Origin of the sequence: Streptomyces sp. NPDC001604 (genome assembly GCF_042893475.1) — a bacterium.
Lineage (GTDB): Bacteria > Actinomycetota > Actinomycetes > Streptomycetales > Streptomycetaceae > Streptomyces.
Map to the genome: position 1 here is coordinate 767,167 of NZ_JBIAUY010000002.1, position 53,205 is coordinate 820,371.

Annotated in this window: 62 protein-coding genes, 2 tRNA genes and 1 pseudogene (1 of these 65 only partly in view); 24 read left to right on the forward strand and 41 right to left on the reverse strand. The window is 70.4% G+C overall.

What is annotated here, in order from left to right:
* Positions 1 to 201, forward strand: the 3' end of a protein-coding gene (locus tag ACFY1E_RS08800) for a hypothetical protein (RefSeq protein ID WP_389073051.1). 738 nt of this gene lie to the left of the window's left edge; the window shows 201 of its 939 coding nt (coding positions 739-939); its start codon lies off the left edge, out of view; the stop codon is at positions 199 to 201.
* 80 nt (positions 202 to 281) lie between these two features.
* Here ACFY1E_RS08800 and ACFY1E_RS08805 read toward each other — a convergent pair whose 3' ends face one another.
* The 13 genes from ACFY1E_RS08805 to ACFY1E_RS08865 all read right to left on the reverse strand — a co-directional run bounded on the left by ACFY1E_RS08805 (position 282) and on the right by ACFY1E_RS08865 (position 7,366).
* Positions 282 to 659 (reverse strand): hypothetical protein, encoded by a 378-nt coding sequence (locus ACFY1E_RS08805; RefSeq protein ID WP_389073054.1) that lies wholly within the window; start codon positions 657 to 659, stop codon positions 282 to 284.
* A gap of 439 nt (positions 660 to 1,098) precedes the next feature.
* Positions 1,099 to 3,219 carry a cell division protein FtsK gene (locus tag ACFY1E_RS08810; RefSeq protein WP_389073056.1) on the reverse strand — a complete coding sequence of 707 codons (2,121 nt, stop codon included), beginning with the start codon at positions 3,217 to 3,219 and terminating at the stop codon, positions 1,099 to 1,101.
* An 85-nt stretch (positions 3,220 to 3,304) separates the two neighbouring features.
* Positions 3,305 to 3,481: a DUF6257 family protein gene (locus ACFY1E_RS08815; protein WP_389073058.1), complete on the reverse strand. Its 177-nt coding sequence runs from the start codon at positions 3,479 to 3,481 to the stop codon at positions 3,305 to 3,307.
* A gap of 3 nt (positions 3,482 to 3,484) precedes the next feature.
* Complete coding sequence (locus tag ACFY1E_RS08820) at positions 3,485 to 3,700, reverse strand: hypothetical protein (protein WP_389073060.1); 216 nt, start codon at positions 3,698 to 3,700, stop codon at positions 3,485 to 3,487.
* A 14-nt stretch (positions 3,701 to 3,714) separates the two neighbouring features.
* The gene (locus tag ACFY1E_RS08825) at positions 3,715 to 3,906 is read right to left on the reverse strand and encodes a hypothetical protein (RefSeq protein ID WP_389073063.1); all 192 of its coding nucleotides are present in this window, start codon (positions 3,904 to 3,906) and stop codon (positions 3,715 to 3,717) included.
* 15 nt (positions 3,907 to 3,921) lie between these two features.
* Positions 3,922 to 4,113, reverse strand: coding sequence for a hypothetical protein (locus tag ACFY1E_RS08830; protein ID WP_389073065.1), 192 nt, complete (start codon positions 4,111 to 4,113; stop codon positions 3,922 to 3,924).
* Between the two features lies 1 nt (position 4,114).
* On the reverse strand, positions 4,115 to 4,441 hold the full coding sequence (locus ACFY1E_RS08835; RefSeq protein WP_389073067.1) for a hypothetical protein: 327 nt from the start codon (positions 4,439 to 4,441) through the stop codon (positions 4,115 to 4,117).
* Positions 4,438 to 4,611 carry a hypothetical protein gene (locus ACFY1E_RS08840; RefSeq protein WP_389073070.1) on the reverse strand — a complete coding sequence of 58 codons (174 nt, stop codon included), beginning with the start codon at positions 4,609 to 4,611 and terminating at the stop codon, positions 4,438 to 4,440. Before ACFY1E_RS08840 ends, ACFY1E_RS08835 begins: the two co-directional genes overlap by 4 nt.
* Positions 4,611 to 5,744 carry a hypothetical protein gene (locus ACFY1E_RS08845; RefSeq protein ID WP_389073072.1) on the reverse strand — a complete coding sequence of 378 codons (1,134 nt, stop codon included), beginning with the start codon at positions 5,742 to 5,744 and terminating at the stop codon, positions 4,611 to 4,613. The genes ACFY1E_RS08840 and ACFY1E_RS08845 overlap by 1 nt, the downstream gene beginning before the upstream one ends.
* Positions 5,741 to 5,995: a hypothetical protein gene (locus ACFY1E_RS08850; RefSeq protein ID WP_389073075.1), complete on the reverse strand. Its 255-nt coding sequence runs from the start codon at positions 5,993 to 5,995 to the stop codon at positions 5,741 to 5,743. Before ACFY1E_RS08850 ends, ACFY1E_RS08845 begins: the two co-directional genes overlap by 4 nt.
* Positions 5,992 to 6,360: a DUF6907 domain-containing protein gene (locus ACFY1E_RS08855; protein ID WP_389073077.1), complete on the reverse strand. Its 369-nt coding sequence runs from the start codon at positions 6,358 to 6,360 to the stop codon at positions 5,992 to 5,994. The genes ACFY1E_RS08850 and ACFY1E_RS08855 overlap by 4 nt, the downstream gene beginning before the upstream one ends.
* Positions 6,357 to 6,860, reverse strand: a complete 504-nt coding sequence (locus ACFY1E_RS08860) for a hypothetical protein (protein ID WP_389073080.1) — start codon at positions 6,858 to 6,860, stop codon at positions 6,357 to 6,359. The genes ACFY1E_RS08855 and ACFY1E_RS08860 overlap by 4 nt, the downstream gene beginning before the upstream one ends.
* 113 nt (positions 6,861 to 6,973) lie before the next feature.
* Complete coding sequence (locus ACFY1E_RS08865; RefSeq protein ID WP_389073082.1) at positions 6,974 to 7,366, reverse strand: hypothetical protein; 393 nt, start codon at positions 7,364 to 7,366, stop codon at positions 6,974 to 6,976.
* A gap of 215 nt (positions 7,367 to 7,581) precedes the next feature.
* Between ACFY1E_RS08865 and ACFY1E_RS08870 the strand changes: the two genes are divergently transcribed.
* Both ACFY1E_RS08870 and ACFY1E_RS08875 read left to right on the forward strand, forming a co-directional pair.
* The gene (locus ACFY1E_RS08870; RefSeq protein WP_389073085.1) at positions 7,582 to 7,809 is read left to right on the forward strand and encodes a hypothetical protein; all 228 of its coding nucleotides are present in this window, start codon (positions 7,582 to 7,584) and stop codon (positions 7,807 to 7,809) included.
* Positions 7,810 to 8,514: 705 nt separating this feature from the next.
* A tRNA-Arg gene (locus ACFY1E_RS08875) sits at positions 8,515 to 8,587 on the forward strand.
* A 459-nt stretch (positions 8,588 to 9,046) separates the two neighbouring features.
* Here the strand turns inward: ACFY1E_RS08875 and ACFY1E_RS08880 are convergent.
* Complete coding sequence (locus ACFY1E_RS08880) at positions 9,047 to 9,295, reverse strand: hypothetical protein (protein WP_389073087.1); 249 nt, start codon at positions 9,293 to 9,295, stop codon at positions 9,047 to 9,049.
* 344 nt (positions 9,296 to 9,639) lie between these two features.
* Complete coding sequence (locus ACFY1E_RS08885) at positions 9,640 to 10,116, reverse strand: MarR family transcriptional regulator (protein WP_351477588.1); 477 nt, start codon at positions 10,114 to 10,116, stop codon at positions 9,640 to 9,642.
* Positions 10,117 to 10,243: 127 nt separating this feature from the next.
* Here ACFY1E_RS08885 and ACFY1E_RS08890 point away from each other — a divergent pair, with 127 nt between their 5' ends.
* Positions 10,244 to 10,636, forward strand: a complete 393-nt coding sequence (locus tag ACFY1E_RS08890) for an HGxxPAAW family protein (RefSeq protein ID WP_389073089.1) — start codon at positions 10,244 to 10,246, stop codon at positions 10,634 to 10,636.
* An 81-nt stretch (positions 10,637 to 10,717) separates the two neighbouring features.
* On the forward strand, positions 10,718 to 11,602 hold the full coding sequence (locus tag ACFY1E_RS08895) for a DUF2797 domain-containing protein (RefSeq protein ID WP_389073092.1): 885 nt from the start codon (positions 10,718 to 10,720) through the stop codon (positions 11,600 to 11,602).
* Between the two features lie 258 nt (positions 11,603 to 11,860).
* Here the strand turns inward: ACFY1E_RS08895 and ACFY1E_RS08900 are convergent, their stop codons facing one another.
* Positions 11,861 to 12,049, reverse strand: a complete 189-nt coding sequence (locus ACFY1E_RS08900; RefSeq protein ID WP_389073094.1) for a hypothetical protein — start codon at positions 12,047 to 12,049, stop codon at positions 11,861 to 11,863.
* A 477-nt stretch (positions 12,050 to 12,526) separates the two neighbouring features.
* Here ACFY1E_RS08900 and ACFY1E_RS08905 point away from each other — a divergent pair, with 477 nt between their 5' ends.
* From ACFY1E_RS08905 to ACFY1E_RS08930, 6 genes are all read left to right on the forward strand, one after another.
* Positions 12,527 to 13,267, forward strand: coding sequence for a response regulator transcription factor (locus ACFY1E_RS08905; protein ID WP_311736776.1), 741 nt, complete (start codon positions 12,527 to 12,529; stop codon positions 13,265 to 13,267).
* Complete coding sequence (locus tag ACFY1E_RS08910; RefSeq protein ID WP_389073096.1) at positions 13,264 to 14,874, forward strand: ATP-binding protein; 1,611 nt, start codon at positions 13,264 to 13,266, stop codon at positions 14,872 to 14,874. The genes ACFY1E_RS08905 and ACFY1E_RS08910 overlap by 4 nt, the downstream gene beginning before the upstream one ends.
* A gap of 14 nt (positions 14,875 to 14,888) precedes the next feature.
* Entirely contained in the window at positions 14,889 to 16,379 is a 1,491-nt protein-coding gene (locus ACFY1E_RS08915) for a glycosyltransferase (protein ID WP_389073098.1), read from the forward strand.
* Between the two features lie 2 nt (positions 16,380 to 16,381).
* Complete coding sequence (locus ACFY1E_RS08920; protein ID WP_389073100.1) at positions 16,382 to 18,544, forward strand: glycosyltransferase family 39 protein; 2,163 nt, start codon at positions 16,382 to 16,384, stop codon at positions 18,542 to 18,544.
* Between the two features lie 71 nt (positions 18,545 to 18,615).
* Entirely contained in the window at positions 18,616 to 20,031 is a 1,416-nt protein-coding gene (locus tag ACFY1E_RS08925; RefSeq protein WP_389073101.1) for an MFS transporter, read from the forward strand.
* Positions 20,032 to 20,158: 127 nt separating this feature from the next.
* Positions 20,159 to 20,914, forward strand: a complete 756-nt coding sequence (locus ACFY1E_RS08930) for a TetR/AcrR family transcriptional regulator (protein ID WP_389073104.1) — start codon at positions 20,159 to 20,161, stop codon at positions 20,912 to 20,914.
* A 147-nt stretch (positions 20,915 to 21,061) separates the two neighbouring features.
* Here ACFY1E_RS08930 and ACFY1E_RS08935 read toward each other — a convergent pair whose 3' ends face one another.
* From ACFY1E_RS08935 to ACFY1E_RS08950, 4 genes are all read right to left on the reverse strand, one after another.
* On the reverse strand, positions 21,062 to 21,532 hold the full coding sequence (locus ACFY1E_RS08935) for a PPOX class F420-dependent oxidoreductase (RefSeq protein WP_389073106.1): 471 nt from the start codon (positions 21,530 to 21,532) through the stop codon (positions 21,062 to 21,064).
* Between the two features lie 60 nt (positions 21,533 to 21,592).
* Complete coding sequence (locus ACFY1E_RS08940; protein ID WP_389073108.1) at positions 21,593 to 22,414, reverse strand: YceI family protein; 822 nt, start codon at positions 22,412 to 22,414, stop codon at positions 21,593 to 21,595.
* Between the two features lie 128 nt (positions 22,415 to 22,542).
* Positions 22,543 to 25,077 (reverse strand): MFS transporter, encoded by a 2,535-nt coding sequence (locus ACFY1E_RS08945; protein WP_389073110.1) that lies wholly within the window; start codon positions 25,075 to 25,077, stop codon positions 22,543 to 22,545.
* Between the two features lie 13 nt (positions 25,078 to 25,090).
* Entirely contained in the window at positions 25,091 to 25,591 is a 501-nt protein-coding gene (locus ACFY1E_RS08950) for a MarR family winged helix-turn-helix transcriptional regulator (protein ID WP_389073112.1), read from the reverse strand.
* A gap of 195 nt (positions 25,592 to 25,786) precedes the next feature.
* Here ACFY1E_RS08950 and ACFY1E_RS08955 point away from each other — a divergent pair, with 195 nt between their 5' ends.
* Positions 25,787 to 25,987 (forward strand): hypothetical protein, encoded by a 201-nt coding sequence (locus ACFY1E_RS08955; RefSeq protein ID WP_030938614.1) that lies wholly within the window; start codon positions 25,787 to 25,789, stop codon positions 25,985 to 25,987.
* 9 nt (positions 25,988 to 25,996) lie between these two features.
* On the opposite strand, the gene ACFY1E_RS08960 is transcribed toward ACFY1E_RS08955, so the two are convergent.
* The 9 genes from ACFY1E_RS08960 to ACFY1E_RS09000 form a co-directional block, all read right to left on the reverse strand.
* Complete coding sequence (locus ACFY1E_RS08960; protein WP_389073114.1) at positions 25,997 to 26,701, reverse strand: hypothetical protein; 705 nt, start codon at positions 26,699 to 26,701, stop codon at positions 25,997 to 25,999.
* A 39-nt stretch (positions 26,702 to 26,740) separates the two neighbouring features.
* A complete protein-coding gene (locus ACFY1E_RS08965) occupies positions 26,741 to 27,664 on the reverse strand; it encodes an RNA polymerase sigma factor SigF (RefSeq protein ID WP_389073117.1) in 924 nt (307 codons plus the stop codon).
* Between the two features lie 246 nt (positions 27,665 to 27,910).
* Positions 27,911 to 28,750: an RNA polymerase sigma factor SigF gene (locus tag ACFY1E_RS08970; RefSeq protein ID WP_389073119.1), complete on the reverse strand. Its 840-nt coding sequence runs from the start codon at positions 28,748 to 28,750 to the stop codon at positions 27,911 to 27,913.
* Between the two features lie 170 nt (positions 28,751 to 28,920).
* Positions 28,921 to 29,214 (reverse strand): Dabb family protein, encoded by a 294-nt coding sequence (locus tag ACFY1E_RS08975; RefSeq protein ID WP_389073121.1) that lies wholly within the window; start codon positions 29,212 to 29,214, stop codon positions 28,921 to 28,923.
* Positions 29,215 to 29,233: 19 nt separating this feature from the next.
* A complete protein-coding gene (locus ACFY1E_RS08980) occupies positions 29,234 to 29,410 on the reverse strand; it encodes a hypothetical protein (RefSeq protein ID WP_232655055.1) in 177 nt (58 codons plus the stop codon).
* Positions 29,411 to 29,493: 83 nt separating this feature from the next.
* A tRNA-Ser gene (locus ACFY1E_RS08985) sits at positions 29,494 to 29,578 on the reverse strand.
* Positions 29,579 to 29,651: 73 nt separating this feature from the next.
* Positions 29,652 to 30,077, reverse strand: coding sequence for a tRNA adenosine(34) deaminase TadA (tadA, locus tag ACFY1E_RS08990; RefSeq protein WP_389073124.1), 426 nt, complete (start codon positions 30,075 to 30,077; stop codon positions 29,652 to 29,654).
* Positions 30,078 to 30,136: 59 nt separating this feature from the next.
* The gene (locus tag ACFY1E_RS08995) at positions 30,137 to 30,664 is read right to left on the reverse strand and encodes a hypothetical protein (RefSeq protein WP_389073125.1); all 528 of its coding nucleotides are present in this window, start codon (positions 30,662 to 30,664) and stop codon (positions 30,137 to 30,139) included.
* A gap of 242 nt (positions 30,665 to 30,906) precedes the next feature.
* Positions 30,907 to 31,101 (reverse strand): hypothetical protein, encoded by a 195-nt coding sequence (locus tag ACFY1E_RS09000; RefSeq protein WP_266957400.1) that lies wholly within the window; start codon positions 31,099 to 31,101, stop codon positions 30,907 to 30,909.
* Between the two features lie 151 nt (positions 31,102 to 31,252).
* On the opposite strand from ACFY1E_RS09000, the gene upp reads away from it, so the two are divergent.
* Positions 31,253 to 31,888 carry a uracil phosphoribosyltransferase gene (upp, locus tag ACFY1E_RS09005; RefSeq protein ID WP_351477528.1) on the forward strand — a complete coding sequence of 212 codons (636 nt, stop codon included), beginning with the start codon at positions 31,253 to 31,255 and terminating at the stop codon, positions 31,886 to 31,888.
* A 95-nt stretch (positions 31,889 to 31,983) separates the two neighbouring features.
* Here upp and ACFY1E_RS09010 read toward each other — a convergent pair whose 3' ends face one another.
* From ACFY1E_RS09010 to ACFY1E_RS09035, 6 genes are all read right to left on the reverse strand, one after another.
* Entirely contained in the window at positions 31,984 to 32,622 is a 639-nt protein-coding gene (locus tag ACFY1E_RS09010; protein WP_389073128.1) for a LytR C-terminal domain-containing protein, read from the reverse strand.
* Between the two features lie 110 nt (positions 32,623 to 32,732).
* A complete protein-coding gene (locus ACFY1E_RS09015; RefSeq protein ID WP_003999914.1) occupies positions 32,733 to 33,029 on the reverse strand; it encodes a type II toxin-antitoxin system VapB family antitoxin in 297 nt (98 codons plus the stop codon).
* A gap of 181 nt (positions 33,030 to 33,210) precedes the next feature.
* On the reverse strand, positions 33,211 to 33,333 hold the full coding sequence (locus tag ACFY1E_RS09020) for a hypothetical protein (RefSeq protein WP_389073130.1): 123 nt from the start codon (positions 33,331 to 33,333) through the stop codon (positions 33,211 to 33,213).
* A gap of 56 nt (positions 33,334 to 33,389) precedes the next feature.
* Positions 33,390 to 33,704 (reverse strand): hypothetical protein, encoded by a 315-nt coding sequence (locus ACFY1E_RS09025; protein ID WP_389073133.1) that lies wholly within the window; start codon positions 33,702 to 33,704, stop codon positions 33,390 to 33,392.
* 80 nt (positions 33,705 to 33,784) lie between these two features.
* A complete protein-coding gene (locus ACFY1E_RS09030) occupies positions 33,785 to 34,450 on the reverse strand; it encodes an HdeD family acid-resistance protein (RefSeq protein ID WP_389073135.1) in 666 nt (221 codons plus the stop codon).
* A 60-nt stretch (positions 34,451 to 34,510) separates the two neighbouring features.
* Entirely contained in the window at positions 34,511 to 35,104 is a 594-nt protein-coding gene (locus tag ACFY1E_RS09035) for an HhH-GPD-type base excision DNA repair protein (protein WP_389073137.1), read from the reverse strand.
* 143 nt (positions 35,105 to 35,247) lie between these two features.
* On the opposite strand from ACFY1E_RS09035, the gene ACFY1E_RS09040 reads away from it, so the two are divergent.
* The 10 genes from ACFY1E_RS09040 (at position 35,248) to ACFY1E_RS09085 (ending at position 48,302) form a co-directional block, all read left to right on the forward strand.
* Positions 35,248 to 35,721, forward strand: a complete 474-nt coding sequence (locus tag ACFY1E_RS09040) for a cupin domain-containing protein (RefSeq protein ID WP_389073139.1) — start codon at positions 35,248 to 35,250, stop codon at positions 35,719 to 35,721.
* Complete coding sequence (locus ACFY1E_RS09045; protein ID WP_389073142.1) at positions 35,718 to 36,479, forward strand: SDR family NAD(P)-dependent oxidoreductase; 762 nt, start codon at positions 35,718 to 35,720, stop codon at positions 36,477 to 36,479. Before ACFY1E_RS09040 ends, ACFY1E_RS09045 begins: the two co-directional genes overlap by 4 nt.
* Positions 36,480 to 37,149: 670 nt before the next feature.
* Positions 37,150 to 38,886: a copper resistance CopC/CopD family protein gene (locus ACFY1E_RS09050; RefSeq protein WP_389073378.1), complete on the forward strand. Its 1,737-nt coding sequence runs from the start codon at positions 37,150 to 37,152 to the stop codon at positions 38,884 to 38,886.
* Between the two features lie 251 nt (positions 38,887 to 39,137).
* Entirely contained in the window at positions 39,138 to 40,448 is a 1,311-nt protein-coding gene (locus ACFY1E_RS09055) for an ABC transporter substrate-binding protein (protein WP_389073144.1), read from the forward strand.
* On the forward strand, positions 40,448 to 41,428 hold the full coding sequence (locus ACFY1E_RS09060) for a carbohydrate ABC transporter permease (RefSeq protein ID WP_389073146.1): 981 nt from the start codon (positions 40,448 to 40,450) through the stop codon (positions 41,426 to 41,428). Before ACFY1E_RS09055 ends, ACFY1E_RS09060 begins: the two co-directional genes overlap by 1 nt.
* The gene (locus ACFY1E_RS09065) at positions 41,425 to 42,315 is read left to right on the forward strand and encodes a carbohydrate ABC transporter permease (RefSeq protein ID WP_389073148.1); all 891 of its coding nucleotides are present in this window, start codon (positions 41,425 to 41,427) and stop codon (positions 42,313 to 42,315) included. The genes ACFY1E_RS09060 and ACFY1E_RS09065 overlap by 4 nt, the downstream gene beginning before the upstream one ends.
* Before the next feature lie 26 nt (positions 42,316 to 42,341).
* On the forward strand, positions 42,342 to 43,655 hold the full coding sequence (locus ACFY1E_RS09070) for a glycoside hydrolase family 36 protein (RefSeq protein WP_389073150.1): 1,314 nt from the start codon (positions 42,342 to 42,344) through the stop codon (positions 43,653 to 43,655).
* Positions 43,652 to 45,664, forward strand: coding sequence for a beta-galactosidase (locus ACFY1E_RS09075; protein WP_389073152.1), 2,013 nt, complete (start codon positions 43,652 to 43,654; stop codon positions 45,662 to 45,664). Before ACFY1E_RS09070 ends, ACFY1E_RS09075 begins: the two co-directional genes overlap by 4 nt.
* Before the next feature lie 38 nt (positions 45,665 to 45,702).
* The gene (locus ACFY1E_RS09080) at positions 45,703 to 46,479 is read left to right on the forward strand and encodes an Fpg/Nei family DNA glycosylase (protein WP_389073154.1); all 777 of its coding nucleotides are present in this window, start codon (positions 45,703 to 45,705) and stop codon (positions 46,477 to 46,479) included.
* A gap of 293 nt (positions 46,480 to 46,772) precedes the next feature.
* Positions 46,773 to 48,302, forward strand: coding sequence for a cytochrome bc complex cytochrome b subunit (locus ACFY1E_RS09085; RefSeq protein ID WP_389073156.1), 1,530 nt, complete (start codon positions 46,773 to 46,775; stop codon positions 48,300 to 48,302).
* On the opposite strand, the gene ACFY1E_RS09090 is transcribed toward ACFY1E_RS09085, so the two are convergent.
* Positions 48,220 to 48,624 carry a cytochrome c oxidase subunit 4 gene (locus tag ACFY1E_RS09090; RefSeq protein ID WP_389073158.1) on the reverse strand — a complete coding sequence of 135 codons (405 nt, stop codon included), beginning with the start codon at positions 48,622 to 48,624 and terminating at the stop codon, positions 48,220 to 48,222. The two genes, ACFY1E_RS09085 and ACFY1E_RS09090, sit on opposite strands and share 83 nt — an antisense overlap.
* The gene (gene ctaD, locus ACFY1E_RS09095) at positions 48,621 to 50,300 is read right to left on the reverse strand and encodes a cytochrome c oxidase subunit I (protein ID WP_389073161.1); all 1,680 of its coding nucleotides are present in this window, start codon (positions 50,298 to 50,300) and stop codon (positions 48,621 to 48,623) included. Before ctaD ends, ACFY1E_RS09090 begins: the two co-directional genes overlap by 4 nt.
* A gap of 200 nt (positions 50,301 to 50,500) precedes the next feature.
* Between ctaD and ACFY1E_RS09100 the strand changes: the two genes are divergently transcribed.
* Positions 50,501 to 50,692 carry a hypothetical protein gene (locus ACFY1E_RS09100; RefSeq protein ID WP_389073162.1) on the forward strand — a complete coding sequence of 64 codons (192 nt, stop codon included), beginning with the start codon at positions 50,501 to 50,503 and terminating at the stop codon, positions 50,690 to 50,692.
* Positions 50,693 to 50,749: 57 nt separating this feature from the next.
* Here ACFY1E_RS09100 and ACFY1E_RS09105 read toward each other — a convergent pair.
* The 4 genes and pseudogenes from ACFY1E_RS09105 to ACFY1E_RS09120 form a co-directional block, all read right to left on the reverse strand.
* A pseudogene (locus ACFY1E_RS09105) lies at positions 50,750 to 51,205 on the reverse strand (Ppx/GppA family phosphatase); the annotation flags it as partial.
* A complete protein-coding gene (locus ACFY1E_RS09110) occupies positions 51,159 to 52,214 on the reverse strand; it encodes an iron-containing redox enzyme family protein (protein WP_389073165.1) in 1,056 nt (351 codons plus the stop codon). The pseudogene ACFY1E_RS09105 and the gene ACFY1E_RS09110, both read right to left, overlap by 47 nt.
* Positions 52,211 to 52,432, reverse strand: a complete 222-nt coding sequence (locus ACFY1E_RS09115) for a CDGSH iron-sulfur domain-containing protein (protein ID WP_344403346.1) — start codon at positions 52,430 to 52,432, stop codon at positions 52,211 to 52,213. Before ACFY1E_RS09115 ends, ACFY1E_RS09110 begins: the two co-directional genes overlap by 4 nt.
* Positions 52,416 to 53,105, reverse strand: a complete 690-nt coding sequence (locus ACFY1E_RS09120; protein ID WP_389073168.1) for a HemK2/MTQ2 family protein methyltransferase — start codon at positions 53,103 to 53,105, stop codon at positions 52,416 to 52,418. Before ACFY1E_RS09120 ends, ACFY1E_RS09115 begins: the two co-directional genes overlap by 17 nt.
* Positions 53,106 to 53,205: the final 100 nt, after the last annotated feature.

A 53,205-nucleotide genomic window follows, 5' to 3' on the forward strand; every position in this document is an offset into this window, starting at 1 on the left:
GACCTGGCCGGCGGCGACGGTTTGGCTGGGGAGGCGGCCACGGTGATGGCGGCTGTGATGACGGTCCTCGGCTCCATCGAGGTCGTCATCGGCGCCTTCGGGGAGTACTTCGGCGTGGACGTGAGCGAGGAGTTGGAGCAGATGGAGGAGGAGCGGGTCGCGTTTTTGTACAGGGCGATCGCCATCGCGCACGGGTCGTAACCCGTACACGACGGAGCCCCGCTGCCCGCATGTTCAGTGCGGGAGCAGCGGGGCGTTGACGTGCGGTGAGGGAGGCGGAGTCAAAACCCGCGCGGCACCTCGCGGTTCAGGTGCGCGGCGATCGGCGCCCATCCGCCTTCCGGCGTCATGCCGAGCTCGGCGAGCTCCGCGCCGAACGCGTCGATTACCGCGCCGTGCGTGATCCGGCCGACGCCTCCGGGCACCGGCTTGCCGCGCAGGATGGCGCAGACCGTGCCGATCAGGTTTGTGACCTCGTCTCGGTGCCCGTTCTCCCACAGCCAGACGATCGCCTCGCACACCTTCGTGCTGGGGCGCAGACCGTCGGCCCGGTGTTCGATCGTGGCGGCCTCGTACTGGCCGAGTCCGTACAGGGCGGTGGCCAGGATGTCGGCGGGCACAGCTAAGTGTCCGTACGGGACAGGCGGCTTGCTGCTCATGCGCATGCTCCTTCGTGTCAGGTGATCTGTTGGACGCTGCCCTTCGGGAGCACGGTCGATGCGTCAGCGCGCGCCAGCCGCGTGGGTACGCCGCCACGCGTTGTGAAGTCGCCGGCCGACGCGCAGCCGAAGCTTGTGGTCGTGGCAGCGCGGGCACATCCGCTGCTTCCCGAACCGCTCGATCTGGCCGAGGCCGCGGCACTTGCGGCACGGAGCGAACGGCTTAACGGCGCACAACACTGCGTAACCGCCAAGCCAGATGATCAGTGCAGCCATCGCAAGCCACATGGGTCTCTCTCCCCCTCGAATCCTGGGTGTTTCCCGTTTCCTGGGGCCCCTGCTGCTAGGCGCTAGGTAACAGGTCAGGGACATGTTTCGGTGCTAGCGGAGGTGCTAGGCCTAGCGTCTGGGGGTGCTAGGCCTAGCACTCGCGCGTGGACTACGCCGCGGCCCGATCTGCGTCACGGCGAGTGATGGCGGCGAGGACGTCGGCGCGCTTGATGCCGCGCTTCGTGGTGCCCTTGCCGTCCTCGCTGGTGGCCCACACGTCTGCCGTGGCGACACCCCACGGCTTCAGTGCGGGGGCGACGCTGGCGGTCGTCCACGCGCCGTACACGTCCGGCCAGCCCTCGGCGAGGCGGGCCGCGATGCGCTCGCACCACAGTTGCTCCTCGTCGTCGTGAAACACCTTGGCGACGTCGCCGAGGACGTCCATGCCGCGGCTCTCGCTCGGGCCCTGGCCGATCGCGTGCCCGGTCACATTGCCGTACGCCTCGCGCAGCTGGCGTGCGCGCACGACGACCAGCTCGGCACCGGGGGCGTCGACGAACGCGGACGCGACGATAAGCGGGTCGTCGCCCTCGCCGGACATCCAGCAGATACCGCGGTCGGAGCGGCTGAACATGGTGGCGCGGATGCCGGCCTTGTAGGCGCCGGTGCCGAGGACCATGTCGTTGGCGGTGTGGCCCATCACCTTCAAGCAGAACCGCAGGACCGCGTTCGCGCTGATGCCGGACGGGAGGCTCTTGGCGTCCGGGCGCTGCGTGGCGAACATGCCGATGATGCCGAGGGCCGGGCCGCGCTTGGCGAGGTCTGTCGCGATGGACTCCAGCTCGGCGCCGTACTTCTCGTGCTCGAAGGGGACTTGGCACTCGTCGAACCCGACGACGATCGGGTGCAGGCCGAGGCTCTTGTCGTTGGCCAGGGCCGGAGTCACCTTCGACTCGGGGCAGCGGGACTTGGGCAGGCTGCGAATCACCTTCGCGCGGCGGCGCAGCTCCTCCTTCAGCTCCCGCATCGCATGCAGCACGTACAGGAGATCCTCGTCGTCCTCGCCGGACCGGTAGCGGTGCATGACCGGTTCGAGGGGGCCGAGGTCGCCGGTGCCCTTGAAGTCGAAGCCGTACAGCTCGGCGCGCGGGTCGAGGGCGGCGATGAGCAGCAGCAGCCTGAGCAGGAACGTCTTCCCCATCCTGGGGATGGAGCCGATCACCACGGAGGCGAACATGAGGGTGACGACGATGTCCCGCATGCGCTGGTCGTTGCCGAACACGACCGGCTTGAAGAGGTCGACCTCGCCGTCCTTCAGCAGCGGCCACGGCGGCTTCGTTGTCTCGTTCATGGGCTTGTCGCCCACCCACAGGATCAGGCGTCCCTCGTGCTCGTCGGGGTCGCCGGACGGCCACACGCAGCCGAGCTTGCGGCGCAGGCCGGAGGCGAGGGCCTGGCGCTCTTCCATGACGTCCTCGGGGACGACGCCGTACGGCAGGTCGAGGTCCGCCCGGTAGCCGGGGCCGTCGCGGGTGATCTCGGAGGTGAAGCGCATGCCGTTCATGTCGCCGCCCTTCTTCACGGCGGCGGAGATCTTCGCGTTGCCGATGGAGTCGAGGGCCCGCAGCACGATCGTGCCGGTGAGCTTCTGCAGCTCGGTGCGCATCACGGCCGGCCCGATGACGGGGGCGTCGGGCTGCTGGCCGAAGTAGCCGAGGGTGAGCACACCCCCCGCGGCGAACGCGTACAGGAACTCGGGGGCCATGACGTACAGCCACAGGGCGAAGCCGAGGCCGAACACGCAGGCCACGACGGTGACGAGGCCGCGGAGGCGTACCCGGTTGCCGCGGAGGCGGGCGAGGGACATGTATTCGGTGACGTCCTCGGTGCGTACGGCGTAGTCGCGGAGCGGTGCGGCCTCGCGGTCCCATAGCCACCGGTTCGTCGAGGTGACCAGGCGGGCCGCGCCTCGTGGCGCCATCATCGTGAGCTGCGCGGCGTACCAGGGGGAGCGCAGCCCGTGGTAGGCGGTGGCGTACCAGGCGTGGCCTGCGGCGCGCTCGACGGTTGCCACGAGGTCGCGGCGGGAGCGCAGCCACGGGGCGATGATCGGGCGCCGCTTCTCCGTCGTCACGCCGGGGGCGGGAAGCTGGGGATTGTCGACGGGAATGGGTGCGGCCTGTTCGGGCTGCTCACTGGGGTTTTCCCGGGATCCCGGAAGAACCTGTTCGGTGGTCGGCTCGGGCGGTTTGGTGATGTCGACGGTGGTGCGAGCGATGGTGTCCGTCATGCTGTTCTTCCTTGCTCCTTGCGAGGGGTACAGGGGCCCGGGGGCGGCCGTTGACTTGGCGGTTGGGGCCGTCCCCGGGGCGTGGCTACTTGCCGTTCTTGCGCTTCTCGGCCTGCTTCTCGATGCGCCTGACCTTGTTCTGCAGGTCGCTCAGGTCGACCGTGGGGCCAGCAATGCCGCGCTTGGCCATGCGGGCGTGCAGGGCGACCAGGCGAAGCTGCTCGCCGCGGGTGAAGTCGGAAAAGCTGAGGTCATCGGCCATGGGTCAGGCCTCCGGCTTCGTGTCGCTGGTCTCGGGCATGGCGGCGGCGATTGCGGCGTGGGTGCGGGCGATGTCCGCCCACAGTGCGCCGGCCGCGGCGAGCGGGGCGACCTTGTGCGGGTAGTCGGGGTGGGTGGCGTACCGCTCGGCGTCTCCGGCGAGCCGTTCGGCCCGGGTGACGGCGGTGTCGGCCAGCTTCAGGTGCTGTTCGCGGTTCACGGGGTTCCTCCTGGTCAGTCGATCGGGCGGAGTTCGCTGGTCTCGCACAGGACGTCGGCGATCCAGAAGGCGTCGACCTTGACGGTCAAGCGGCCCTGGGTGAGCTCGCCGGGCGGCGCCTCGTCGACGATCCAGCCGGTCCTGCCGGCCGCTCGCTTGTCGTCGGCGCACGAGATGATCTGGACCTTGTGGCGTTTCTTCGCCATGGCTCTCCTTCTTCGTCAGCTGCGGCCTGGGTAGCTGTGTCCGGTGGGCGGGTACGGGTCGGTGACGACGTCGCTGACGAGGCCGTCCATCACGACCTCGGCGAAGTCGGAGTCCTCGGTCTCGAAGGCGGCGTCTCCGGCGTCGAGGAGTCGGCGGGTGCGGTTGTTGTCGTCGGCCGGGGTCTCGGTCCTGCGGAAGAAGCCCATGTCAGCGGCCCTTCTGGACGTCGCGCCAGATCGAGCGGAGAACGAGGGCGAGGATCGCGACCGCGATTCCACCGATGGCGATGGCGATCGACGCGAACGCGATCCCGACGCCGCCGACGCAGACCGCGCAGCTGATGGCCAGCCACTCACCCGCGCGGCGGCCGGACTTGTGCGCGTGGTCGCAGGCGTGCGGGTGGGTGGTCTGCTGCTGAGCGCTGATGGTCTTGGCGAGTTCGACGGCGGCGAGGGCGACCTGTACGGCGGCGGTGTCCGTCGAGGCCTCTCTCACCGCGGCCTCGGCCTTGTCCAGCGGGCTGGGCTCGGTCATCGCGTCCACCTGGCGATCCGGGGCATGTACGGGCGGGCGGCGAGGCCGAGCCCGAAGGCGACGAGCAGAGGCTTGGACAGGATCGCCACGGCGGCCGCCAGGACGATCGCGAGGAGCGACGGGTACAGAAGCAGCAGCCCGAGCAGGGCACCGAGGATCAGCCAGCGCATCACGCGTATCCGCCTTCCATGGGCTTGGCCGGAGACTCCGGCTCGGTCTTCTTCGCGGCCCTCGACAGGGCCGTACGGACGTAGGGCTCGGTCACGACCAGGCGGCGGTGACGCTCGACGTGCTCGACGATGTCCCGCGGTTTCGCGTCCGGTCCGAGGGCTGATGCGGCCTCGATCACCGCGGCCTCCAACGTGACCGGCTCCAACTCGCCGATGGGTGGGGTGACCTGTTGATGCGCGGGCGCATCAGGTCGCTCGACGGTGTACTCGGGCGGCTCCTGGCCGAGGACCAGGGCCACGGCCACGGCGTCCACGGGAACCCCGTAGGTGCCGAGCAGATGCGCGAGCTCGGCCGGAGGCGCATCAGGTCGTGCGTCGTGCGCGAGCCGGATGGCGTCGGCCGGGTCCATGTCGGCGAAGCGAGCGCGCAGCACCTCCGTGGCAGAGGTCGGCCGGGACGGTGTGGACGGTGCCGCCGGAGCGTCCGCGGGCGCTGCGCCGTACATGCCGGCGAGGGCCGCATCAGCCCCCTCGCGGACGCGGAGGCGCTGCACGTCGACCAGACCGGCGCCGAGCTCGGCGTCGCCCACACCCACGTAGCGGGCGATCCGCCAGTACCGGCGCACCGCGAGCTTGCGCCGCCACTCGCCGGGGTGCCCGTCGGCGACGGCCCGGTTGAACGCCAACTGCCGGGCGACGTCCGCGTTGCGGCGCATCACCTCTGCGTCCACCCCCGTGCGGTAGACGACGATCGACCGGGCGATGAACCCGAGGCCCTCGGCCGCGCCGGACATGGCCAGCGGGGTGACCGCGTACACGGCCGCCTCACGGGTGCCGTTGGCGATGGACAGCCCGATACCGCTGGCGGACAGTGGGGCGAGCCACATGCCGCCGCGTACGACGGCCGGGGCTGCCATGCCGAGCATCGTGCGGCCGAGCATGACGAGGGCGAGGATCAGGGTGAGGCCCTCGCCCGCGGCGACGACGCCGCCGGCGGTCGCCGCGCGGTGGAAGGCGGACACGGCGTTGGTGTAGGTGCCGGCGGCGCCGAAGCCTCCGACGACGAGCATCGCGACGGCGGCCGTGCCGAGCACGATGCCCTGTCCCCACGTGAGTTCTCTGGTGCTGGTCACTGCTGGCCGTCCTCATGGAACGTGGCGTATTCGCCTGGCGGATAGACGTAGTTGGACAGGGCGCCCTCGGCGGCCACGGCAGCAGCGCCGAGGCCGGCGATCGCCGCGGCGGCCGCGGTGTGCCCGTGCTGGGATGCCGTCTGCGCGAGGACCGAGGCGGCCTGGGTGGCGCGGCGCGCGCCTGCCGGGTCGCCGTCGCTGGTGGTGGCCGCGCTGTAGACGGCGTCTCGGATGCGGTCTCGGAGGCTCACCGGCCGGTCTCCCTGTCGATGACGAGCGCCAGGTCGCGGCTGAGGGCGCGCAGTCGGGCGGCGGCCTCGACTAGGCCGTCGGCCAGCTGCTCGACCTCGGCCGGGGTGTGCGTGCCGTCGAGGTCGGCGAACTCGACGTACAGGCCGACGCTCGCGTCGGTGGCGGTGAACGGGGTCTGCGTGAGGAACGCGCGGAGGACCTCACGACCGCCGGGCGCGACGACTTGCTCCGGCCCGTTGTGGGCCAGGTCGACCTTGTATTGGGCGTGAGCGTCGTGGGTGCCGGCGCACCAATCGGGCTCGTCGATCTCAAGCGCCTGATGGACGAGGACGAGGACGGTCGCGGTGCGGGGGTCGGTGCTCACGGGCGCTCACCCCTGGCGCGGGCCTCGGCACGGCTGAGCTGGTCGTCACGCGTGCGCGGGCTGTCGACCCACGGGAACGGGCGGATACCGTCCGCGGCCTTGAAGACACGGATCGCCGCGCCTCCGGGGGCGTCGAGCAGCGAGTACACGCGGCCGCCGTCGAGGGAGGCGAGGAGGCGGGCGCCGTGGTGCTCACAGCCGTCCGCGCCCGCGTTCGTGGCGTCCAGCACGGTGACGACGGCCGGGCCACGGCAGGGCGTCGGGTCGTCAGGGTGAGCGGCCGGGCAGCGGGCGGGCTCAGCAGCGAGAGCGCGCAGCAGGATGCGCAGGGCCTCGCTGAGGCCGCCGTGCGCTTGGGCGTAGTCGAAGATGTCGCCGCTGTCCACGGTGCCGTAGAGGCGGAGCATCTCCTGACCGACGCGGATGGCGACGGACAGATCGTTGGGCTCGGTCGAGGGTGTTGCCGCGGAGGTTCCGCCGTTGAGCTTGGTGCGGTTCATGCTCTGGCTCCTGTCTCGCCCCGCGCCCGCTCCTGGTGCGAGCTGGCGGGGCGATGGGGGGGAGCCGCCCGGGGTGGTCTCCCCACCGGCCCCGGGCGGCTGTCTTGGGGCGGCTACGCGGCGGCCGTGAAGGCGGCGATGCGGGCGGCGGCGACGACGTACTCGGCCTTGCGGGGCCGGTAGGCGGCGACGAGGCTGGCGACCTGGCCGAGGGTGTAGCGGCCGACCGTGTGAGTGCGGTGGGCGCGGCCTCCGGCGACGGTGCGGCGGGTGCGGGCGGTCGAGGCCGGGGTGACACCGAGGCGCTTGGCGACCGTGCGCAGACCGTTGGCGCAGCCGGTCGCGGCGGTCTTCTCGACGCCGGCCGCAATGGCGACGGTCGCGAGGGAACGAGGGCGGCGGTGGCACGAGGCGGCGAGCCGGGTCGCGGCGGAGCGTCGGCGGAGCTCGGAGCGCAGGACTCGGCGTGTGGCACGGCGCTCGCAGCGGATGGCAGACTTCTGCATCAGCGGTCTCCTGGTCTAGTCAGGTAGGTCCGTCAGGCCCTCGGATCGGTGCTCCAACACCGGCCGGGGGCCGCTTGCGTTGTCGGCTGGTCTCCCTTGCCGACAACCCCACTCTAGGGAACATCGTGTTCCCTCGTCAAGCGTTGTACGCATGGACATTGAGCCGATTTTGAGTAACCTCATGTTCCATGACGACTGATGGAACACTATGTGTCATGGATAAGCGATCACTGACGCAGATGGCTCAGCGGTTCAGGGACGCCGAGCAGCGAGCCGAGATCCTGCGGCAGGAACTCGCGGCGGCGATCAGGCAGGCCGACGCGGACGGCGTGGCACAGAAGGACATCTGTGAGGCCACGGGGTACACGCGCCAGCAGGTGCGGCGCATCGTGCTGGCCGGCGTGGGCGAGCCGGGCGGCGAAGGGCAGACCGAGAGTGACTGACGGGTACACCTTGTCAACGTCGAGCGGCCAAAGTTCCCGGCGCTGCAGCACGCCCGGAACGCCGGCGGCGGAGGCGGCCGCGGCGGACCCGAACGCCGACTACTGGACCATTGCGGACGTCGCCAAGTACTGGGGTGTGAGCGAGCAGACCATCCGGTCGTACCGCTCGCGCGGCCGCGGCGAACTCCCCGAGCCCGACAAAGTGTTCAGTCGCTCGCCCGTATGGAAGCCAGCCACGATCATTGGCTTTCCGCGGCTCGGACAGGGCTTCCGGACGGACCTATGTTGACGTCCGCGGACGCCCGCCGGACGTGCCTCCGTGATGGCACTCCGATGGCACCAAGAGGGCGATACGCCATCCGACGAGGGTCAACCCCCTCGGATGGCGGATCGGCTGCGACCTGCGGCGGAGCGTCTTCGCAGGTCGGGGCCCGTCGCCATCAGACGAACCCCAACACACTGCTAATGCGGTTTGGGCCTTAAAGCCCATCGAGGGTTCAAATCCCTCCGCCTCCGCGCATGATCACCGAAGCCCCGGTCCGAGCGACCGGGGCTTCGTCGTTCCCAGAACTGCCAGAAGAGGCGTTTCCGCAGGTCACAAGGGGTGCGGCAAACGGATTTCACATGGCGGCGGCAGTCATGTAATGTTCTTCCTGTCGCCGCGAGCGGGCCGAAAGGACCAGGACCGGCGGGAAAACAGAACAAGCACTCGTAGCTTAACGGATAGAGCATCTGACTACGGATCAGAAGGTTGCAGGTTCGAATCCTGCCGAGTGCACACAGGTGAGAGGCCCCGGAGAGATCCGGGGCCTCTTGCGTTTCGGGGGCGTACAGCAGCGGGGTACAGCAACGAGCTCCGGCGGGACGGAGTCCGAGCGCGGCGCGTGTCTCTTCCGCGGTGCAGGATCTGTCGTCCCGGCCGCTGGATGTGGTGATCCACGCGGCGGCCGGCACGCTCCTTGCCGGCGTGGCGGGGGCGCTGTTCCTGAGGGCCAGGTCCCGCCGTGGGAACCCCGCCTGACTGGGCGCGCACGATCGGGAGATGACTGCCGGTCTGCGGACTTCTGCCAAGGGCGGTACGGGACTTGACGCACAGATGAGAGGCCCCGGAAAGATCCGGGGCCTCTTGAGTTTCAGGGGGTGGTGGCCCGTGGGCCAGACAGCGCCCGGCGCCCGGAGCTGTGCTCCGGGCGCCGAGACCCAAGTCGGTCAGCTACGTGACGCGATCAGTAACCACCTAGTCGCAGGTACTGGATCCGACGTGGTTGTTCTGGCCGCCCGCGTTGCCCTCGCCATTGAGCGCATTGCCCAGGAGGCCGTTGAGCAGTCCGACCTGACCGAGGATGTCGATGTTCAGGTCGTGGGACCTGCACCCGCCGCCTTCATGCATGAGGTTCGCGGGCTGGGCGGTGGCGGTGCCGGTGGCTATGAGAGTGAAGCTGCCGAGGATGGCGGCCGCGACAGCGGCCTTCTGAAGCTTGCGCATGACTCCTCCTTGGGTCGAATGAGCGCAACATCAAAGATCCACTAAGCGCTCATTTGGGAGGCTAATCCGATATGTTCCGCCGCGCTCTTCGGGGCTGGCATACGGGGTCAATCACGCGCAATCGGGGGAACCGAGCGGCGTCGCCTCGGCCGTCGACGGGCCCGAATCCTGTTGGTTTCACACGTATTTGAGGCCCCGAAGGATTTCGGGCCCCCGTGGTCGTCGCGATCTGACACCGACACAGATGGACGAGTTCGAGCGGCGGCAGCCAGGCCGCGGAAGGCTTCGGTGGCGCGCGGGCGCGCTCGGCGTGCAGCGGGAGGCCGGGCCGCTACGGGCCCGGCTCAGTCCGTTCGGCAGTGCTCTTCCAGGTATCCGGCCGCCAGGGCGCTCGCGCGGGTGAACCAGTCGGTCAGGACGGCGATTTCGTCGGGGGAGTAGTCGGCGAAGAGCTCGTTCAGGCGGGCGTAGTACGGCTCGTAGACCTCGCGGACGCGGGCCTCCGCGTCCGGCAGGGCGGCCACGCGCACCCGGCGGCGGTCCGTCGGGTCGGGGCGGCGGGTGACGTAGCCGGCGCGTTCCAGACGGTTGAGGATCCCGGTGACCGCGCCCGTGGTGACGTGGGCGCGGGCTGCCAGGTCGCCTGCCGTGAGCAGGTTCTCGCCGGCCTCGATGACGTAGGCGAAGCAGGTCAGGTCGGTGACGTTCAGGCCGATCTGCTGGGCCATCTCCTGCTGGCCGATCAGGCTGGTCGCGATGAGGTGGTCCATTGCCGACAGCGCCTGGGCCGGGGTGGCGGTCGGGCGCGGCTTGGCTTGCATGTCGGATTCCCTGATTCCCTTAGATCGTGAGAGGTTTATGAGATAAATTTCTTAGGAGGTGAGGGATCTGGCGGACGTGCCGTCTGGTCGCTGTACGGATCCCGTTCGTCCTCGGGGAGGCGGGTACATGAGCGCACACCAGTATGACGAGGGGCACACGGTCGCGGGCTGGACCGGGTTCGCGGTCGCGAGCGCGGGGGCCGTGGTGCTGGGGCTCGGGGTGTGTACGGCCTCGGCGATCGCCCTGGCCGGAGGGCTCGGCATCGTGGTCGTGAGCATCCTGGTGACCTGGGTGCTGCACCTTGCGGGGTGGGGCAAGCCGGCGGGGCGGCGGCCCAGGGAGCAGTGGGGATGGCGGGTACGGGATCTGGCGGCGCGGGAGGGGCATCCCGGGTGCGTCGGCTGCCGGCTGGCCGGGCGCGGGCGGGGAGCAGGTCGTACGGCGGAGTCGTACGGCGCGGTGGTCGCGGCCGGCGGCGGGGAGCCGGAGCCTGCTGCCGTCGCCGAGTCAGGGCGTTGAACCGGCTGCACCAGGGCGCCGACCTGCTCGAATTCCCTCGTTGCGGCCCCTTGTCAGTGCCGCCCTCTACTCTCGAAGGCAATGGCACAGGCATGGAGATGCTCGGGGCTGCGATGGGCGGCAGGCGGTCCCGTGCTGGCATGGGACGGCGGGCGGCGCTCGGCGCTGACCTGGGGGAAAAGGGTGGCCTTCGGGGTCGCGGACGGGGGTGTGCGGACATGTGTGGGCGCGCGTGGACATGCGTGTCCGGTACGGGCGGTCGTGCCGGGGCGGAGTACGGGGGCGCGGTGCGAGGAGTGCGCGCGGCTGGACCGGGCGCACTCGGTGGCCGCCGACACGATCGCGGACGACCCGCGGCCGTACCACGTGTATCTGGCGTGGTTCGGGCCCGGCATGGTCAAGGTCGGGATCACGGCGGAGGAGCGGGGCTCCGCACGGCTGCTCGAGCAGGGTGCGGTGTGCTTCAGCTGGCTGGGGGTGGGGCCGCTGATGGCGGCGCGGCGCACCGAGGAGTTGCTGCGGGTCGCGCTCCAGGTGCCGGACCGGATTCCGTACGCCGAGAAGCGGGCAGCGCGGTCCCGGTTGCCGGTGGCGGAGGCGGAGCGGGCGGCAGAGGTCGAGGAGTTGCACGAGCGGGCGCTCGCACTCGACGGCTGGCCGGAGTCACTCGCCCGTGAGCCCTGCCAACCGGTCGATCACGCCGAGGTGTTCGGGCTCGCCGACCTGCCGGCCGCCGTCGGCGAGGTGACCGAGCTTGTCGCCGGCGGGGCGGTGAGCGGGCGGTTGGTTGCGGCGGCCGGGCCGGATCTGCATCTGGTGACCGGGCGGGGAGTCGTCGTGCTGGATACGCGGTTGATGCGCGGGTGGGAGTTGCTTCCTGCCGAGGGGCCTGTGGGAGAGGGCGAACTCACCCTCCCGATGAAGGAGTTCAAGCGTGGTCTCAGCGCGCAGGGCGGCTTGTTCTGAGTTGCCGGTCGAACCTCGACGGGCCGGTGTGCGGCGCTTACATCCAGGGCCTGCACCGGCTGCTGCGGAACCCTGCTGGAGCGCCCGGCGACAACCAACGTTTCAACAACCAAAACAAGCAGTGAATTAGCAAACCCAACAAATCTCTGGCACGGCATATTCGTGGAGTGAGTGTTGCGCATCAGGAAGGCAGAGGAGGAAATGACGGGCATAAAGCCCTCCTCCTCTGCCTGCCCCTATCTCACGCGGGGATAGGTGTCATGCACACTGGTTGCCGACGCCGTCGCAGTCGCCATCGTCCCCGCCGTGCCGATAGGCGATCGGGCTGGACTGGACCGTTGTGGCCTTCGTGGCGGTGTGAGTGACCGACGGCGCGGCCATCGCAGATCCGGCCGTGGCGGCGAGAGCGAAGCCAAGGGCGGCACCGATCGCGAGTATTCGTGACATGGATATCTCCAAGGCGTGTTTGGGGTGTTGCCTTCTTGTTCATCACTCTGCATACTCCTGCGGCAGGTTTCATCTCGGGCGCGGCCAATCGTGTGACCCCCGTGGAATCGTCCCGCCAGGGTCTCTTGGCTCTCTGGCAGGGCGCGCTGCCGTAGAGGCGAAGATGGAACTGAATTACGCGATGGCGTCGCACGGTTCGCGGGCCACGGCCAAGAATGCGGAGTGCGACCTCGACCACAGAGGGGGGCGGGGGCGTACGACCCGGCGAGTGAACTCCTCGATTCCGCTTGGGGGTTGCCGGCCCGGCATCCCCGGCTGCGGCTGAGGTCGGGCGACGAGTGGCTGCGGGTCGTCTGCCATGAGGTGCGGACAGGGCAGGAACTCCCAGGGACTGCCTGAGAGGTCCCTGTGCGTTTCTCAGGGAAATCACAGGTTGCCGAAAGGGTGCTCTCAGAGGATCCCGACAGTGTGGCCACCATGACCACGACCTCGCCCCAGGGGCGCACCGAACTGCTGAGGCCGGACGGGAGCCCCGTCCGAGTGCTTGTGGTGGACGACGAGATGTCGATCACCGAGCTGCTGTCCATGGCCCTTCGCTATGAGGGATGGCAGATCCGGAGCGCGGGGGATGGCACGGGTGCCATCCAGACCGCGCGGGAGTTCCGGCCCGACGCCGTCGTTCTCGACATGATGCTGCCGGACATGGACGGGCTGACGGTGCTCGGGCGGCTGCGCCGTGAGCTGCCCGACGTGCCGGTGCTGTTCCTGACCGCGAAGGACGCGGTCGAGGACCGGATCGCCGGTCTCACCGCCGGCGGCGACGACTACGTCACCAAGCCGTTCAGCCTGGAAGAGGTCGTGGCGCGGCTGCGGGGGCTGATCCGGCGTTCCGGTGCGGCCGACCGGCGGTCGGACTCCGTGCTCGTCGTGGGTGACCTGACCCTGGACGAGGACAGTCACGAGGTCAGCCGGGCCGGGGAGGGCATCCACCTCACCGCCACCGAGTTCGAGCTGCTGCGCTTCCTGATGCGCAACCCGCGGCGCGTGCTCAGCAAGGCGCAGATACTCGACCGGGTCTGGTCGTACGACTTCGGTGGGCAGGCCAATGTGGTCGAGCTCTACATCTCGTATCTGCGGCGCAAGATCGACGCCGGTCGTGAGCCGATGATCCACACCCGGCGGGGAGCCGGTTACCTGATCAAGCCTGCCGCGTCATGAGCGGACGGCGACGACCGCGCACGCAGAAGCGACGAGCGGGCCAGCCGCGCACCCTGCGGGCGCGGCTCGTCGTCGCTTCCGTGGTGCTGATCGCCGTGGTGTGTGCGGTGATCGGTACGGTGACGACGTTGGCGCTCAGGTCGCATCTGTACGGCCAGTTGGACGGGCAGCTGCGTGAGGCGACGGCGCGTGCGTCAGGTGTCTTCGCGCCTCCCGGTCTTGGCAAGGACGGGCCCGGCCAGGGCAATCAGCGGGGCCCGAATCGCAAGACGACCGATCTCAGCGACTTCGTCAAGCACGGCCCCGGCCAGCCCACCGGCACGATCGCGGCCACGGTCGTCAACGGCTCCGTCACCGACGGCAAGGTCGGCAAGAAGTCCTCGTCCACCTTCGACATGAGCGCCAAGGACCTCGACGACGTCCAGAAGACCGCCCTCAACCAGGTCTCCCAGGACGGCAACCCGCACACCGTGGACATTCCGGGGCTGGGCACGTACCGGGTCGAGTACAGGAGCGGCTACTACGTCGGCTTTCCCACAGCGGAAACCGACAGCACCATCAACACGCTGATCCTCGTCGAGATAAGCGTCACCGCCGCCGGCCTGGGCGCAGCCGTAATCGCCGGTTACGTCCTCGTAGGCGTCGCCACCCGCCCCCTCCGCCGCGTCGCCGCGACCGCCACCCGGGTCTCCGAACTCCCCCTGCACACCGGCGAGGTGAACCTCTCCGAGCGCGTCCCCGAGTCCGAGACCGATCCGCACACCGAGGTCGGGCAGGTCGGGGCCGCGCTCAACCGGATGCTGGACCATGTCCATGGCGCGCTGCACTCGCGGCAGCAGAGTGAGATGCGGGTGCGGCAGTTCGTCGCGGACGCCAGCCACGAGCTGCGCACTCCCCTGGCCTCCATCCGCGGGTACGCCGAGCTGACCAGACGCGGCAGGGAGCAGGTCGGCCCCGACACCCGGCACGCCCTCGGCCGCATCGAGTCCGAGGCGGGCCGGATGACGCTGCTCGTGGAAGATCTGCTGCTGCTCGCCCGGCTGGACGCCGGGCGGCCGCTGCAGTTCGAGCAGACCGACCTCATCCCGCTGGTCGTCGACACCGTCAGCGACTCCCGTGCGGCCGGCATGGACCACAACTGGCGGCTCGACCTGCCGGACGAGCCCGCCCTCGTGTCTGCGGACGCCGCACGGATCCAGCAGGTCCTCGTCAACCTGCTCGGCAACGCCCGCAAGCACACCCCGCCCGGTACGACGGTCACCGCCCGCGTGCAGCGGCGCGGCCCGTGGATGTGCGTGGACGTCGAGGACAACGGTCAGGGGATCCCGGCGGAGCTGCTGCCGCACGTCTTCGAGCGGTTCGCCCGCGGCGACTCCTCGCGCTCCCGTGCCTCCGGTTCGACGGGCCTCGGTCTGGCGATCGTGCAGGCCGTCGCGACCGCGCACGGCGGTGCCGTGACCGTGGACAGTGTTCCCGGACGCACGGTGTTCACCGTGCATCTGCCGGCGCTCGCCCCGGTGGTGCCCCGCCCTGCCCCCGAAACGAACTGGCAATCGCACTCACAGGCAGACCACAGTGCCACCACATGGGTGCGACAGGGCACTTGACCAGAGTCGTTTCCATGCGAACCGACTCTTCTCCCGGCACCCTGCCGGCGCGGGAGCACCTCCCGGCCGGCGACGCCGGTACGCCTGTCCTGGACGTAGTGATCCCCGTCTACAACGAGGAGAAGGACCTCCAGCCGTGTGTGCTGAGACTGCACGACCACCTCAAGCGCACGTTCCCGTACGCGTTCCGGATCACGATCGCGGACAACGCGTCGACCGACACCACCCCGCTGGTGGCGGCGCGGCTGGAGACGGAGATCCCCGAGGTCTCCAACTTCCGACTGGAGCAGAAGGGCCGCGGTCGCGCCCTGCGGACCGTGTGGTCCGCCTCCGAGGCGCCGATCCTCGCCTATATGGACGTGGACCTCTCCACCGACCTCAACGCACTGCTGCCCCTGGTGGCGCCGCTGATCTCCGGTCACTCGGACCTGGCGATCGGCTCCCGGCTGGCCCGCTCCTCCCGCGTGGTGCGCGGGCCCAAGCGGGAGTTCATCAGCCGGGCGTACAACCTGATCCTGCGCGGCTCGCTGCAGGCCCGCTTCTCCGACGCGCAGTGCGGCTTCAAGGCGATCCGGCGTGATGTCGCGCAGGTGCTGCTGCCGCTGGTCGAGGACACCGGCTGGTTCTTCGACACCGAGATGCTGGTCATCGCCGAGCGCGCGGGGCTCCGTATCCACGAGGTGCCCGTCGACTGGGTAGACGACCCCGACTCCACCGTCCACATCGTGAAGACGGCGACCGAGGACCTCAAGGGCGTGTGGCGGGTGGGCAAGGCGCTGGCCACCGGGTCGCTGCCGCTGGACCGGATCACCCGGCCGTTCGGCGACGACCCGCGCGACCGCGACATCCAGGACGTGCCGAAGGGGCTGGCCCGCCAGCTCGTCGGGTTCTGTGTCGTCGGCGGTCTGTCGACCCTCTTCTATCTCGTTCTCTACAGCCTCTTCCGGCAGTTCGGCGGCTCGCAGGTCGCCAACGCGCTGGCCCTGCTGGTCTCGGCCGTCGCCAATACGGCGGCCAACCGGCGCCTCACCTTCGGAGTGCGCGGCAGCGGCGGCGCCGTCCGGCACCAGGCGCAGGGCCTGGTCGTCTTCGGCATAGGCCTCGCGCTGACCAGCGGTTCGCTCGCCGCCCTGAACGCGGCGACCTCCGACCCCGGGCACTCCACCGAGCTGGCGGTGCTCGTCGCCGCCAACCTCGCGGCGACCGTGCTGCGCTTCCTGCTCTTCCGCGCCTGGGTGTTCTCCGACCGGCGGGACAGCGAGCCGTCCACCGTGCCGGCCTCGCACACGCCGGAGCACGGCCCCACCTCGCCGACGTACACCACGGCCCCCCAGTACACCCGGCACCAGCAGCCGTACCAGCCGCTCCCGCAGCGTCCGGTCGCGCAGCCGAACCCGTACCGGACCACCCAGTTCCGCGCCGGTGAAGTCGCGGACCAGCGCTGGGAGGACGCCACCCTGCATCTGCAGCCGGTGCGCCCGACCGACACCGACCCGAGGGACTGACCATGACCATGCACTACGACCGGACGACCCAGCCGGGTCCCTCCGCGTGGGGCCCGCCACCGGCGGCGACCACGGACGGGCCGGAGCCCGTTGCTCCGCAGGCCGCCCCGGCTCCCGGATCGGGCCGGCCCGAGCAGCCCTTCGTCCGCAGACTCCGGCGCGGCCGCCCCGAGGACCCCCGCTGGGTGCGCCCGGCCTTCCTCGGCCTGCTGCTCGCCACCGGCCTGCTCTACCTCTACAACCTGAGCGCCTCCGGTTACGCCAACTCCTTCTACTCGGCGGCCGTCCAGGCCGGGAGCAAGAGCTGGAAGGCGTTCTTCTTCGGCTCGCTGGACGCGGGCAACGCCATCACCGTCGACAAGCCCCCGGCCTCGCTGTGGCCGATGGAGCTGTCGGTCCGGATCTTCGGCCTCAACTCGTGGGCGATCCTCGTCCCCGAGGTCCTGATGGGCATGGCGACGGTCGCCGTCGTGTACGCGTCCGTGCGCCGCCGGTTCAGCCCCGCGGCCGGGCTGATCGCGGGCGCGGTGCTCGCGCTCACTCCCGTCGCGGCGCTGATGTTCCGGTTCAACAACCCGGACGCCATGCTGGCGCTGCTGATGTCGGTAGCCTGCTGCTTCGTGGTCCGGGCCGTGGAGGACGGCCGTACGAAGTGGCTGGTGTGGGCCGGTGTCGCGATCGGGTTCGCGTTCCTCGGCAAGACGCTGCAGGCCTTCCTCATCCTTCCGGCCCTTGCGATCGTCTACGCGGTCTGCGCGCCGGTGTCGCTCAAGAAGCGCCTCGGGCAGCTGGCCGCGGCGACGGCCGCGCTGGTGGTGGCCGGCGGCTGGTGGGTCGCGATCGTCGAGCTGTGGCCCGCCTCCTCCCGTCCGTACATCGGCGGCTCGCAGGACAACAGCTTCCTTTCGCTGACCTTCGGCTACAACGGCTTCGGGCGCCTGAGCGGCAACGAGACCGGCAGCGTCGGCGGCGGTGGCGGAGGCACCGGCATGTGGGGGGCGACCGGCTGGAACCGGATGTTCAACTCCGAGGTCGGCAGCCAGATCTCCTGGCTGCTGCCGGCCGCGCTGATCCTCCTCGTCGCGGGCCTGGTGGCCACGCGCAAGTACCGGCGGACCTCCGTGACCCGCGGTTCGTTCCTGGTCTGGGGCGGCTCGCTGCTCCTGACCATGGTGGTCTTCAGCTACATGGCGGGCATCTTCCACCAGTACTACACGGTGGCCCTGGCTCCCTACCTCGCCGCCGTGGTCGGCATGGGCTCCGCGCTCCTGTGGGAGAGGCGGCGCGAGACCTGGGCGTCCCTCACCCTCGCGGCCGCGGTCGTGGCGAGCGCCGCCTGGGGCTACGTACTCCTCAACCGGACCTCGGACTATCTGCCCTGGCTGAAGTACCTGGTCCTGGTCGGCGGCCTGGTCGCCGCGCTCGGCCTGATCTTCGCGGGCCGGATCAGCCGGCAGCTCGCCCTCGGCGCGGCCGCCCTGGGCATCCTGGCCTCGCTGGCCGGCCCGACCGCGTACACCTTGTCCACCGTGAACAGTGCGCACACCGGTTCCATCGTCACGGCGGGCCCGGCCGGCGCGAGCATGATGGGGGGCGGCCGGGGCGGCCCCGGCGGTGGTGGCCTGCGGGGCGGCTTCGGCGGCGGTGGCCTGCCGGGCCGGCAGAACCTGCAGAACGGCAACGGCAACACCCAGAACGGCAACGGCTTCCCGGGCGGCGGAACGAACCAGCAGGGCGGTATGCCCGGCGGTCGGACGGGCGGCGGTATGGGCGGCGGCGGTGGCGTCGGCGGCCTGCTGAACGGCGCGTCCGTCTCCTCCCAGGCCAAGAAGCTGCTGGAGGCGAACGCGTCCCAGTACACCTGGGTCGCGGCGGCCGTCGGCGCGCAGAACGCGGCGAGCTATCAGCTCTCCACCGGCGACCCGGTCATGGCGATCGGCGGCTTCAACGGCACCGACCCGTCGCCGACCCTCGCGCAGTTCAAGAAGTACGTGGAAGACGGCAGGATCCACTACTTCATCTCCGGCGGCACCGGCGGCGGCATGAGGGGCGGCAGCAGCAGCGGTACGTCTTCACAGATCACGTCGTGGGTCGAGAAGAACTTCAAGAAGGTGACGGTCGGTTCGTCGACCTTCTACGACCTGACGCAGAAGGCGAGCGGCTAGCAGTCGGCGGCCGACAGGGGGCGGGGAAAGGTGTTGTACACCGTATAGCGACCAGCTATACGGTGTATGGCATGTCTACGTCCCCGCAGAACCGGCCGCAGGGCCACCCCCGGCGCTGGCTGATCCTCGGTGTCATCTGTCTCGCCCAGCTCACCGTGCTACTCGACAACACCGTCCTGAACGTGGCGATCCCCTCCCTCACCAGGGAGTTGGGCGCGGCCACCTCCGACATCCAGTGGATGATCAACGCCTACTCGCTCGTCCAGTCCGGTCTGCTGCTCACGGCCGGCAGCGCAGCGGACCGCTACGGCCGAAAGAAGATGCTGGTCGCGGGCCTGGCCCTGTTCGGGGTCGGTTCGCTGACGGCCGGACTGGCGGGCAGCACAGGGCAGTTGATCGCCGCGCGGGCCGGCATGGGCGTGGGCGGTGCGCTGCTGCTGACCACGACTCTGGCCGTGGCGATGCAGATCTTCACGGCCGAGGAGCAACCGAAGGCCATCGGCATCTGGGCGGCGGTCAACGCGCTCGGTTTCGCGGCGGGCCCACTGCTCGGCGGGTTCATGCTGAACCACTTCTGGTGGGGAGCGGTCTTCCTGGTCAACCTGCCGGTGGTGGCGCTGGGGCTGATGGCGGTCGTGGCCCTGGTCCCGGAGTCCCGGAGTCCGCGCGGTGACCGCCCCGACCTCCTCGGCGCTCTGCTCTCCACGATCGGCATGGCCGCGCTGGTGTTCGCGATCATCTCCGGGCCGGAGCACGGGTGGACGTCGGGACGGGTCCTCGGCACGGCGGCCGTCGCCGTCCTGGTCCTGGCTGTCTTCGCGTACTGGGAGACCCGGATCCCGTACCCCATGCTCGACCTGCACTTCTTCAGGGACCGGCGGTTCACGGGTGCGGTCGCCGGTGCGGTGCTGATCACCTTCGGCATGGGCGGCGCGCTGTTCCTGCTCACCCAGCATCTGCAACTCGTACTGGGTTACGGCCCCTTGGAGGCCGGTCTGCGGACGGCGCCGCTCGCGTTGACGGTCGTCGCGCTGAACTTCTCGGGGCTGTCCGCGAAGTGGGCTGCCGGGCTCGGAACGCCGGTGTCCATTGCGCTGGGGATGGTGCTGATGGCGGGAGGGCTGGTGTCCATCGCGCTGCTGGACTCCGGGGGTTATGCGGGGACGCTGGTGGGGCTGTTGCTGATCGGTGGGGGCTGTGCGGTCGCCAACCCGGCGATGGCGCACGCCATCATGAGCGCGATTCCTCCGGAGAAGGCGGGGGTGGGGGCCGGGATCAACGGGACCTTGGCGGAGTTCGGGAACGGGCTGGGGGTTGCGGTGCTCGGGGCGGTGCTCAGCTCCCGGGTGCCGTCGGCAGGGCTGGCCGCGGGGTTGCAGACGGGGCAGTTGGTGGGAGCGGTGGCGGTACTGCTGGGTGGGTTCGTGGCGGCGGCGTTGCTGCGGCGGGCTGAGCGGGCAGACTCGGGGGTGGTGGTCGCCCGGTAGCTCGGGTGGCCCGGTGGTCGTCTGCGCTCACGCGGCGGAGCCGCATGTCGACGCAGTCCCGCGCCCCTTGCGGCGGCTGCCGTCTGGCATCGTGATCAATGAAACGTAGCTCGAGGAAGGTGCGCCAATGGTGAGGGCAGCCGAGCGGGCGGCGCGGACCAGTGTGTGGCTGGAGGGCAAGGTCCGCCGGGGCGGTCGTGGCGGGCAGCCGTCGGGGCTCGACCGGGACCGGATCACCGAGGTGACCGTCCGCCTGCTCGACGCGGAGGGGCTGGCCAAGTTCTCCATGCGCCGGCTGGCGGCCGAGCTGAACGTCACCGCGATGTCCGTCTACTGGTACGTCGACACCAAGGACGACCTCCTCGAACTCGCCCTGGACGCGGCCTTCGGCGAGATGGCCCTGCCGGAGCCGGACGCCGACGAGGACTGGCGCGAGCAGCTGCGCGCGCTGGCCAGGGAGTACCGCTCGCTGCTGGTCCGCCATCCCTGGCTGTCGCCGCTGGCCGGTACCTTCCTCAACATCGGCCCGAACAACCTGGCCTTCGCCCGTGTCGTGCAACGGGTCATCCGCCGTACCGGACTGCCCACGCACGGCCTGGCGGCGGCCATCTCGTCCGTCTTCCAGTTCGTGTACGGCTTCGGCACGATCGAGGGCCACTTCAACGCCCGCAGCGCCGACTTCGGCATGACCCCGGACGAGTACTTCAAGCACGCCATGAGCGCGGTGACGCAGGACCCGCAGGCCGCCGAGGTCGTCAAGGAGTCCGAGGACATCATGGCGGCCCGCGGCGGCGACACCGTGCACGAGATGTGGGAGCGGGACTTCGACTTCGCCCTGGACCTGCTGGTGGCGGGCATCGAGGCGATGGTGGCCCGGGGCTGACGCGTTACTCCCCGGAAGCCAGCCGTGCCGGGAAGCCGCCGGTGGCCACCGGGCCCCGCCTCTTCCTTCTGCGCCCCTCGCGCTGCTTCGCAGGCTTCGGGGCGCCGCGCCGGACTCCGTCCGTCGAGTGACCGAGGCCGCTGGTGGCTAGTCCCCGGACGACAGCCGTGCCGGGAAGCCGCCGGTGGCCACCGGGCCCCACTTCTGCGGTGTGACCCGGATGATCGACTTGCCCTGCTTGACCATGGCCTCCCGGTACTCGTCCCAGTCCGGGTGCTCACCCGCGATGTTCCGGTAGTACTCCACCAGCGGTTCCACGGAGTCCGGCGAGTCGATGACCTCGGCCGTGCCGTCCACCTGGACCCACGGCCCGTTCCAGTCGTCGCTCAGCACGACGAGGCTGACCCGCTCGTCCCGCTTGGCGTTGCGGGTCTTGGCCCGTTCGGGGTAGGTGGAGACGACGATCCGCCCCGAGTCGTCGACCCCGCAGGTCAGCGGCGAGGCCTGCGGGCTGCCGTCGGCCCTGCGCGTCAGCAGGATCGCGCGATGGCGGGGGCGTACGAAGTCCAGCAGTTCGTCGAGGGAGACGCGGGTGTTGGTCGCGATGTTCGGTGCCATGGCGCCAGCCTAGGCCCGTGCGGCCCGACCAGCCTGCCCCTGCCGTGCCTACGCCCACGCTCAGACCTGCGGCAGCGACTCCCCCTGCACCGCCTGGATGTCCAGCTCCACCTTCAGGGTCGTGCCGATCGCGGCGATACCCGCCTGGATCACCTGGTTGTAGTTCATGGCGAAGTCCTCGCGGCGCAGTTCCGTCGTCGCCCGGAACGCGGCGCGCGTCCCGCCCCACGGGTCGGCGCCCGTGCCCAGGTACGCCAGGTCCAGGTCCACCGGCCGTACGACCCCGTGCAGGGTCAGCTCGCCGTGCACGGTCCAGCGGTCGGAGCCCGAGGCCGTGAGACCCGTCGACCGATAGCTGATCTCCGGATGCCTCTCGACGTCCAGGAAGTCCGGCGAGCGCAGATGGTCGTCGCGCATGCCGTTGCCCGTGTCGATGGACGCGGCCCGGATCACCGCCTCGACACGCGACTTCTCCACCTCGTCCGGGGCGATCTCGACGCGCCCGGCGAACTCCGTGAACCGCCCGTGCACGCTGGAGATCCCCAGGTGCTGGGCGACCGCGCCCACCGAGGAGTGCGCCGGGTCGATGGTCCACGGCCCGGGCGGCGGCAGCTCCGTGCCGCCCTGCCGGGCCAGCGTCACCGCGCCCAGCTCGGCCCGCCCGCTCGCCGTGACGAGCGCGCTGGAGGCCACGGGCGCATACCCGACGGCCGTGACGATGACGGTGTACGCGCCCGGAGCGAGCTCGGTGGCGTCCCGTACGGCTCCGTCGGCGTCCGCCTCCGCGCGCAGCACCTGCGTGCCGGTCATGTCGGTCACCGTGACGACCGCGTGCGACACGGCCCATCCGTCCCGCGTACGGATCTTCGCGGTCAGGCCCATCTTGACTCCCGTTTCTGCCTGCAGTGCAACTGCTCGTAAAGCCGGTCGTGAAGAGACCGGCCCGTGGCGCCGGGCGCGCACCTCCGCTCAGAGCGCGCACGCCGTCCGCCACGGGCCGGAGTACCGAACTACTCGCCCGGATGGGCCAGTTCGATGTCGTGGTCGTCGACTCCGCGGCCGTTCACCGTCAGGGCGGTCGCGACCGGCGGGTAGCCCGTGGCGATGACCGTGTAGTCGCCGCCGTTCAGGTCGGTGAAGGCGTAGGCCCCGTCCGCGCCGGTGGTGGCCGTCCCGACCACGTTGCCCGCCGCGTCGACCAGGGTGACCCGGGCGTCGGCCAGCGGACCGTGCGGGGCGCGGACCACGCCCTGCAGCTGGGCGCCCGAGTCGAGGTCGATCTCGATACGGGTGACGCCGGCGCCGCCCACCTCGACGGGCAGGGCGCGCGGCCGGTACCCGGCGGCGTTCACCGCGACGGTCACGGTCCCGGGCACCAGCTCCGCGAGGGAGAACTCGCCCTGCTCACCGGTGGCCGCGGTGGCCAGCAGCTCTCCGCGGACATCGGTCACGATGACCATCGCGTCCTTGACGGGCAGCGTGGTCTCGGCGGCCCGCACCACACCGCTCAGCCCGCTGGTGCCGCTGAGCAGGATGTCGTACGAGAGAGGCTCACCGTTCACCACGACCGTGGACGCCTGCGGCTGGAAACCGTCGGCGGCGGCGATCAGGACGTAACTGCCCACACTCGGCGCCTCGACGGCGTAGGAGCCGTCGGCCTGCGCGACCGACCGGCCCAGCTGCCGTCCGGCCAGCGAGATCAGCGTGACGGCGGCCTGCGGCACCGGCGCGCCCTCGTTGCCGCGGACGAAGCCGCGCACCGGGATCCCGCCGGAACCGGCCGACTCCTCGGGCCGGGCGAGGGTGGCCACGGCGGCCAGCCGCTGCGTGCCGTCGGCGGCGACCTCGGTGTCCGACACGGCCCAGCTCGGGACCTTCTCGGCGGCACCCGCGGCCGGGGCCTCGACGGCGGCCGGAGCGGCCCCCGACTCGGCCGGCGTCTCGTTCGCGGCAGCGGCCTGCGCCAGCGCGCCCTTGGTCTTCAGCGGGACCTCCTTGATGAACAGGGTGATCAGCAACGCGACGGCCGCGAGGGCGCCGGCGATCAGGAAGACATCGGCGATGCCGTGGCCGTAGGCGCTCTCCATGAGGGTGCGCAGCGGCGCCGGGAGCTTGCCCAGGTCCGGGATGCTGTCGGTGGAGGAGCCGGCACCGGCCAGCGCGGCACGGTACTGCGGGTCGAGGGCGGCGATGCCGTCCTTGACGTAGTGCGTGATCCGGTGGGCCATCACCGCACCCAGCGCGGACACGCCGACCGCACCGCCGAGCGAGCGGAAGAAGGTGACCGTGGAGCTGGCGGAGCCGAGGTCGCCCGGGTCGACCTGGTTCTGCGTGCACAGCACCAGGTTCTGCATCATCATGCCGATGCCGAGCCCCAGCAGCGCCATGAAGATCGACATCTTCCAGTACGCCGTGTCGTAGCGGATGGTGCCGAGCAGGCCCAGCCCGGCCGTCACCAGCACACCACCGCTGATCAGCCAGGCCTTCCAGCGGCCGGTGCGGGTGATGAACTGACCGGAGACGGTCGACGACACGAACAGACCGCCGATCATCGGGATCGTCATGACGCCCGACATGGTCGGCGACTTGTCCCGCGCCAGCTGGAAGTACTGGCTGAAGAAGACCGTGCCGGTGAACATCGCGACACCGACGAACAGCGAGGCCAGCGACGCGAGGGTGATGGTGCGGTTGCGGAACAGCCGCAGCGGGATGATCGGCTCGCTCGCCTTGGACTCGACGAGCACGAAGACCAGACCGAGGACGATCGAACCGCCGACCATCGTGTACGTCTGCCAGGACAGCCAGTCGTACTTGTCACCGGCGAAGGTGACCCAGACCAGCAGCAGCGAGACGGCAGCGGCGATGAAGAAGGCGCCGCCCCAGTCGACCTTCACGTCCCGCTTCACGACCGGCAGGTGCAGCGTCTTCTGCAGCACGATCAGCGCGAGGACGGCGAAGGGGACACCGACGTAGAAGCACCAGCGCCAGCCGAGCCAGCTGGTGTCGGTGATGACGCCGCCGAGCAGCGGGCCGCCGACGGTGGCGACGGCGAAGGTGGCGCCGAGGTAGCCGGAGTAGCGGCCGCGCTCGCGCGGGGAGATCATCGCGGCCATGACGATCTGGGCGAGGGCGGACAGGCCGCCGACGCCGATGCCCTGGACGACACGGCAGGCGATCAGCATGCCGGCGTTCTGGGAGAGACCCGCGGCCGCGGACCCCAGGACGTAGATGACCAGGGCTATCTGGACGAGGGCCTTCTTGCTGTACAGGTCGGCGAGCTTGCCCCACAGGGGAGTGGTCGCGGTCATCGCCAGCAGCGAGGCGGTGACGACCCAGGTGTAGGCGGACTGGCCGCCGCCGAGGTCGCTGATGATGCGCGGCAGGGCGTTGGTGACGATCGTCGACGACAGGATCGCCACGAACATGCCGAGCAGCAGACCGGAGATGGCCTCCATGATCTGCCGGTGCGTCATCGGGGCGTGCTCGGCGGAGCCTCCCCCGTGCTTGGCATGAGCCCGCACACCGGCTGGTGTGGTCGTTGCCATGGGCTTCCTTCTCTTAAGTGCTTGCGGGTGTACGGGTGGTCGGTTCGAGTTCGCGTGCGGGGGGCGGGAGCCGGGGCGGCAGGGCGCGGCAGTCGTCGAAGCTGGCCCGCAGGCGTTCCATGAGCCTGCTGAGCTGGGCGACCTCCTCGTCGCTCCAATCGGCGAGCCGCTCGGCCAGCAGCTGGGTGGTCCGCTCGGACAGCGCCTCCAGCTGAGCCAGGCCCGTGGGCGTGAGGTGCAGGATCCGGGACCGCTTGTCCGCCGGGTCGGGGGACCGGTCGATCCAGCCGCGTTCGGCGAGGTGGGCGGCATGGCGGCTGGTGACCGACATGTCCACGGCCAGCAGCTCGGCGAGCCTGCTCATCCGCATGTCGCCGTGGCGTCCGAGCAGGATCAGCACCGCGGCGCTGCCGCTGGAGCAGTCGGACGGCATGATCCGCCCGAGCTCCCGCTTGACCGCGCCGAAGCCGCTGAACTGCCTCAGCAGCTCCTCGTACTGCGCCCGCTCGGCCATCACACCTCCCGCATTCGTTGCTTGGGGCAACCATAGAAGTCGTTGGTTGCTGCAGGCAAATAAAATGGTCCGGATGGCGGATAAAAACTTGGCAAAGGCAAGTATTGCGAGCGTAAATACGCAGGTGAAGGGGGATGTGGCTGAGAACCGCCCCCCACTTGGGCCACAACCGGTGATTCGCTAGGGTCTCGGGCTATGGCTAACCCCCAGGGCCCCCAGGGCAACCACGACCCCGCAGGCAGCACCCAGATGTTCCGCGCGTTCGTCGACGAGGGCCCGCAGGGCCGCCGTCAGCAGCAGGCGCCCGCGTCGGCCGGACCGCGCATCGGCCTGATCGTCGGCATCGTCGTGGCCGTGGCGGTCGTGGCGGCCGTCGCCTGGCTGGCGCTCAAGTAGGGCGTACCGCTACTCCCACCGGACGGTGACGTCCCGCGTCTCGATGTGCATGCCGAGCGGCACGCGCCACGCGTCGACACACACCGTCCAGGTCTTCTCCTTCCGCACCCCGGCCCCGATCGGCACCGGAAGCCCGACGGTCGACCCGACCGTCCCCCAGTCGATGCCGAGCGCCCCGATGATGTGCGTCCCGAAGGTCACACTGCCGGAACGCACCGCGCTGCCGCCGGAGTTGGCGAAGTCCAGCGTGACGTCCTCGCACCAGCGCTTGTCGGTGGCTTTGCGGGCCGGGTCGCTCCAGGTGAGAACGGCGGGCCCGGCGGGTGCCGGGCGGCTGGGGGTTGTCGTCGGTGACGGCGAAGACGTCGTCGTAGGACCGGACTTGGCGCTGTCGCCCGACGGGCTGCCGTCTCCTGTGGGCGCCGCTGCCGGGGTGCTGGGCGAAGTCCCGCTCCCGGGCACGGCGTTGCTTTCGGCCACAGGGGCGGCCCCGCTGTCCCTCCGCGGTGCGTCCAGCGGTACGAACGTCACCCCGCCCGTCGGCGTCAGGGTCGTACCGGACGCCTGAGGTGCACCGCCCACAGGCCCGGTGGCGACGTAACCCTCCGCCCCGCCGCCCCCGCACGAGGCCAGCGCGGCGCCCAGGCAGACGACGGCCGCCGACGCGCCGATCACGGCGCCTCGACGGCCAGGTGTCCATGTCGTCCGAAGCATCGCGCCAGTGTGGCTGACACTCCGTCAGGAAGGAAGGGCTCAGTCGGAGATGAGCCCCTCCCGCAGCTGCGCCAGCGTCCGGGTCAGCAACCGGGAGACGTGCATCTGTGAGATGCCGACCTCCTCGCCGATCTGCGACTGGGTCATGTTGGCGAAGAAGCGGAGCATGATGATCTGCCGCTCCCGGGGCGGGAGCTTGGCCAGCAGGGGCTTGAGGGACTCGCGGTACTCGACGCCCTCCAGGGCGGTGTCCTCGTAGCCGAGCCGGTCCGCGAGGGAGCCCTCGCCGCCGTCGTCCTCGGGCGCCGGGGAGTCCAGCGAGGAGGCGGTGTACGCGTTGCCCACCGCGAGGCCGTCGACCACGTCCTCCTCGGAGACGCCGAGCACGGCGGCGAGTTCGGGCACGGTCGGGGAGCGGTCCAGCTTCTGGGAGAGCTCGTCGCTGGCCTTGGTGAGGGCCAGGCGCAGCTCCTGCAGCCGGCGCGGGACCCGCACCGACCACGAGGTGTCGCGGAAGAACCGCTTGATCTCACCGACGACCGTCGGCATCGCGAAGGTCGGGAACTCCACGCCCCGTTCGCAGTCGAAGCGGTCGATCGCCTTGATCAGGCCGATGGTGCCGACCTGGACGATGTCCTCCATCGGCTCGTTGCGCGAGCGGAAGCGGGCCGCCGCGTAGCGCACCAGCGGGAGGTTGAGCTCGATCAGGGTGTCCCGGACGTACGCGCGCTCGGGGCTGGTCTCGTCGAGTGCGGCGAGCCGCAGGAAAAGGGAGCGGGACAGGGTGCGGGTGTCGATGGCATCCGAGGCCGGGGGGGCCGGGATGTCAGCGGCCGTAAGGGCCGGGGCCGGTGCGGTGTCGACGGCTGCCATCTCGTCGATGGAGCCGGGCACGGCGTCGGCGGGCGCGGACGCGCTCTTCGTGAGCGTGAGCACCTTCGAGCTGCCCTGGTCTGCGGACATGCCACCCCCTCTGGGTCGCGGGACGGTCGTGGCCGAGCCTCCCCTGGCGAGGAGTTCAGCCTTCACCTGAATACCGGAGCCGAAGCCGCGGCAAACGCGCTTGGGGAAGAATGTCACATGTCGGCAACACGCTGTAGTGACATGTCGACATGCGAGACACGAATCGGCCCTGGAAAAAGGGGGTCTGATGCTTTTTCAGCGCAGAACTGTCGGGAACGTCCCTGGTGAGCGATTCGCTCGTGACGGTTACGCCTCGATCCTGTTTGCGGATCGCAGCCGCTGGAAGCTACGCGCGAGTAGCCGTGAGACATGCATCTGGGAGACGCCGAGTTCCGCACTGATCTGCGACTGGGTGAGATTGCTGTAGTACCGAAGAAGAAGGATTCTCTGTTCCCGCTCCGGGAGTTGTACGAGGAGATGGCGGACGAGGTCGCGGTGCTCGACGCCGTCCAGGGCCGGGTCCTCGTAGCCGAGCCGGTCCAGGAGCCCCGGCAGCCCGTCGCCCTCCTGGGCGGCCTCCAGGGAGGTCGCGTGGTACGAGCGGCCGGCCTCGATGCAGGAGAGCACCTCCTCCTCGGTGATGCGCAGCCGTTCGGCGATCTCCGCGGTCGTCGGGGTGCGCCCGAAGGCGGTCGTCAGGTCCTCGGTCGCGCTGTTGACCTGCACCCACAGCTCGTGCAGACGGCGCGGGACATGGACCGTGCGGACGTTGTCCCGGAAGTAGCGCTTGATCTCGCCGACGACGGTCGGCATCGCGAAGGTCGGGAACTGCACCCCGCGGTCCGGGTCGAAGCGGTCGATCGCGTTGATGAGCCCGATGGTGCCGACCTGGATCACGTCCTCCATCGGCTCGTTGCGGGAGCGGAAGCGGGCGGCCGCGTAGCGCACGAGCGGGAGGTTGGCCTCGATGAGCGCCCCGCGCACCCGGTTGTGCTCCGGCGTGCCCGGTCCGAGCTCCTTGAGTTCGCCGAAGAGCACCTGGGTGAGGGCCCGGGTGTCGGCGCCGCGGCTGCGCGGCGGTGCGGGCTCCGGTGGGGCCTCGGGGGCCTCCAGGGGCGGTGCTTGAGGCGCAGTACTGGCCGGCACGGTCAACTCCACCTCACAATCGATCAACGGATTCGGCAAAAGCGGTCATAGCATCACAAGAGATGTGCACTGTGTGCAAGCACCGCATAACGCCGTGTTGAGGGCAAGTTGGGACTCAATACGCATAAAGGCCCTGCGCCTTTCCGGCGCAGGGCCCAGCGGGGTCCGGCTCAGTACTCGTAGTCGGCGATCACCCAGGTGGAGAACTCCTTCCACAGCGTCACGCCCGCCTGGTGCTCCGGGTGCTCGACGTAGCGGCGCAGCGCGGCCGCGTCGTCGAAGCCGGAGTTGATGGCGAAGTCGTACGCGATGGGGCGGTCGCTGATGTTCCAGCCCAGCTCCCAGAAGCGGATCTCGGGGATCTTCCCGTCCAGCGACCGGAAGGCGTCGACGCCCTCCAGGACGCGCGGGTCGTCGCGCTCGACGCCCTCGTCGAGCTTGAACAGGACGAGATGGCGGATCATGTGCGCTCCTAGCTGCGGCCTAGTGGGCGCCGTTGGCGAGCCAGGTGAAGAAGTCGCCTATGGCCTTGGCGGCGTCCGATATGCCCTCGAACCCTATCTGGACGTAGTCGGCAGCCTTGGCCGGGTCCGTGATGATGACGTACAGCGCGAAGACCACGAGCACATAGACGGCGATCTTCTTGGCATTCACCGCCATTGCGGCCTCCCCAGTCACTCTTGCCCCACGACCGCACATGATCGCACGAAGGGCCCCGTCTCTCGACGGGGCCCTTCCCAAAGCGGTAGCGGAGGGATTTGAACCCTCGGTGACTTGCGCCACACTCGCTTTCGAGGCGAGCTCCTTCGGCCGCTCGGACACGCTACCGAGGGAGACCTTACAGCACGCCGGGCAGTGCTCTGAAATCGGTATTCGGGGGTCGGTGTACAGGGGCCGGTCTTCAGCGGGAGCGGAAGAATTCTGTGAGGATCCGGGCGCAGTCCTCGGCGAGTACGCCCTCGATCACCTCGGGGCGGTGGTTGAGCCTGCGGTCGCGTACGACGTCCCAGAGGGAGCCGGCCGCGCCGGCCTTCTCGTCGCGGGCGCCGTAGACGACCCGGTCCACCCGGGACTGCACGAGCGCGCCCGCGCACATCGTGCAGGGCTCCAGCGTGACGACGAGGGTGCAGCCGGACAGCCGCCACTCCCCGAGGTCGGCCGCGGCCCGGCGGATGGCGAGGATCTCGGCGTGCGCCGTCGGATCACCGGTGGCCTCGCGTTCGTTGTGTCCGGCGCCGAGCACGGTCGTACCGTCCGAGGCCAGTACGACGGCGCCCACGGGCACGTCGGTGCCGGCCCGTCCGGCCTCGTCCAGGGCGAGCCGCATCGCGGCCCGCCAGCGGTCGCGTACCGGGTCGGGGGTGCCTCCTTGGGTCGCTGCAGCGGTCAGCGGACGGTCTCCAGGACCTCCGAGGCGCCCAGGGCCTCGGCGATCGTGTTGAGGGCGTCCTCGTCGAGGGAGCGCAGCTCCTTGGCGCTGACGCCGAGGTCGTCGAGGATCTCGGCGTCCCCGACGGGGCTGTGCGGCACGGACTCGGCGGACGGCGTGTCCTCGTCGCCGTCCTCCTCGTCCTCACCGTCCTCGGTGCCGTCGAGGTCGAGGGAGTCCAGGTCGGCGTCGTCGTCGCCGGGCTCCCTTCCGAGCAGTTCGTCGGTGAGCAGGATCTCGCCGTAGCTGCTGCGGGCAGCGGCGGCGGCGTCCGAGACGTAGATACGAGGGTCGTCCTCGCCGTCGACGCGGACGACCCCGAACCAGGTTTCTTCCTGCTCGATCAGGATGAGCACCGTGTCGTCCTCGGTCGAGGCTTCCCGGGCGAGATCGGCCAGATCCGACAGGGTTTCCACATCGTCGAGCTCTGTGTCGCTCGCTTCCCACCCGTCTTCGGTGCGCGCGAGCAGTGCGGCGAAGTACACCGTGACTCTCCCACTGGTCTTAGGCGTGCCGGTTGGAGGTCCCCCCGGCGGGGCTCAGGGCGGGGAGAGCTGTGCTCCGAGCCCCACCCACTCGGAATCGTGGCAGAAACAAGGCGTTCAGGGGACGTCTTCGGCACCCTGTGTCCGCCGTCTTTGATCGGCCACGAGCGGGATCGTACGCGGCGATCGGCGTGTGCACGCAACGGGTTGCCCTCAGGCGCGTCCCGAGTCGGACCCCCGAGCTACCAGCGGAAGGTGCGCATGCGCATGGCGTGGCGCAGCCGCGCGGTCTTCGCCCGCCTGGGCTGCACACGGTCCCGCAGCTCACGGGCTTCGGCGAGGTCACGCAGGAACTGGGCCCTGCGGCGCCGGCGCTCGGCATCGGTCTCGGCCGACGGCGAGTCCTCTCGGGTTTCACGCTCAGGCAGGTCAGGCACAGTCACACCACCCCCCGGTACGTCCTCCCACTTTCCCTCTGATGGGCGGTTTGATGCCAGCTCGGATCCAAGCGGTGAGGGCGAAGCCCTCTCGAGCCGGGCGGTGGTGGGAGACGGGTGGGCGTTACTGAGGCGCGGTTACTGTTAGGGCATGCGTCTCCACGTCGTCGACCACCCCCTGGTCGCCCACAAGCTCACCACGCTGCGCGACCAGCGCACCGACTCCGCGACCTTCCGCCGTCTCGCCGACGAGCTGGTCACCCTGCTCGCCTACGAGGCCACGCGTGACGTGCGCACCGAACAGGTCGACATCACGACGCCGGTCTCGCCGACCACCGGCGTCAAGCTCGCCCGCCCGCGCCCCCTGGTGGTGCCGATCCTGCGGGCCGGGCTCGGCATGCTCGACGGCATGGTCCGGCTGCTGCCGACGGCCGAGGTGGGCTTCCTCGGCATGATCCGCAACGAGGAGACGCTGCAGGCGTCGACCTACGCCTCGCGTATGCCCGAGGACCTCTCCGGGCGTCAGGTGTACGTCCTGGACCCGATGCTGGCCACGGGCGGCACGCTGGTCGCGGCGATCCAGGAGCTGATCAAGCGCGGGGCGGACGATGTGACTGCGGTGGTGCTTCTTGCGGCCCCCGAGGGGGTCGAGCTCATGGAACGTGAGTTGGCGGGGACGCCGGTGACGGTCGTGACGGCGGCCGTCGACGAGCGGCTCAATGAGCACGGGTACATCGTGCCGGGGCTGGGGGATGCGGGGGATCGCCTCTACGGGGCGGCTGAATAGGGTTCGCCGTTTCGCCGTAGGGGGTGCGGATCTCTTGCGGCTGCAGGTCCGTTGTGGCTGGTCGCGCCGTTCCCCGCGCCCCTGACGGGGCGCTCTCAGCAGCGCTTCGTTGAAGACCTCGGGCTCGGCTGGGGATTGGCCAGTGCCGCCAGGGCCTGGTCCGCGGCTGCCTTCGGGGTGAGGTTCTTGAAGGCTGTGCCGAGGATCAGGTCGACGGCGGTGCCCTTGCGGGCGTCGGCACGTTTCTCGGCGCCGGCGAGCTGCGTGGCGAGCACGGGCAGCGAGCTGTTCAGGGCGGACGGGGCGCCGAGCAGTATGCCGGTGCCCTTGACCTTCTTGTCGAACTCCTTGGACGCGTTGCCCACATCGCCGATCTTGAAGCCGCGCTTCTGCAGCTCGTCCGCCGTGTTCTTGGCCAGACCGCTGCGGTCCGTGGCGTTGTAGACGTTGACGGTGATCGTGCCGGGCTTGGGCAGGGCGGCCTTCTTGGTGTCGGCCGACGGGCTCGCCTTGGCCCTGCAGTCCGCCTTGGGGCCGGCCGCCGAGGCCTTCTCGCCGCCGCCGGTGAAGAGGTCGATGAGCTGCAGCGTGCCCCAGCCGACCAGGCCGAGTGCGGCGACGGAGGCCACCAGGGCGACTCCGAGCCTGCCGCGCCGGCGCCTGCGCATCCGTGGGTATTTGTCCCCCGTGATCCGGTACTTACCACCCATGCCCGGGGGAGTCAGCATGCTCATGAGCGCAGCGTAGTGCGCCCGGGCGGCGATGCCTACTAGATGATCATTCGAGGCCGCACAGGTGAACCCGAAAGGGCCAAGCCGTCACCGGCAGGCCTTCGGGCTGTGCGTCAGTCGAGTTCGAGCACGCGCGCGTGCAGCACCTGGCGCTGCTGCAGCGCGGCCCGCACCGCGCGATGGAGGCCGTCCTCGAGATACAGGTCGCCCTGCCACTTGACGACGTGAGCGAACAGGTCGCCGTAGAAGGTCGAGTCCTCGGCCAGGAGGGTCTCCAGGTCGAGCTGTCCCTTGGTGGTGACGAGCTGATCGAGGCGGACCGGGCGCGGCGCGACGTCCGCCCACTGCCGGGTGCTTTCCCGGCCGTGGTCGGGGTACGGCCGGCCGTTTCCGATGCGCTTGAAGATCACACGGAAAGCCTACCGGTCAAGACCTTCCGGGCGCAGCCATGGCGACGCAGTGCGGGGACCGAAAAGAAGTTGCAAATCGGGGCAAAGGATCCGTACGGGTGTTACGCACAGGCTGTGGACGGCGAGCGCCGGCCCGGCGGAGGCGGTGGTTCACGGGGAACATCCGCCTCCGCCGGCGGATTCAGCGGTCCCGTTCCTTCGGGGGCTGTTCGGGTTCCGGCTTCTTCGGGTTCTGCTTCGGCGCGTTGCGTGCGGCTTCGGCGCGCAGCAGGGCGCGCAGGACCGCGTACGGGTCGGTGGGCATGGCTGTGTTCCCTGGTTCCTTGCGTGGTGACTGACTTTTCCGGGGGCCGGGGTCGGTCAGCAGCGCAGGACCACGGAGCGCAGGGCGTGCAGGGCGTGCGGCGGCCGGGGCGAAACGGGGAGGGGGCGGTCCGCCGGGGTGTCGAGGGGCGGGGCCTGGAGCGGGGCGGGGCGCAGGGCCACCACGGTGCGGTGCAGGGCGTCGGCCGGTGGCCGCACGGCCGCGTCCAGGGCGTCGTACTCGACGATCTCCGTGGCGGAGGGCGGTGCCTCATGCGCCTCCACGTGGGCGCCCGGGACCAGCAGGGTGAGCAGCAGGACGAGCGTCCGCAGCCAGGCGTGGCCGCGGGAGAGGCTTCGTACGGTGCTCACGAGAGGTCATTTGCCCATGCTTTGTCCCGCCTTCAGCATGTCGGGGCCGAGAACCGCCCGTTCGGGGGACCCGGTACGGCCTAAAGGGTGCGCGGCAGTTGCCGGGCCCGGCTGCGGATACGGACCGCGGTGACGATCTCGACCACGCCGACCGCGACCAGCCAGATGCCGCCCACCAGGGTGAGGACGGCGACCGATGCGAACGGCGAGTCGATCAGCACGATCCCACCGAGGAAGGTCACGATCCCGAGGAAGATCTGCCAGCCGCGGGCCGGCATGGTGCTGTCGGAGGCGGCGGCCAGGGTCTGGGTGATTCCGCGGATGAGCCAGCCGATGCCGATCCACAGGGCCAGCAGCAGGATCGACCGCATCGGGCCGCGCAGACAGAAGAGGCCCAGCAGGATCGACAGGGAGCCGCTGATGAAGGCGAGGACGCGCAAGGCGGTCGTCCGGTGGGTGCCGAACGCGGCGACCAGCTGGAAGACGCCGCTGATCAGGAGGTAGACGCCGAAGAGGACGCCGACCACGAGCAGGGAGGTGCCCGGCCAGACCAGGACCAGCAGGCCGAGGATCAGGGAGGCGACGCCGGTGAGCAGGACGACCTGCCAGGCGGCGCGGGAGAGGGCGTGCAGGGGGCCTTCGAACGGGGGCTCCGGTTCATGCGGGCCCGTCGTGCGTCCGGCGGCGTGGACCTTGCGGTCGTCGTACTGCGGGCCCGCGGAGGAGCCGCTCGATGGCTCGGTCATGTTCCATGCTTGGACGCACCGCGGGCGGTCCGCCACCTCTGGGAGCCGGTCGGCTGACGGCTATTTCCCGGCGGCCTTCGCGGCCTTCGCGGCCGCCTTCATCTCCTGCTTGTGCGCCCGGACCTTGGCCAGCGACTCGGGTCCCTCGATGTCTGCGACCGAACGGTGGCAGTTCGCCTCGCCGTATCCGCCCGCGGCCTCCCGCCAGCCCTCGGGCCGTACGCCGAGCTGCTTGCCCAGCAGTGCGAGGAAGATCTGCGCCTTCTGCTTGCCGAAGCCGGGCAGCTCCTGGAGGCGCTTGAGCAGCTCACGCCCGTCGGCCACGCCCTTCCAGACGAGCTCGGCGTTGCCGTCGTAGTGCTCGACCAGGTACTGGCACAGCTGCTGGACGCGCTTGGCCATGGAGCCCGGGTAGCGGTGCACGGCGGGCTTCTCGGAGAGCAGCGCGGCGAAGGCGTCCGGATCCATGACGGCGATCTCGTGCGCGTCCAGGTCGTCGGCGCCGAGCCGGTCCGCGATCGTGCGGGGCCCCTTGAACGCCCACTCCATCGGGACCTGCTGGTCCAGCAGCATCCCGACGAGCGCGGCGAGCGGGGAGCGTCCGAGGAGCTCGTCGGCCTTGGGGTCCTGGGCGAGGTGCAGCGTGACGTCCATGCCTCCGATCATGCCGCTTTCCTGCCTCGCGGACGATTCCGGCTTTCGGGACCCGGCCCGCTGCGGCGGCCCGGCCGGTGGCCGTGCTGCCGCGAGAAGTGGGCCCAACTGGCCTTTCCGCGGCGGGCGGTAGCCTTCCCCGAATGACTCCTGAGGACCTCGTCGAGCACTACGGACTGGAACCGATCCCGCGCGAGGGCGGCCTGTTCCGCCAGACCTGGGCGGGCCCCGAGCGCGCCGACGGACGGCCGGAGGGGACCGCGATCGTCGCCCTGCTGACGGCCGACGACCACTCGGCCCTGCACCGCCTGCCCACCGACGAGATCTGGCACTTCTACCTGGGTGATCCGCTGGAGCTGCTGCTCCTCGCACCGGACGGTACGTCCAGGACGGTGGTGCTCGGACCGGACGTACTGGGCGGCCAGCAGCCCCAGACGACCGTGCCGGCCGGCACCTGGATGGGCGGGCGGGTCGTCGCGGGCGGGGCGTGGACGTTCTTCGGGTGCACGATGGCCCCCGGGTTCACCTACGAGGGCTACGAGCACGGGGACGCGGCCGAGCTCACGGCGCGGTATCCGGACGAGGCCGACAGGATTGCGGAACTCTGCCGTCCATGAAACTGCTGGAGGGACAGGTCGCCCTGGTCACGGGTGCGAGCGGCGGTATCGGCCGGGGCATCGCGCTGCGCTTCGCCGAGGAGGGCGCGGCGGTCGCCGTGCATTGTCATACGGCCGTGGAGGCGGCGCGGGCGGTGGTCGCACGGATCGAGGAGCTGGGTCGGCGGGCCGTCGTACTGCAGGGCGACCTGACCGACGAGGACGTGTGCCGGCGGGTGGTCGGCGAGGCGGCCGAGTGGGGCGGCGGGCTGACCGCACTGATCAACAATGCGGGCGTCATGCCGGTCCGGGAACTGCCCGGCATGACGGCGGCCGAGTGGCGGGCCGTCCTGGACGCCAACGTGTCCAGCGTCTTCGCGTGCACGCAGGCCGCCGCGGAGGTCATGCGGGAGCGCGGCGCGGGAGGTTCCGTGACCCACATCGCCTCGATCGAGGCCCGCCGGCCGGCGCCACTGCACGCCCATTACGGCGCCGCCAAGGCCGCCGTCGTGATGCATGCGCGCTCGGCGGCCCTGGAGTACGGCGTGTACGGCATCCGCGTCAACACCGTCTCCCCCGGCCTCATCGACCGCGAGGGCTTGGCGGACTCCTGGCCGGAGGGTGTCCGGCGCTGGCGAACAGCGGCCCCACTCGGCCGCCTCGGCCAACCGGAGGACGTGGGCGACGCCTGCGTGTTCCTGACCTCCCGACTGGCGTCCTGGGTGTCGGGACACGACCTGGTGGTCGACGGAGGGGTGTCGGCGCGGCCGAGTTGGTGAGGTGGGGGTGGCTTGGGTGCGGGGCTGTGGGGCGGGGGAGGGAGGAATCCGGAGGTCGGGGAGTGCCGGGGGCGTGTGTGGTCGCGGCTCGGCGGCTGGTGGTTCCAGGTGGTCGGGACCGACCTGGTGATCGACGGAGGGGTGTCGGCGCGGCCGAGTTGGTGAGGTGGGGGCGGCTTGGGCGCGGGGCTGTGGGGCAGTGCGGGGAGGCGTGCGTGGTCGGGTCTTGGCGGCTGGTGTTCGAGGTGGTCGGGACACGACCTGGTGGTCGACGGAGGGGTGTCGGCGCGGCCGAGTTGGTGAGGTGGGGTGGCTTGGGCGCGGGGCTGTGGGGCGGGGAGTGCGGGGAGGCGTGTGTGGTCGGGTCTTGGTGGCTGGTGGTTCAGGTGGTGGGGCGTGATCTGGTGGTGGCCGGAGGAGAGTGGTCCGGTCGGCGCGGGGAGGCGTGAGGGCTTGCGTGGGGCCCTGGGAAGGCGGTGGCCCCGAGGCCGGGCGCAGCGGCCTCGGCACCCCTCCGTCGACGGGTTCACGGACGGAGCGGTGTCGGTTCGGCGTGGTGAGTGGTCCGCGGTTCGTGTCCGTACCTATGCGGGAGGCGGTCCGGGCCGGGACGGAGGGTGGCGTGGGGTGTGACGGTGAGCGCAGGGGGCGGCCGGGGGTTCGAGGGCTGGTGCTGCTCGGTGCCGTACTGGTCCTGCTCGTCCTCGGGGGTGCGGGGCCCGCGTCGGCGCACGCGGCGCTCAAGTCCTCCGACCCCGAGGACGGTACCGTCCTCAGGGCGGCCCCCCGCACCATCACCCTGACCTTCACCGAGTCCGTCGGTCTGCTGGACGACTCCTTCCGCGTCCTGGACCCCGACAACCGGCGTGTGGACATCGGTGAGGCCCAGCACGCCGGCGGCCGCTCCGACACGGCGAGCGTGTCCCTGCCGAAGAAGCTTGCCGAGGGCACCTATGTCGTGGCCTGGCGGGTCGTCTCGGCGGACAGCCACCCGGTGGGCGGCGCGTTCACCTTCTCGGTCGGCAAAGCCTCCGCGACGGTCGCCACCGTGAACACCGGACCGGTCGAGAACCCGGCGACCGCCAGTCTCTACAACATCGCCCGCTATCTGGCGTACCTGGCGGCGGCGCTGCTGATCGGCACGGCCGCCTTCGTCGTCCTGTGCCGCCCGACGGACCGCGGCCCGCTGCACAAACCCCTGTTCGTGGGCTGGTGGACCCTGCTGGGGAGCACCCTGGCGCTGCTGGTGCTGCGCGCCCCGTACGAGACCGGCACGGGCCCCGCGACCGCCCTCGACGCCGCCGCCTTCACCCGCACCCTCACAGGCCGCCCGGGGCTCGCCCTGCTGGCCCGGCTCGCCCTGCTGCTGGTCGCCGCCGTGTTCGCCCTACGGCTCCGCAAACGCGACGCATGGCCGCGGCCACTGCTCGCCGCCGGTGGTGCCCTCGGCGTGGCCCTCGCGCTCACCTGGGCCGCCTCCGAGCACGCCTCGGCGGGCATCCAGGTGCCGCTGGCGATGGCCTCCGCCGTGCTGCACCTGCTGGCCATGGCGGTCTGGCTGGGCGGCCTCACGGCGCTGCTGATCCTGCTCCACCGCACCGAACTCCCCCCGGCCGTCGTGGCCCGCTTCTCCCGGATCGCCTTCGCCTCCGTGACCGTCCTGGTCGTCACCGGCGTCTACCAGTCCTGGCGGGGCCTCGGCTCCTGGAGCGCGCTCACCGGGACGACGTACGGCCGCCTGCTGATGGTCAAGCTGGCCGCCGTGGTGCTCCTCGTGGCGGCCGCGGGGCTGTCACGGCGCTGGACCGCGCAACTGGTGACGGCGGAGGCCGGGACGGCCGTACGGGAACGGGTCCCGCAGCCCGTGGGCGGGCCTCCCGCGACCGCAGCGGAGGAACCGGCCGCCCCGGCCGCCGGAGGCGCGAGCCGCCGCAATCTGCGCCGCAGCGTGCTCGCCGAGGTTGCCGTCGGGGTCGTGGTGCTGGTGCTCACGACGGTGCTCAGCGGCACGCTGCCGGGCCGCGCGGCCGCCGAGGCGGCCGAGGCACCCGCGACGGCCGGCGGGCTGCCCGCCGCATCGGTCACGACGATCCCGTTCGAGGTCGGCCGCGCCCGCGGCAAGGTGCAGATCACCCTCGACCCCGGCCGCGTCGGCGACAACACCGTGCAGGCGGTCGTCTTCGGACCCGACGGCGGCATCGTCACCGTCCCCGAGCTGCGGCTCTCCCTCAGCCTGCCCGCGCAGAAGATCGGCCCGCTCGACGCCAGGCTGACCGATCAGGGCGGCTACTGGGGGACGAATTCGGTCACCGTGCCCCTCGCCGGAACCTGGACCATGAAGGTCACGGTCCGGACGACCGAGATCGACCAGGTCAGTGTGACGAAGTCGGTCCGGATCGGCGCCTAGCAGGACCTGGCCGCGGAGCGAATCGGGCATTTACTCTCATCTCCGGGCTGGTTCGTTCGATCACTCGCACGGAAATGATCACGAACATGTCGGTCACATTTCCACAAAGGTCCCCGGCGGCTCTTGACGCATGACCGGACATAGGGCTGATATAAGCGCCACGATGTTCGGTCGAGTTGATTTATGGTCGGTTTCGACTTTTTTTCGACGTGGCGTAGTTGTGGCCGAACCCCTGCCTCCAGGAGCCGCACATGGACCTCTCCCCCTCGGGTCTCTCCCTTCCCGCGACCAGCCGTCGCAGCCTGCTGCGCGGTATGGGTGGCGCAGCCCTGCTCGCGGGTGCGGGCATACCCCTGCTGTCCGCGTGCGGCAGCAGCGGGTCCTCCTCGGACCCGAAGACCGTCAGTCTCGGCTCCAACTCCTCCGACGCGGTGCCCAAGAAGGCCTTCGCGGAGATCTACGCCGCCTTCACCAAGAAGTCCGGCATCAAGGTCGACGTGAACACGAAGGACCACAACACCTTCCAGGAGCAGATCAACTCCTACCTCCAGGCCACGCCGGACGACGTGTTCACCTGGTTCGCGGGCTACCGCATGCAGTTCTTCGCGGCGAAGAAGCTCGCGACCCCGATCGACGACGTGTGGCAGAAGATCGGCGGCAACTTCCCCGACGCGATGAAGCAGCTGTCCAAGGGCGAGGACGGCAAGTACTACTTCGTGCCGCTGTACACGTACCCGTGGGCTCTCTTCTACCGCAAGAGCGTCTTCAAGCAGCACGGCTACCAGGTGCCCACCACCTGGGACCAGCTGGTGGCCCTGTGCAAGCAGATGAAGAAGGACGGCCTGGTCCCGATCGCGTTCGGTGACAAGGACGCCTGGCCGGCGATGGGCACCTTCGACCAGATCAACTTCCGGCTCAACGGCTACGACTTCCACAAGTCGCTGATGGCGGGCAAGGAGGCGTGGACGGACCCGAAGGTCAAGGCGGTCTTCGACCACTGGTCCGAGCTGCTGCCCTACCACCAGGACGGCTTCATGGGCCGCACCTGGCAGGACGCCGCCCAGACCCTGGTGTCGAAGAAGGCGGGCATGTACGTCCTCGGTTCCTTCGTGGCCCAGCAGTTCACCAACAAGGCCGACCTCGACGACCTGGACTTCTTCGCCTTCCCGGAGATCAACCCGCAGTTCGGGCAGGACACCGTGGAGGCACCCACCGACGGCTTCATGGTCTCCAAGGCGCCCAAGAACCACGCCGGTGCCGCCAAGTTGATGGAGTTCCTGGGCACGCCGGAGGCGGAGCAGATCTACCTCAAGGCCGACTCCAGCGTGGTGGCCGCCTCCAGCAAGGCCGACACCTCGTCGTACACGCCGCTGCAGAAGAAGGCGTACGACATGATCAGCAACGCCAAGAGCCTCACCCAGTTCATGGACCGTGACTCGCGGCCGGACTTCACCTCCACGGTGATGCAGCCGGGTCTGCAGAAGTTCCTCCAGAACCCCAAGGGCGTCGACAGCCTGCTGTCCTCGATCGAGCGCCAGAAGAAGACGATCTTCGCGTCCTGATGAGCTCCGAAACCACCACGAAGACCCCGGAGGCGGCCGTGCCGTCTCCGGGGCCCGCGCCTGTCCACGACAAGCGGGTCCCGCAGGGCCACAAGCGCCTGCTGACCCGCCGTGACCGCATCACGCTGGCCTTCATGGCCGGCGTGCCCACCGTCCTGCACGTGGCCCTGGTCTGGGTCACCGCGCTGGCCTCCATCGCGCTGGCCTTCACCACCTGGGACGGCATCGGCTTCGACTCGATCAAGTGGGTGGGGCTGGACAACTTCAAGCAGTTGTTCACCGACAACCCGCAGTTCTGGCCGGCCGTCGAGCACAACATCATCTGGTTCGTGGTGCTCATCCTGATCCCGACCCCGATGGGCCTGTTCCTGGCCGTCCAGCTGGACAAGAAGATCCGCTTCTCCCGGGTGTACCAGACGGCGTTCTTCCTGCCCGTCGTCGTGTCGCTCGCGGTGACCGGGTTCGTGTGGCAGCTGGTCTACAACCCCGACACCGGGCTGATCAACAGCCTGATCGGGGCGAACAAGCCGGGCCACTACATCGACTGGATCGGCAACCCGCACCTGAACCTGTGGGCGGTGCTGATCGCCGCGTCCTGGCGGCACACCGGCTACATGATGATCCTCTACCTGGCCGGCCTGAAGGGCGTGGACCCGTCCCTGCGGGAGGCGTCCTCGCTGGACGGCGCCAACGAGTGGCAGACGTTCAAGAACGTCATCTTCCCCACCCTGCGCCCCACCAACACCGTCGTCCTGGTCGTCACGATCATCGAGGCGCTGCGCGCCTTCGACCTGGTCTTCGTGTTCAACAAGGGCGCCCAGGGCACCGAGCTGCTGTCGATCCTGATCACCAACAACATCATCGGTGAGTCCAGCCGGATCGGTTACGGCTCCGCGATTGCCGTCGTCCTGCTGGTGATCTCCCTCGCGGTCATCATCCCGTACCTGATCGCGACCTTCCGGAAGGAGCGGCGCGCATGAGCACCGTCAGCACCGCGGCGCCGCTGAAGCGCACGCCGGTCCGCCCGGCCCGGATCCTGCTGCACACGTTCCTGGTCGTCACCGCGCTGGCCTGGCTGGCCCCGCTGCTGTGGGCCGTCTTCGCGGCCCTGCGGCCGTACTCGGAGACCAGCAATCGCGGCTACGTGTCCTGGCCGCACAAGCTGAGCTTCGAGAACTTCACCAACGCGTTCCAGCAGTCGGACATGCTGCACTACTTCGGCAACACGCTGATCATCGCGGTCCCGGCCGTGCTGATCACGCTGCTGCTGTCGTCGATGGTGGCGTTCTACGTCTCCCGCTTCGACTTCCGGCTGAACATCTTCCTGCTGCTGGTGTTCACCGCGGGCAACCTGCTGCCGCAGCAGGTCATCATCACCCCGCTGTACCGGATGTACCTGCTGATCGACCTGCCCGGCATCACCGTCAGCGGCAAGCTGTACGACTCAGCGCTCGGCCTGGTCCTCATCCACGTGGCGTTCCAGTCCGGGTTCTGCGCCTTCGTGCTCAGCAACTACATGCGGATGCTGCCGCACGAGCTGACCGAGGCCGCCCTGGTCGACGGGGCGTCGGTGTGGCGGATGTACTGGCAGATCGTGCTGCCGCTGTGCAAGCCCGCGATGGCCGCCCTGGCCACCCTGCTCTCGATCTGGATCTACAACGATTTCTTCTGGGCGATCGTGCTGATCTCCACCGGCGAGAACATGCCGATCACCAGCGCGTTGAACAACCTCTCCGGGCAGTACTTCACCGACCCCAACCTGGTCGCCGCGGGCGCCCTGCTCACCGCGATCCCCACCCTGATCGTGTACTTCGTGCTGCAGCGCCAGTTCGTCAGCGGACTGACCCTGGGCGCCAACAAGGGCTGACGCCCTCCCTCTTGAAAGAGACCTCCGTGCAGCACCACTTCACCGCCGTCGCCTCCGTCCCCGTGGACCCGGCCAACGCCCGGGTCCACGAGGAGGGCTGGCAGTCCTGGAGCCCCAGCGGCGCCTACGCCCTCGGCGACAAGCCGTACCGCCCGACCAACGACAACTGGGCGACGGTCTGCTACCGCCCCGGCGTGACCGTCCCCGAGGGCACCTTTCAGGGCGAGGGCCTGCTGGCGCTCGACCCCGGTGACGGCTCCCCGGCCCGTCTGTGGGCGGCCGTTGATCCCACCGGCGAGGTGCCGTCCATCCGTCTGACCGTGACGGACGGCATCGCGGAGGTCACCGCCGACGGCGCGGTGAAGGAGTGGACGGGGGTGAACATCCAGGCGGTGCTGGGCAGTTGGGCCGAGGGCCTCGGCGTCGAGCCGCCGCGCCCGGCGCCGACCGTCTGGTGCTCCTGGTACGAGTACTTCACGAACGTCACCGAGGACGACATCCACGAGAACCTCCGTGCGATGGACACCCTCGACCTGCCGATCGACGTGGTCCAGATCGACGACGGCTACCAGAAGGCCCTCGGCGACTGGCTCACCCTCTCCGGCCGCTTCCGCTCCCGCCAGGGCATCGCGGACGCCATCCGGGCCCGCGGCCGCCGGGCCGGCATCTGGACGGCCCCCTTCCTGGTCGACCCGGCAAGCGACCTGGCCACCGAGCACCCGGACTGGCTGGTCCGCGACACCACCGGCGGCTTCACCCACGCCGGCCACAACTGGGGCCACGACCTGCGCGTCCTGGACACCACCCACCCCGAGGCGGCGGCGTATCTCACCGAGGTCTTCCGCACCCTCCGCAGCGAGGGCTACGACTACTTCAAGGTCGACTTCCTGTACGCGGGCGCGCTGGACGGCGTACGGCACCAGGACGTCGACGCCCTCACCGCGTACCGCGAGGGCATCGAGCTGATCCGTAGGGCGATCGGCCCGGACGCGTACCTGCTCGGCTGCGGCGCCCCGATCCTGCCGTCGACCGGCCTGTTCGACGCGATGCGGGTGAGCCCGGACACGGCCCCGCACCGCCGCCCCGAGGCCGACGACTTCAGCCAACCGGGCCAGGACCCGGCCGAGTTCACCGGCGCCGGACGCCAGTGGCAGCACGGCCGCCTCTGGGTCAACGACCCCGACTGCCTGATGGCCCGCCCGGCCGTGGAGACGCGCGAGCGCTGGGCGGCACATGTGGAGGCGACCGGCGGCCTGATGGCCTCCAGCGACCGCCTGCTGTCTCTGGACGAGTGGGGCGTGGCCACCACCCGCCGGCTGCTCTCGGGAGGCCAGGCATGACCCGCGCCCTGAACGTGCCGGGCATCGCCTACGGCGGCGACTACAACCCCGAGCAGTGGCCCGAGGAGGTCTGGGCCGAGGACATGCGGCTGATGGCCGAGGCCGGGGTCACCATGGTCAGCGTCAACATCTTCTCCTGGGCGCTGCTGGAACCCTCCGAGGGCACCTACGACTTCTCGCGCCTCGACCGCATCCTCGACCTGCTGCACGCCCACGGCATCGCCGCCGACCTGGCGACCCCGACGGCGGCCCCGCCGGCCTGGTTCTTCGTGAAGCACCCGGAAGCGCTGCCGCTGGACAAGGACGGCCGCAGGCTGTCGTACGGCAGCCGCCAGACGTTCTGCCCGTCCAGCCCGGCCTACCGCGAGGCGGCCCTGCGGATCGTCGGCGAACTGGCCCGCCGCTACGCCGACCACCCCGCCGTGGTGATGTGGCACGTCCACAACGAGTACGGCTGCCACAACGCCGAGTGCTACTGCGACACCAGCGCGGAGGCCTTCCGCGAGTGGCTGCAGGACAGGTACGCGAGCCTGGACGCCCTCAACCACGCCTGGGGCACCACCTTCTGGAGCCAGTGGTACTACGACTGGGACCAGATCCTGCCGCCGCGCGCCACCGGCGCGGTCCCCAACCCCACCCACCAGCTGGACTGGCGCCGCTTCTGCAGCGACGCCCTGCTCTCGCTGTACGAGGCAGAGCGTGACGTCCTGCGGGAGGCCGCGCCGGAGACCCCCGCCACCACCAACTTCATGGTGATGTTCAACTTCGACGCCCTGGACTACTGGCGCTGGGCACCCGAGCTGGACATCGTCTCCAACGACCACTACCTCCAGTCCACCGACCCCGAGTCGCAGATCGACATCGCCCTCAGCGGCGACCTGGTCCGCTCGCTCGCGGGCGGCCCCTGGCTGCTGATGGAGCACTCCACGGGCGCGGTGAACTGGCAGCCGGTCAACCGGGCCAAGACGGCGGGGGAGTTGCGCCGCAACGCCCTCGCCCATGTGGCGCGCGGCGCCGACGGCATCGCCTACTTCCAGTGGCGGGCGGCGAAGGCGGGCGCCGAGCAGTGGCACTCGGCGATGCTGCCGCACGCCGGCACCGACAGCCAGATCTGGCGGGACGTGGTGCAACTGGGTGCGGACCTGCGGGCGTTGGCGGAGGTGCGGGGCGCCACCGGCACCGCCGAGGTCGCCGTCGTCTGGGACTGGAGCGCCCGTTGGGCCATGGAACTGCCCTCGCAGCCCAGCGGCGAGCTGCACTTCCAGGACCTGGTCCGCGCCTGGTACGAGCCCCTGTGGCGGTCCGGCGTGGCGGTGGACTTCGTACGCCCGGACGCGGACCTGTCGGCGTACCGCCTGGTCCTGGCCCCTTCGCTGTACCTGATCGACGACGCGGGCGCGGCCAACCTCACCGGGTTCGCCGAGCGCGGCGGCACTCTGGTGGTCGGCTTCCACAGCGGGATGGTCGACGCCAACTGCCATGTGCGGCTCGGCGGTTACCCGGGCGCGTTCCGCGAGGCCCTCGGCATCCGCACGGACGAGCTGTTCCCGCTGCTGCCCGGGCAGACGGTGGCCCTGAGCGACGGCACCACGGGCACGCTCTGGTCGGAGCGGGTACGGCTGGAGGGCGCCGAGGCGGTGACGTCGTACACGGACGGACCGCTCGCCGGGGTGCCGGCGGTGACCCGCAACCCGTACGGCACGGGCGCGGCCTGGTACGTGGCCACCCATCCGGAGCCGGAGGCCCTGTCCGGCCTCCTGGAGCGCATCCGCGCCGAGGCCGGGGTCGAGCCGGTGCGCTCCGCCCCGGCGGGCGTGGAGGTGGCCCTGCGGCGCGGCACCGAGGCCGACTACCTCTTCCTGATCAACCACACGGACCAGGACGCGGAGGTCGCCGTCTCCCCGGGGGCGACCGAGCTGCTGTCCGGGAAGCCGGTGGCCGGCGGGAGGGTGACGGTGGCGGCCGGGGAGGCCGTGGTGGTGCGGGAGCCACAGGTGGGTACCCGGTAGCCGAGTCGCCGGAGCCTCCCGGAGCGAGGTGAGCCGTCATGCCCGAGCTGCCGGACGTCGAGGGGTTCCGGCACGTCTTCGTGGACTGCGCGAAGGGGCGGGTGATCCGGCACGTCGACGTCCGTGACGCGGGCGTGCTGCACGGGGTGGGCGAGCGGCGGCTGCGGGAGGCGCTGGAGGGCCGGCGCTTCACCGGGGCGGAGCGCCACGGAAAGTGGCTGCTCGCCCGCACCGGCGGCCCCACCGTCGCGCTCCACTTCGGCATGACCGGCCTGCTGGTCTGCGCCCGCCCCGACGAGGAGGCCGCGCCCCACGACCGCGTCCTGTTCACCGTGGGCGCCGACCGCCAGCTCCGCTACCGCGACCAGCGCAAGCTCCAGGGCCTGTGGCTGGCCGAGGACGAATCCGCCGTCGAACGGCTGCTGGCCCGCCAGGGCCCGGACGCGCTGGCCATGGAACGCGAGCCGTTCGAGGCCGCGCTCCGCGCCCGCCGCGGCACGATCAAGACGGTCCTCACCGATCAGTCCGTCGTCGCGGGCCTGGGCAACCTGCTGGCCGACGAGATCCTCTGGCGGGCGAGAGTGCGTCCCGGCGCCCACGCGAACGACCTCACCGAGGACGACCGCCGCCGCCTCTACACGCAGATGCGCAGCACCCTGCGCTCAGCGGTCCCCACCGGCCGCGTCCCGCCCCGCGACTCCTGGCTCACCGGCCACCGCGACACCCCGTCCCCGCACTGCCCCCGCTGCGGCGAGCCGCTGCGCCGCTCCCGTCTGGGAGGCCGTACGACGGTGTGGTGCGCGAAGTGTCAGTAGATCGTGCAGCGCTGCTGCTGGCTCTCCCCCGACCTGCGGGTCCTCGCCCGTAACCCGGACACGTACGCCTGTCTGAGCCTGCCGGTGCCGCCCGAGCATGCTCGCCCGCGCGCTGGGGGCGTGAGCTCAGCCGATCGGGTGCGACACCTCCGGCGCACGAGTGTTTCGTGACCGAGGGGTACTCGCCGCTTGCGCTCCGGGCAAGAGATGCCGGGAGCAGGCGGTGTCGAAGGGAGAGCGGCCGTGAGGTGGGTGCCGTACGAGGAAGCCGTCGGCCGTGCCATGGGCCCGTCGTGACCGCGTCAGGACCGGCCCGCCCGTCCCACCCCGGGGAGCGGCTGGCGGACGCGGTGGACGCCCGGCTGCCCGTGTACGACGGGGGCGGCAAGCTGTTGCGCAAGGCGTTCCCCGACCACTGGTCGTTCCTGCTCGGCGAGTTGGCGCTCTACAGCCTGCTCGTCCTGGTGCTGACCGGCGTGTGGCTGACCCTCTTCTTCAAGCCGGAGATGCGGGAGGTCGTCTACGACGGGCCGTACACCCCGCTGCGGGGCGTGCGCATGTCGCAGGCCTTCGACTCCACGCTGCACATCAGCTTCGACGTGCGGGGCGGGCTGCTGATCCGTCAGCTGCACCACTGGGCCGCCCTGGTGTTCGTCTCCGCGATCGGCCTCCATCTGCTGCGGATCTTCTTCACCGGGGCCTTCCGCAGGCCGCGGGAGCTGAACTGGGTCATCGGCGTCACCCTGTTCATGCTGGCCCTGGCCGAGGGCTTCGCCGGCTACTCGCTGCCGGACGACCTGCTCTCGGGCACCGGACTGCGCATCGCCGAGGGGATCATGCTCTCCATCCCGGTGGTGGGGACGTACATCGCGTTCTTCGTCTTCGGAGCCCAGTACCCGGGCCACGACGTCATTCCGCGGCTGTACAGCCTGCACGTCCTGCTGCTGCCGGGAGCGCTGATCGCCCTGGTCACCCTGCATCTGATCCTCGTCTTCCACCTCAAGCACACCCAGTGGCGCGGCCCGGGCCGCACCAACGCGAACTCCGTCGGAAGGCCCCTCTACCCAAGCTTCACCGCCTCCTCCGCCGGCCTGTCCCTGACGGTGTTCGGGGTGCTGGCCGTCCTCTCCGGCGTCGCGCAGATCAACCCGGTCTGGGTGTACGGCCCCTACCAGCCGGACCAGGTGTCCACCGGGTCCCAGCCCGACTGGTACGTCGGCTTCCTGGAGGGCGCGCTGCGGCTCGTACCGCCGTGGGAGACGACCCTCGCCGGGCACACGCTGATGTGGAACGTCCTGCTGCCGGCGGTCGTCCTGCCCGCACTGCTCTTCGTGCTCCTGTACGCCTACCCCTTCGTGGAGCAGCGGCTGACCGGCGAGTGGCTCACCGAACAGCACCTGTGCGACCGGCCCCGCGAACGACCCGTCCGCACCGGCCTCGGCGTCGCGGGCATCACCTTCTACGGCGTCCTGCTGCTGGCCGGCGGCAACGACGTGCTGGCGGCGACCTTCCGCATCTCGGTCAACGCCCTCACCTGGATCCTGCGCATCGCTCTGATCGTGGGCCCGGTGCTCGCCTTCGTGGTCACCCGCGCGCTGTGCCACGCCCTCCTGGAGGCGGAACGCGAACGTCTCGCCGAGGGCGAGGAGACCGGCGAGGTGCGGCAGAGCGTGGCTGGGGGCTACGAGAGCGGCCACCGCCCCGTCACCGACTTCCGGCCCGGCGCCCCGCGCGTCCCGCTCAGTCCTGTGGACCGGCACCCCGGTCCACGTACTGGAACACCAGGCCGAGAACACCCCGGCCCAGCACGCCGAAGCCGATGAGGAACAGCCACAGGCCGTAGACCACGCCGGTCGCCGTCACCGCGAAACCGAACGCGGTGACGATCGGCCAGGGGCTGTGCGGCGGGAAGAACTCCAGCGGCCCGGCGGCGTCGGCCACCTCGGCGTCCCCGCGGTCCTGGGGGCGGCGGCCGTGCCGGGCGTACTGCACGGCGCAGAAGAACGACACCAGCCCGGCCATCGCGAACGCCACGACGAGCGCCGCGGTGCCGGCCGGGTCCCAGTGGGACCACACGCCGTAGAGCGCCGCCGAGCCGCAGAAGAAGGCGGCCACGACACCGAAGAGCACGGCCTCCACCTTCACCGCAGTCCCTCCTGCCTCGTCTGCTGGACGACATCGGGGTGGTGCAGGTCGAAGGCCGGGGACTCCGAGCGCACCCGGGGCAGCGCCGTGAAGTTGTGCCGGGGCGGCGGACAGGAGGTGGCCCACTCCAGGCCGCGCCCGTAGCCCCAGGGGTCGTCCTCCTCGACGGTCCGCCCGTGCCGGGAGGTGTGCCACACGTTGTAGAGGAACGGCAGCGTGGACACACCGAGCAGGAACGCGCCCGTCGACGACAGGGTGTTGAGCAGGGTGAACCCGTCGGAGGGCAGATAGTCGGCGTACCGGCGCGGCATGCCCGACTCGCCCAGCCAGTGCTGCACGAGGAACGTCAGCTGGAACGCCGGGAACAGCAGCCAGAAGTGCACCTTGCCCAGGCGCTCGTCGAGCATCTTCCCGGTCATCTTCGGCCACCAGAAGTAGAAGCCCGCGAACATCGCGAAGACCACAGTGCCGAAGAGCACGTAGTGCAGATGGGCCACCACGAAGTACGAGTCGGTGACGTGGAAGTCGAGCGGCGGCGAGGCCAGCAGCACCCCGCTGAGCCCGCCCAGAAGGAACGACACCAGGAATCCGAGCGACCACAGCATCGGCGTCTCGAAGGACACCGAGCCGTGCACCATCGTCCCGATCCAGGCGAAGAACTTGATGCCCGTGGGCACCGCGATCAGGAACGACATGATGGAGAAGAACGGCAGCAGCACGGCGCCGGTGGCGAACATGTGGTGCGCCCACACCACCGCCGACAACATGGTGATGGTGGTCGTCGCCCCGATCATCGGCAGATAGCCGAAGAGCGGCTTGCGCGAGAACACCGGGATGATCTCCGAGATGATCCCGAAGAAGGGCAGCGCGACGATGTAGACCTCGGGATGCCCGAAGAACCAGAACAGGTGCTGCCACAGCAGGGCGCCGCCGTTGGTGGCGTCGAAGACGTGCGAGCCGAACTTCCGGTCGCACTCCAGGGCCAGCAGCGCGGCCGTGAGCACCGGGAACGCGGGCAGCACCAGGATCGACGTGAACAGCACGTTCCAGGTGAACATCGGCATCCGGAACATCGTCATGCCGGGGGCGCGCAGACACAGGATCGTGGTGATGAAGTTGACCGCGCCCAGCGTGGTCGACACCCCGGTGACCACCAGTCCCATGGCCCACAGGTCGCCGCCCGCGCCGGGCGAGAAGTACGAGCTGTTGAGCGGCGCGTACGCGAACCAGCCGAAGGCGGCGGCGCCGCCCGGCACCACGAACCCCGACACCACCATCAGACCGCCGAACAGATACATCCAGTACGACAGCGCGTTGAGCCGGGGGAACGCCACGTCGGGGGCGCCGATCTGCAAGGGCATCACGGCGTTCGCGAACCCGGCGAACATCGGGGTGGCGAACAGCAGCATCATGATCGTGCCGTGAATGGTGAACAGCTGGTTGTAGGTGTGCTCGTTCATGAACTGCAGCCCAGGGCGGGCCAGTTCGGCACGCATGCCGAGCGCGAGCAGGCCGGCGAGGAGGAAGAAGCAGAACGAGGTCACCATGTACAGCCGGCCGATCACCTTGTGGTCGGTCGTCGAGGCCCAGGCGAGCAGCGTTCGCCCCAGCGGGACGGCGGCGCCGCGAGACGCACGCCCCGCGCCTTCCTCGAGGCGTTGCGACGCTTCGGTCATTGTTCTCCTCAGCCGTGCCGAGAGCGAGAAGCGCCTCGCGAGTGCCCGCCCCGACCGGCGGGAAACCAGCGACTCCTCTGCGTGCCGACGCTACCCACGCCCCGGGCGGCGCGAGGGCTGCCACGCCCGCCGTGCTTCGCATGGGCCTCACGGGGAACTCGCCGGGTCCAACCGATTCCGACTCGGGCAGGTGTCCGAGCATGTCCAACCCACAGCAACCGGAGCAGCGCCGCAGCGCCAAGGGCGCTGCCACACCGCAGCGCAGCGGCGAGCTGAAGGCACGGCAGGACCAGTCGAAGGGCGGCGGTCACGCCCACGGCACGGACAAGGGCAAGAAGGGCGGCGGCAAGGGCGGGGGAGTGCCTCCGGACCAGCAGTCCGACCACCCGTGACCACTTCGTGTCAAGGCGCTTCCTGTCAGGGCGCTTCGTATCGGGCGCTTCGTATCAGGACACTGAATCCGGCACCCGGCCCTGGCCGGAGGCGACCTCCAGGGAGCCGCCGCCGATGTCGAAGAGGGCCAGCGGGCCCGAGCGCCGGCCCATCCAGCGCCGGGCACCCAGGAACGTCAGCCGGGCCTCCACCTCACCCGGCAGCACCCGCAGGCTCAGCCCGGTCCGCTCGTGCACCGCCCGCAGGACGACCGCCCGGTCCGGCGCGTCCCGCACCACGGAGGTGGCGAACACCAGGGGCTCCTGCGCGTCCCACTCGACGGCCGTCTCCGCCGCCGCGGCCAAGGCCGTGAGCAGCCGCTCGGTGCCGGCCTCTCCGAGGCGTCCGTCGTCCCTGCTCGGACAGGCGCAGCTTCCACTTCGCGGTGTGCACCGGAAGCGGGACACCCGCCTCCGGTCGCTCACCTCAAGCCGGACCGTGTTCGAACCGACGTCCAGCACGCTCAGTCTCAGGGACCCGGGGTACCCCGCCCGGGTGACGCCAGTCCGCCAGCAGTCTGGCCGCCAGGGTGTCCTCCAGACGACCGGTCGTACGGATGCCGAAGACCACGTCGGCCTCCAGTTCCGGATCGCTCTCCAGGAGGCCGCCGACGACGTCGTGCCGTACGACCTGTTCGTGCACGGCGTCCGCCTCGACGTGCTCGGTGTAGAACCGCACGGCCGCCGGCCCGGCGCCGGCCCGGCGCATCGCTTCGGCGAGGCGGCGGGAGGCCGGGGACGAGGTCACCTCGACGGCGGCGAAGTGCCCGACGAGCGCTCCGCGCAGCGCCCGGTGCAGACCGAACAGGGACATCAGGTTGACGGTGGCGAGCGCCTCGGCGGGGGCGGTGTCGACGTAGTGCCCGTACGCCGTCTCCAGCCCCAGGTCCGCCATCAGGTCGGCGTACAGCTGGGCATGGATCTCCTCCGCGCGGCCCGCGCCGAACTCGTCGAACTCGACCGCGACCATCGCCGCCTTGGCCCGGCCGTGCAGCCGGGGGATGACCCAGGCGTGCGGATCCGCCTCCTTGAGGTGGTAGAGCGAGCGCAGGGCCGCATACTCCCGCAGATGGCCGAGATCGCCCTCGTCGCGCAGGAAGTGCGAGAGGCTGCCGTCGGCGTCCACCGGCTCGACCTGCAGTTCGTCCAGCGCCTGCCGGGCCGTGTCGGTGCCGTCGACCGGCACGTCCGCGCGCAGGGCGCCCAGGAAGCGGTCCTCGACCGCGGCGCGGCAGGCCAGCAGCCCGCTGTCCCACTCGAGCCCGTCGGGCACGTCCTGGAAGCCCTCGTAGTGCAGCTCGTAGAGGACGTAGAGGGCCAGCTGCAGGTCCTCGCCGTACGGCGCGCAGTCCGCCGGAGCGGGAATGCTCTCGGGGGCCGAACCCCGCAGCAGGGCCAGCACGGCGGCGGAGAGCGGGCCACGGGGTTCGGGCAGGGGCGGTGGCCGGTGCCGCGACTGCTCCCGGGGGTGGGTGGCGCTCATTCGGGCCCGCCTTCGCAGGGGCGCCTGCCGCGGCGGCGATGGCTGGTGTCGCACCAGGGGAAGGTACGGCTGCGGCGGCAGGTGCAGACGGCCACGGTGAAGCGCCGGGAGACCGTCACCTCGCCGTTCTCGTCCACCACTTCGACCGGTCCCTCGATGAGCAGGGGCCCGTCGCGCTGCACGCGAACCCGGCGGGGCCGGTCAGATGTGTTCGGCACGGATCACCACTAGCTCCTCCGTCGTACTGTCGGCCGTCAGCCCTTGCTCGCGCAGCCAGCCGAGCCGTGAACGCAGCATGCGGCCGAACGGGAGCCGGGTCCGTTCCACGACCTCGGCCCGCAGACCGGCGCCCGCGAGACGGCCCAGCGTGGTGTCGATGCCGCACAGATGCGAGTGCACGAGCAGCAGTGCGCCCGTCGGCCGCAGGAACGTCGACGCGCTGTCGCAGATGCGGTCGATCAGCTGCCGGCCGTCCGGACCGGCGTCCCAGGCCCGGGCGGCACCCACGGGCGGCGTCTCGTCCCGGGCGGGCACATAGGGCGGGTTGGCGACCACGAGGTCGAAGCGGCGGCCGGGTACGGCCGAGGCGAGATCGCCGTGGCGCACCCGCAGGGTCTGGCCGTTCAGCAGGGCGTTGACCCAGGTGGCCGCGACCGCCCGCCAGGAGATGTCGACCGCGGTGACCCGGCCGCCGAGCCGCGCCGCCTCCACCGCGAGCACTCCGCTCCCGGTGCCGAGGTCCAGCACGTCCGTACGTTCCGTGATCGCCTCGCGGTAGAGCGCCCGCCGCAGCAGCCGGGTGTCGGTCTGCGGGGCGTAGACGCCCCGCGGGACCCAGCAGCGGGGCGGGGCGGCCACGACCGGGCGGCCGGTGGTCAGAGGTGTCTCCATCAGGCCGGGCCTTCCGCCTAGGACGAGTGCCACCGGGACGGACCGGCGGCGTCCCACGGGTACCCCCTGGCGGCCGAGGTAACGACTGCCTCCCGACGCA

Excerpts from the sequence above, each read along its gene's own strand:
- ACFY1E_RS08805 (WP_389073054.1), bottom strand. The coding sequence starts at position 659 with ATGAGCAGCAAGCCGCCTGTCCCGTACGGACACTTAGCTGTGCCCGCC.
- ACFY1E_RS08810 (WP_389073056.1), bottom strand. The coding sequence starts at position 3,219 with ATGACGGACACCATCGCTCGCACCACCGTCGACATCACCAAACCGCCC.
- ACFY1E_RS08815 (WP_389073058.1), bottom strand. The coding sequence starts at position 3,481 with ATGGCCGATGACCTCAGCTTTTCCGACTTCACCCGCGGCGAGCAGCTT.
- ACFY1E_RS08825 (WP_389073063.1), bottom strand. The coding sequence starts at position 3,906 with ATGGCGAAGAAACGCCACAAGGTCCAGATCATCTCGTGCGCCGACGAC.
- ACFY1E_RS08830 (WP_389073065.1), bottom strand. The coding sequence starts at position 4,113 with ATGGGCTTCTTCCGCAGGACCGAGACCCCGGCCGACGACAACAACCGC.
- ACFY1E_RS08835 (WP_389073067.1), bottom strand. The coding sequence starts at position 4,441 with ATGACCGAGCCCAGCCCGCTGGACAAGGCCGAGGCCGCGGTGAGAGAG.
- ACFY1E_RS08840 (WP_389073070.1), bottom strand. The coding sequence starts at position 4,611 with ATGCGCTGGCTGATCCTCGGTGCCCTGCTCGGGCTGCTGCTTCTGTAC.
- ACFY1E_RS08860 (WP_389073080.1), bottom strand. The coding sequence starts at position 6,860 with ATGAACCGCACCAAGCTCAACGGCGGAACCTCCGCGGCAACACCCTCG.
- ACFY1E_RS08865 (WP_389073082.1), bottom strand. The coding sequence starts at position 7,366 with ATGCAGAAGTCTGCCATCCGCTGCGAGCGCCGTGCCACACGCCGAGTC.
- ACFY1E_RS08870 (WP_389073085.1), top strand. The coding sequence starts at position 7,582 with ATGGATAAGCGATCACTGACGCAGATGGCTCAGCGGTTCAGGGACGCC.
- ACFY1E_RS08880 (WP_389073087.1), bottom strand. The coding sequence starts at position 9,295 with ATGCGCAAGCTTCAGAAGGCCGCTGTCGCGGCCGCCATCCTCGGCAGC.
- ACFY1E_RS08885 (WP_351477588.1), bottom strand. The coding sequence starts at position 10,116 with ATGCAAGCCAAGCCGCGCCCGACCGCCACCCCGGCCCAGGCGCTGTCG.
- ACFY1E_RS08890 (WP_389073089.1), top strand. The coding sequence starts at position 10,244 with ATGAGCGCACACCAGTATGACGAGGGGCACACGGTCGCGGGCTGGACC.
- ACFY1E_RS08895 (WP_389073092.1), top strand. The coding sequence starts at position 10,718 with ATGGCACAGGCATGGAGATGCTCGGGGCTGCGATGGGCGGCAGGCGGT.
- ACFY1E_RS08900 (WP_389073094.1), bottom strand. The coding sequence starts at position 12,049 with ATGTCACGAATACTCGCGATCGGTGCCGCCCTTGGCTTCGCTCTCGCC.
- ACFY1E_RS08905 (WP_311736776.1), top strand. The coding sequence starts at position 12,527 with ATGACCACGACCTCGCCCCAGGGGCGCACCGAACTGCTGAGGCCGGAC.
- ACFY1E_RS08910 (WP_389073096.1), top strand. The coding sequence starts at position 13,264 with ATGAGCGGACGGCGACGACCGCGCACGCAGAAGCGACGAGCGGGCCAG.
- ACFY1E_RS08915 (WP_389073098.1), top strand. The coding sequence starts at position 14,889 with ATGCGAACCGACTCTTCTCCCGGCACCCTGCCGGCGCGGGAGCACCTC.
- ACFY1E_RS08920 (WP_389073100.1), top strand. The coding sequence starts at position 16,382 with ATGACCATGCACTACGACCGGACGACCCAGCCGGGTCCCTCCGCGTGG.
- ACFY1E_RS08925 (WP_389073101.1), top strand. The coding sequence starts at position 18,616 with ATGTCTACGTCCCCGCAGAACCGGCCGCAGGGCCACCCCCGGCGCTGG.
- ACFY1E_RS08930 (WP_389073104.1), top strand. The coding sequence starts at position 20,159 with ATGGTGAGGGCAGCCGAGCGGGCGGCGCGGACCAGTGTGTGGCTGGAG.
- ACFY1E_RS08935 (WP_389073106.1), bottom strand. The coding sequence starts at position 21,532 with ATGGCACCGAACATCGCGACCAACACCCGCGTCTCCCTCGACGAACTG.
- ACFY1E_RS08940 (WP_389073108.1), bottom strand. The coding sequence starts at position 22,414 with ATGGGCCTGACCGCGAAGATCCGTACGCGGGACGGATGGGCCGTGTCG.
- ACFY1E_RS08945 (WP_389073110.1), bottom strand. The coding sequence starts at position 25,077 with ATGGCAACGACCACACCAGCCGGTGTGCGGGCTCATGCCAAGCACGGG.
- ACFY1E_RS08950 (WP_389073112.1), bottom strand. The coding sequence starts at position 25,591 with ATGGCCGAGCGGGCGCAGTACGAGGAGCTGCTGAGGCAGTTCAGCGGC.
- ACFY1E_RS08955 (WP_030938614.1), top strand. The coding sequence starts at position 25,787 with ATGGCTAACCCCCAGGGCCCCCAGGGCAACCACGACCCCGCAGGCAGC.
- ACFY1E_RS08960 (WP_389073114.1), bottom strand. The coding sequence starts at position 26,701 with ATGCTTCGGACGACATGGACACCTGGCCGTCGAGGCGCCGTGATCGGC.
- ACFY1E_RS08965 (WP_389073117.1), bottom strand. The coding sequence starts at position 27,664 with ATGTCCGCAGACCAGGGCAGCTCGAAGGTGCTCACGCTCACGAAGAGC.
- ACFY1E_RS08975 (WP_389073121.1), bottom strand. The coding sequence starts at position 29,214 with ATGATCCGCCATCTCGTCCTGTTCAAGCTCGACGAGGGCGTCGAGCGC.
- ACFY1E_RS08980 (WP_232655055.1), bottom strand. The coding sequence starts at position 29,410 with ATGGCGGTGAATGCCAAGAAGATCGCCGTCTATGTGCTCGTGGTCTTC.
- tadA (WP_389073124.1), bottom strand. The coding sequence starts at position 30,077 with ATGCGGCTCGCCCTGGACGAGGCCGGACGGGCCGGCACCGACGTGCCC.
- upp (WP_351477528.1), top strand. The coding sequence starts at position 31,253 with ATGCGTCTCCACGTCGTCGACCACCCCCTGGTCGCCCACAAGCTCACC.
- ACFY1E_RS09010 (WP_389073128.1), bottom strand. The coding sequence starts at position 32,622 with ATGAGCATGCTGACTCCCCCGGGCATGGGTGGTAAGTACCGGATCACG.
- ACFY1E_RS09020 (WP_389073130.1), bottom strand. The coding sequence starts at position 33,333 with ATGCCCACCGACCCGTACGCGGTCCTGCGCGCCCTGCTGCGCGCCGAA.
- ACFY1E_RS09030 (WP_389073135.1), bottom strand. The coding sequence starts at position 34,450 with ATGACCGAGCCATCGAGCGGCTCCTCCGCGGGCCCGCAGTACGACGAC.
- ACFY1E_RS09035 (WP_389073137.1), bottom strand. The coding sequence starts at position 35,104 with ATGGACGTCACGCTGCACCTCGCCCAGGACCCCAAGGCCGACGAGCTC.
- ACFY1E_RS09040 (WP_389073139.1), top strand. The coding sequence starts at position 35,248 with ATGACTCCTGAGGACCTCGTCGAGCACTACGGACTGGAACCGATCCCG.
- ACFY1E_RS09045 (WP_389073142.1), top strand. The coding sequence starts at position 35,718 with ATGAAACTGCTGGAGGGACAGGTCGCCCTGGTCACGGGTGCGAGCGGC.
- ACFY1E_RS09055 (WP_389073144.1), top strand. The coding sequence starts at position 39,138 with ATGGACCTCTCCCCCTCGGGTCTCTCCCTTCCCGCGACCAGCCGTCGC.
- ACFY1E_RS09060 (WP_389073146.1), top strand. The coding sequence starts at position 40,448 with ATGAGCTCCGAAACCACCACGAAGACCCCGGAGGCGGCCGTGCCGTCT.
- ACFY1E_RS09065 (WP_389073148.1), top strand. The coding sequence starts at position 41,425 with ATGAGCACCGTCAGCACCGCGGCGCCGCTGAAGCGCACGCCGGTCCGC.
- ACFY1E_RS09075 (WP_389073152.1), top strand. The coding sequence starts at position 43,652 with ATGACCCGCGCCCTGAACGTGCCGGGCATCGCCTACGGCGGCGACTAC.
- ACFY1E_RS09080 (WP_389073154.1), top strand. The coding sequence starts at position 45,703 with ATGCCCGAGCTGCCGGACGTCGAGGGGTTCCGGCACGTCTTCGTGGAC.
- ctaD (WP_389073161.1), bottom strand. The coding sequence starts at position 50,300 with ATGACCGAAGCGTCGCAACGCCTCGAGGAAGGCGCGGGGCGTGCGTCT.
- ACFY1E_RS09100 (WP_389073162.1), top strand. The coding sequence starts at position 50,501 with ATGTCCAACCCACAGCAACCGGAGCAGCGCCGCAGCGCCAAGGGCGCT.
- ACFY1E_RS09110 (WP_389073165.1), bottom strand. The coding sequence starts at position 52,214 with ATGAGCGCCACCCACCCCCGGGAGCAGTCGCGGCACCGGCCACCGCCC.
- ACFY1E_RS09120 (WP_389073168.1), bottom strand. The coding sequence starts at position 53,105 with ATGGAGACACCTCTGACCACCGGCCGCCCGGTCGTGGCCGCCCCGCCC.